Below are 57538 nucleotides of genomic sequence, written 5' to 3'. Positions count from 1 at the left end.
GCACAGACATGGCAATACGCGAATCCAGCAGGAAGAAACCGGCAATAGCCGGAAGAGAAAAAGCCACCCACAGACTGTTTAGCGTGTTTTCCGCCACGCTAAAACGGGCGAGCACCCGATCTGCCTGAGACTCTTGCGGCGAACCGCGTCGCACGGTACCAACCTGCTGCGCCAGCGCATCTGCTCGCTGAATCAGCCAGCGTACCAGGCTCAGCGCAATGACGGCCACCAGCAGTTCAAACACCAGCACCGCACTATCACTAAGGATACTGAGTGCCCACTGCGCACTCAGCATCGCCACGGTAACCAGCGCACTCAACAAACAAGAGACGATCATGGCGGAGAGATGCGTCGCTGCGCGTATCAACATGCGGTGCTCCTTGCAGAAAAAAGAAGAGAGGCCTCAGCCTCTCTTTTCAGGTATCAATTAGCTTTTTCGCGTCATCAGCCACAGGCTAATCAGGAAAAAGCTGGCGCTCGGCAACAGTGCGCCGACCACCGGCGGAATGCCGTATACCAGCGTCAGCGGGCCGAAAATCTGATCCAGCACATAAAAGACAAAGCCGAAGCTGATGCCGGTGATAACACGTACGCCCATCGCCACACTACGCAGCGGCCCGAAGATAAACGACAGCGCCATTAGCATCATCACCGCCACGGACAGCGGCTGGAAGATTTTGCTCCACATATTGAGCTGGTAGCGCCCGGAATCCTGGCCGCTCGATTTGAGGTATTTCACGTAATTGTGCAAACCGCTGATCGAGAGCGCGTCCGGATCCAGCGCCACCACACCGAGTTTGTCCGGCGTCAGGTTCGTTTTCCACGTGCCGCTCACCGTTTGCGCGCCGGTAACCTGTTTCGGGTTCGTCAGATTAGATTCATCAACCTGCGACAGCCGCCAGAGTTTCTCCTGCGGATCGAACTTCGCCGACGCGGCATAGCGCACCGACTGCAAACGACGATCTTTATTGAAGGCATAGATGCTTACGCCGCCAAGTTCATCGTCGCCTTTTACGCGCTCGATATAGATAAAGTTGTTGCCGTCTTTCGCCCACAAACCTGATTGCGTGGAGAGCAGCGAGCCGCCATACATCGACTGCGCACGCTGGTTACGCGCCATCTGCTCCCCCTGCGGCGCGACCCACTCGCCAATCGCCATGGTCAGCAGCACCAGCGGAATAGCCGTTTTCATGACCGACAGCGCCACCTGCATGCGGGTGTAGCCGGACGCCTGCATAACCACCAGCTCACTGCGCTGCGCCAGCATGCCCAGCCCTAACAGCGCACCCAGCAGCGCCGCCATCGGGAAGAAGATCTGAATATCTTTCGGGATGCTGAGAATGGTGTACATCCCCGCGCCCAGTGCGTCATAGCTCCCCTGGCCTGCTTTTTTCAACTGATCGACAAACTTGATAATGCCGGAGAGCGACACCAGCATGAACAGCGTCATCATGATGGTGGTGAAAATGGTTTTACCGATATAGCGGTCAAGTACGCCAAAAGCCTGCATTATACCGCTCCTTTACGCGTAAAACGGGCGCGAACCCGGCGCATTGGCACCGTATCCCACAAGTTCAGCACCACAGCCAGCGCTAAATAGACCAGGTTTACCAGCCACATCCACACCAGTGGATCGAGTTTGCCTTTCGCGCCGTTCGAGCGCAGCGTGGTTTGCAGCAGGAAGAAGACCAGATAGAGCAGCATGGCGGGGAGCATCGACAGTACGCGCCCCTGACGCGGGTTGACCACGCTCAGCGGCACTACCATCAGCGCCATCATAACCACCGTAAACACCAGCGTTAAACGCCAGTGCAGCTCGGCGCGGGCGCGCGGCGTATCGGTTTTGAACAGCGTGCGCATGTCCATCTGCTCGGTATCCGACGGGTCGAGCGCCACCGTCTGGTGACCAATAATCGCCTGATAGTTCTGGAAATCCGTAATGCGGAAATCGCGTAGCATGGCGGTGCCTTCGAAGCGGGTGCCGGTATTGAGCGTCACCACCTGCGAGCCGTCTTTATGCTGCGAGAGATGCCCTGAATCCGCCACGACAACGGATGGACGGGCGGAGCCTTTGGTACGAATCTGCGCCAGGAAGACATTCTTGAAGTTTTTGCCCTCAACGCCTTCGATAAACAGCACCGAGTTGCCATCCGTCGCCTGCTGGAACTGCCCCTGCGCCAGCGCCGCCATGCCAGGGTTCGCTTTCGCGTCTGCGAGCACTTGATCCTGATGGCGGGAAGACCACGGGCCCGCCCACATGACGTTGACCGCCGCGACAATCCCGGTGAACAACGCGAGGATCAGCGCCGCTTTCACCAATACTGCACGGCTCAGGCCGCAGGCGTGCATCACGGTGATTTCACTTTCTGTATAAAGTTTGCCCAGCGTCATCAACAGGCCGAGGAACAGACTCAACGGCAGGATAAGCTGCGCCATTTCCGGCACGCCCAGCCCCAGCAGTGAGAGCACGAGGTTCGTCGGAATTTCGCCATCAGCGGCTGCGCCTAAAATCCTGACCAGTTTCTGACAAAAGAAAATCAGAAGCAGGATGAATAGGATCGCAAGCTGGCTTTTTAGCGTCTCCCGAACCAGATATCTTATGATTATCACTTTAAATACGCCCGTAAAAACCAGTATTTTTGCTGGAAAATAGCTTGTTTCATGGCTTAAACGTCATTTATTCTCTTGAGTCGTCGAAATGATCGCTAAGATTAATATACTCAGCGGATACGTGCGTAAGACCCGATTCTGACGTGCCGAAACCGAAGTAACATTAAGATTAACACGAAGTCACCGCAACAGCGGACACGAGTTACGAAAGCTTGCAATTCTATCCGTAGCCGCCGCCGTTGTCTTTAAGATTCAGGAGCGTAGTGCATGGAGTTCAGTGTAAAAAGCGGTAGCCCGGAGAAACAGCGGAGTGCCTGCATCGTTGTGGGCGTCTTTGAACCGCGCCGGCTCTCTCCGATCGCCGAGCAACTTGATAAAATCAGTGACGGCTACATCAGTGCGCTGCTGCGTCGCGGGGAACTGGAAGGCAAGCCGGGGCAGACTTTACTGCTGCACCACGTACCGAATGTCCTCTCCGAACGCATTTTGCTGATTGGCTGCGGTAAAGAGCGTGAGCTGGACGAGCGCCAGTACAAGCAGGTGATTCAAAAAACCATTAACACGCTGAATGATACCGGCTCAATGGAAGCCGTCTGCTTCCTGACCGAGCTGCACGTAAAAGGGCGCAATACTTACTGGAAAGTACGCCAGGCCGTTGAGACCGCGAAAGAGACCCTTTATAGCTTCGATCAACTGAAAACCAACAAAAGCGAGCCACGCCGCCCGCTGCGTAAAATGGTATTCAACGTGCCGACACGCCGCGAGCTGACCAGCGGCGAGCGCGCTATTCAGCACGGTCTGGCCATTGCCGCTGGTATCAAAGCGGCAAAAGATCTCGGCAATATGCCGCCAAACATCTGTAATGCGGGCTACCTCGCTTCTCAGGCGCGCCAGCTAGCCGACACCTACAGCAAAAACGTGGTAACTCGCGTGATTGGCGAGCAGCAGATGCGCGAGCTGGGCATGCACTCGTACCTCGCGGTCGGCCAGGGTTCGCAGAACGAATCGCTGATGTCGGTGATTGAATACAAAGGCAACCCGGCGGAAGACGCGCGTCCCATCGTGCTGGTCGGTAAAGGCCTGACCTTCGACTCCGGCGGTATCTCCATCAAGCCTGCTGAAGGCATGGATGAGATGAAGTACGACATGTGCGGTGCGGCGGCGGTGTATGGCGTGATGCGCATGGTCGCCGAGCTGCAACTGCCAATTAACGTCATTGGCGTGCTGGCGGGTTGCGAAAACATGCCTGGCGGGCGCGCTTATCGTCCGGGCGACGTACTGACCACGATGTCCGGCCAGACGGTAGAAGTGCTGAATACCGACGCCGAAGGCCGTCTGGTGCTGTGCGACGTGCTGACTTACGTTGAGCGTTTCGAGCCGGAAGCGGTAATTGATGTCGCGACGCTGACTGGCGCGTGTGTGATTGCGCTCGGTCACCACATTACCGGGCTGATGTCGAACCACAACCCGCTGGCGCACGAGCTGATTGGCGCCTCCGAGCAGGCGGGCGATCGCGCGTGGCGTTTGCCGATGGCTGATGAGTACCAGGAACAGCTGGAGTCCAACTTTGCGGATATGGCGAACATTGGTGGCCGTCCAGGTGGTGCGATCACCGCTGGCTGCTTCCTTTCTCGCTTTGCCCGTAAGTACAACTGGGCGCACCTGGATATCGCCGGTACGGCATGGCGTTCCGGTAAAGCCAAAGGCGCGACCGGTCGTCCGGTGGCGCTGCTGTCGCAGTTCCTGCTGAACCGCGCCGGGTTTAACGGCGAAGAGTAAGCCTCGTAAGGCCGGATAGCTGTGATTGCCGGATAGCGGCTACGCCTTATCCGGCCTGGAGCCTCAGCAATGCGAATGCTATACCCAATGGATTTCGCTTTGCATCGTCGCGGCACCTGAGCAAATCCCCGGCAGCATAGATAACTCTATGACTGGGGTGCGCAACAAATCTGCCGGTAGCAGATATGAACGCGGCCGGCAGCGGCCCCTTGAGGGCGAGGCCCAGGGATGGGCCTCGTATGCGCAGCCAACAAAGAGGCAGTACGAAAGAGCGACGGCTATAGCGTTTAAATCCTCAACCAAAAGTCCCATATATGAAAAATGCGACGTTCTACCTTCTGGACAATAATACCCAACAGGATGGCTTAAACGCCGTTGAACAACTGGTGTGTGAAATTGCCGCAGAACGTTGGCGTAACGGTAAACGCGTGCTGATTGCCTGCGCTGATGAGCAGCAAGCGATTCGTCTGGATGAAGCGCTGTGGGCGCGCCCGGCGGAGAGCTTCGTTCCGCACAACCTGGCCGGCGAAGGACCACGCGGCGGTGCGCCGGTGGAGCTGGCCTGGCCACAAAAACGCAACAGCAGCCCGCGCGATATTTTGATCAGCCTGCGCGCGGAATTTGCAGATTTTGCCACCGCTTTCACAGAAGTGATAGACTTCGTCCCTTACGAAGATTCTCTGAAACAACTGGCGCGCGAACGCTATAAAGCGTACCGCATGGCTGGTTTCAACCTGAACACGGCAACCTGGAAATAATGGAAAAGACATACAACCCCAAAGATATCGAACAGCCGCTGTACGAGCAGTGGGAAAAGCAGGGCTATTTCAAACCGAACGGTGATGAAAGCCAGGAAAGCTTCTGCATCATGATCCCGCCGCCGAACGTCACCGGCAGTTTGCATATGGGCCACGCCTTCCAGCAGACCATCATGGACACCATGATCCGCTACCAACGCATGCAGGGGAAAAACACCCTGTGGCAGGCGGGGACTGACCACGCGGGTATCGCCACGCAGATGGTGGTTGAGCGTAAAATTGCCGCCGAAGAGGGTAAAACCCGCCACGACTATGGTCGCGACGCCTTTATTGACAAAATCTGGCAGTGGAAAGCGGAATCCGGCGGCACCATTACCCGCCAGATGCGCCGTCTCGGCAACTCCGTAGACTGGGATCGCGAACGCTTCACCATGGACGAAGGCCTGTCTAACGCCGTTAAAGAGGTGTTCGTCCGCCTGTATAAAGAAGACCTGATTTACCGCGGTAAACGCCTGGTGAACTGGGACCCGAAACTGCGCACGGCGATTTCCGATCTGGAAGTGGAAAACCGCGAGTCGAAAGGCTCAATGTGGCATATCCGCTACCCGCTGGCCGATGGTGCGAAAACCGCCGACGGTAAAGATTATCTGGTAGTTGCCACTACGCGTCCGGAAACCCTGCTCGGTGATACCGGCGTGGCGGTGAATCCGGAAGATCCACGCTACAAAGATCTGATTGGCAAATTCGTGGTGCTGCCGCTGGTCAACCGCCGCATTCCGATTGTGGGCGACGAACACGCCGACATGGAAAAAGGCACCGGCTGCGTGAAAATCACCCCGGCGCATGACTTTAACGACTATGAAGTTGGCCGTCGCCACAAACTGCCGATGATCAACATCCTGACCTTTGACGGCGATATCCGTGAAAGCGCGCAGGTTTACGACACCAACGGCAACGAATCTGATGTCTATCCGGCGGATATCCCGGCAGAGTTCCAGAAGCTGGAGCGTTTTGCCGCGCGTAAAGCCATCGTCGCGGCGGTGGACGCGCTTGGCCTGCTGGAAGAGATCAAACCGCACGACCTGACCGTTCCGTACGGCGATCGCGGCGGCGTGGTTATCGAACCGATGCTCACCGACCAGTGGTACGTTCGCGCTGATGTACTGGCGAAACCGGCGGTGGAAGCCGTTGAAAACGGTGACATCCAGTTCGTGCCGAAACAGTACGAAAACATGTATTTCTCCTGGATGCGCGACATTCAGGACTGGTGTATCTCCCGTCAGTTGTGGTGGGGTCACCGCATTCCGGCGTGGTACGACAACGAAGGCAACGTTTATGTTGGCCGCAGCGAAGACGAAGTGCGCCAGGAAAACAATCTGAGCGCCGATATTGCGCTGCGCCAGGATGAAGACGTGCTGGATACCTGGTTCTCCTCCGCGCTGTGGACTTTCTCAACGCTCGGCTGGCCGGAAAACACTGACGCGCTGCGCCAGTTCCACCCGACCAGCGTGATGGTTTCCGGCTTCGACATCATCTTCTTCTGGATCGCGCGCATGATCATGATGACCATGCACTTCATCAAAGATGAAAATGGCAAGCCGCAGGTGCCGTTTAAAACCGTCTATATGACCGGTCTTATCCGCGATGACGAAGGCCAGAAGATGTCCAAATCCAAGGGCAACGTGATTGACCCGCTGGATATGGTTGACGGTATCTCTTTACCGGAGCTGCTGGAAAAACGCACCGGTAACATGATGCAACCGCAACTGGCGGAGAAAATCCGCAAGCGCACCGAGAAACAGTTCCCGAACGGCATTGAGCCACACGGTACTGACGCCCTGCGTTTCACCCTCGCAGCGCTGGCCTCGACCGGTCGCGATATCAACTGGGATATGAAACGCCTGGAAGGTTACCGTAACTTCTGTAACAAGCTGTGGAACGCCAGCCGCTTTGTACTGATGAACACCGAAGATCAGGATTGCGGCTTCAATGGCGGCGAAATGGTGCTGTCGCTGGCGGATCGCTGGATCCTGGCTGAGTTCAACCAGACCATCAAAGCCTACCGTGACGCGCTGGATAACTTCCGCTTCGATATCGCGGCGGGCATTCTGTATGAGTTCACCTGGAACCAGTTCTGCGACTGGTATCTGGAACTGACCAAACCGGTAATGAACGGTGGTTCAGAAGCGGAACTGCGCGGCACCCGCAACACGCTGGTTACCGTGCTGGAAGGTCTGCTGCGTCTTGCGCACCCGATCATTCCGTTTATCACCGAAACCATCTGGCAGCGCGTGAAAGTGCTGAAAGGCATCACTGCCGATACCATCATGCTGCAACCGTTCCCGCAGTACGATGCGTCTCAGGTGGATGAGAAAGCGCTGGCGGACACCGAGTGGCTGAAGCAGGCGATCACCGCGGTACGTAATATTCGTGCCGAAATGAACATCGCGCCGGGTAAACCGCTGGAGCTGCTGCTGCGTAGCGCAAGCGAGGATGCGAAGCGTCGTGTGAACGACAACCTGAGCTTCCTGCAAACGCTGGCGCGTCTGGAGAGCATCACCATTCTGCCTGCCGACGATAAAGGCCCGGTTTCGGTGACCAAAATTGTCGATGGCGCAGAGCTGCTGATCCCGATGCTGGGGCTTATCGACAAAGAGGCCGAACTGGCGCGTCTGGCGAAAGAAGTGGCGAAAGTTGAGCAGGAAATTGGCCGCATCGAAAGCAAACTGGGCAACGAAGGCTTCGTGGCGCGCGCGCCGGAAGCGGTCATTGCCAAAGAGCGCGAAAAACTGGATGGCTACGCGGAAGCGAAAGCGAAGCTGATTGAGCAGCAGGCGGTTATCGCCGCGCTGTAATCTCTGCGCATAAAGAAAAAGCCGGGCAGCGATGCCCGGTTTTTTTTATTTTGCAGGCCAGATAAAGCGTCACCGCCATCCGGCAAATTTCCCTGAATTACAGCACCGCCGGGTAGAACGACAGGCCTCGAGCCAGCAGGTTCGCCGGATCTTTCGCCGGCTGCACACCGTGGTCTTCCAGCGTCAGCGCTTCCAGCTCGCCATGAACATGAGTGTTTTCCAGCAGATAACGGGTCATGCGTACTTTCGCCCACGGCCATGCCAGGAACAGCGTAATAAAGCACACCAGCATGTTAGAAACAGAAATCCAGAACATACGGCCCATCGCCACCGTCGAAGAGAAACGAAGGTTCCCTTCCAGCACCAGTTGCCCGTAAATATAGGCGCGCAGTTTCACAAACGCGAAAAGGAAGCAGACAATCGCCCCGGCAATATAAATCAGGTAGCTCAGCGCCAGTTTGCCGTAAATCGGTCCCATCATCATCGCTAATTGTTCCGGATCGCCACCTGCTGCGTAGGCATTCTCTTGCAGAGTCATCAGTGACGGCATAACCAGTACCATTACCAGCAAAATAAACGGTACAAACAGCAGCATCGACAACACCACAATGGTGATGCATTTTTTCATTGAAATTTCAGCCGAGAATTTCAGTTTGCCGTACTGCAAATTATTAATCAGCATGCCAAACCATTGCGCTGCATATACACCCTGCATAATGGCAATACCCAGCAGCAATACCAATGTACCGATACCAATCATCACGGAAATAGCGCCATATGAGCCGCTACTTAATGCCGAAGTAACAAAGAGGGAGAACACCACCACCGAGGCGATAATAATCAGCAACGGGCACCCCATCATCACCCACCAGGCGCGTAAGGGGCTGGCGTAGAAATTAAAACGCACGCCGTTTATCTCTGTCATCAGCATTTGATAACGCAGCCCCTGAGTAATCAACCACGGGAAGAAAATCAGGAACAGCCCTATCATACAGAGCTGTAAAAGCACGTTCTGATAGGCCACGTTAATAAAGAAAATCGCATACAGCACTAGCAGGCAGAGCCAGCCGACAAAAATAGAACGCCCGGTCGCGTGATAAGAAAAACGCGCACCGCTAAGTTCAGTGTTCTCATAAAAATAACGACGCGCGCGTACTAACGCCCACGGCAAATATAACCCCAGCGTTATTAAGGTCAGTAAAATATTAACCAGCCAAACCACGAAATAGCCTTTCCCGCTGCCCTGAAAGAGAAAACGGCGCACGGGAACCGCCACGGAACCATGAGTTTCGGAAGTCATAACAATCCTTATCGTAAAAAAGAAGCCAGGAAAAACGCAGTCAACCATAACAATATTGCGAATATGGTTATCTCCACTATTAAGTCTAAATAGCTGCTGGTCAAAAAAATAGCGCCCAATATTCCTGGTCTTGCCAGAACGCGCCTGTAGTGGTATTAAGCAGGATCAGCTTATAACCCTGAAAACAGAGTGCAGAGATGAATGTGACCGCACCGGTAGAGGTAAAAATGCGCCCCATTGCTGCCGCCGACAACGCAGCAATCGCATCGGTGATCCGCCAGGTGTCTGCGGAATATGGCCTCACCGCCGATAAAGGCTACACCGTTGCCGACCCTGAACTGGATGAGCTCTATCAGTTATACAGTCGCCCGGGTTGCGCCTATTGGGTGGTGGAGCAAAACGGCGAGGTCGTGGGCGGCGGTGGCGTCGCGCCGCTGAAATGTAGCGAGCCGGATATCTGCGAACTGCAAAAGATGTATTTCCTGCCCAGCGCGCGTGGGCAAGGGCTGGCGAAGAAACTGGCGCAGATGGCGCTGGAACACGCCCGCGCACAGGGTTTTACCCGCTGTTATCTGGAAACCACCGCCTTTCTGACCGACGCCATCGGGCTTTATGAACGCCTTGGCTTTGAACATATCGACGGCCCGCTCGGCTGTACCGGTCACGTAGACTGCGAAGTGCGGATGCTGAAAACGCTGTAACGTCGGAGCGCCCCGATGTATTACACCGGTACGCCGCTGTGAAAACGGAACTCCGCATCCGGTGTTGAGATAAGCGCCGCTTCCACTTCACCGAAATGGCGCACACGCGGGCTGATATCCGTGGTCGAAATTTGCTGCGCCAGCGCAAGGTAATCCTGGTAATGGCGCGCTTCAGAGCGCAGCAATGACAGGTAAAATTTCTGCAAGTCATCGTCCAGCCACGGCGCCAGCGCAGCAAACCGCTCGCAGGAGCGCGCTTCGATATAGGCACCGCAAATTAACTTATCGACCAGTGTCAGCGGTTCATGCGTGCGAACCTCTTTGAGCATCCCTTTCGCATAACGGCTGGCGGTGATTTTCACGTAGGGAATGTTGCGGGCGAGCATGGCTTCCCGCACCTGCCAGAAGTGATGCAGTTCCTCTTTGATCAACAGCACCATACTATCAATCAGAGCCTGGCCCCAGACATCGTCAGTTTGCGGCATCACACTTTTGCCAATCTGCTTATGCAGCGCGACAAAATCCGGCTCCGGCCCTTCGCGAAAGGTAAATTCTTCATAGGGTTTCAGCCACGCCAGTAGCGCGTCCGACCCACTTTTATCGGCGACATAACGGCGCACCAGCAGCATGGCGGTTTGCGCCGCTTTCAGTTCACACACCATATGATCGGTAAGCAGCAGCGGCAGCATCAGTGGATCGCGCGCTTTGTCCAGCCAGGATTGCGGTGTCGGGCAGTGCAGAAAGTTTAAAACCGGGGAGAGTATTTGCGGGTAATCCATGCTCTTTCCTTGCATTGCGGCAGCGAGCGCTGCCGCAATATTTACTCAGTGACGAACACCGTCATCTTCTTCGTCGACGTAATCCTCGTCGTCATCGTCACCCTCTTCGCCGTTCGGGTCTTCGTAGTAGGTTCCCCATCCGTCGTATTCCACGTCGAATTTCTCAGCCAGGTTAAGCAGTTGCTCAACTTGCGCGTCGATCAAATCGGCGTTCAGTGCGCTTTCACTCAGCACGTCACAGCAGATAACCACTTCGCCTTCGTCCAGTTCCAGCTCTTCCGGCTCTGTTACTTCGTAGCCCAGTTTGAAGGCTTCGACAGCGGCTTTTTCCAGCGTTTCGAAATCATCTGCCGACAGGTGATGCTCAATGGTATACAGCGCATCAGGATCGCTGCCGTCTTCGAGCAACTCTTCAATAATCAAACGCGTCTCTTCGCGCTGTTCTTCCAGGTGTTCCGGGTTTGCCATGGCTCGTTCCTCATCAATGTGGCAGATACACTTATTGTCACACACCGCTGGCATTGCCTCCACTCCTCGCCGAAAAGATTTATAACCCGGGGTTGCAAATGCATATTCACACATATAAATTGAATTTTAATTCAATAAGTGGCCTTCGCCATGTGAGGGAAATATGTCCGCGTTTTATCAAAAGCATTTTTTGAAACTGCTCGATTTTACACCTGCAGAAATCAATACCCTGCTGCAACTCGCCGCTCAGTTGAAAGCGGATAAGAAAAAAGGCCAGGAAGTCCAGAAGCTTACCGGTAAAAATATCGCGCTCATCTTCGAAAAAGACTCAACCCGCACACGATGCTCTTTCGAAGTTGCCGCATATGATCAAGGTGCCCGCGTCACGTATCTCGGCCCAAGCGGCAGCCAAATCGGGCATAAAGAGTCAATTAAAGACACCGCACGCGTGTTGGGGCGTATGTATGATGGCATTCAATATCGTGGTTATGGTCAGGAGATTGTCGAAACGCTGGCACAATACGCCGGTGTACCGGTGTGGAACGGTTTAACCAATGAATTTCACCCGACCCAGCTGCTGGCGGATCTGCTGACCATGCGCGAGCACCTGCCGGGCAAAGCTTTTAACCAGATGAAACTGGTTTATGTCGGTGATGCGCGTAACAATATGGGTAACTCGATGCTGGAAGCCGCCGCGCTGGTAGGTTTGGATCTGCGCCTTGTCGCCCCCAAAGCGTGCTGGCCGGACGCGAGCCTGGTCGCCGAATGCAAAGCGCTGGCGGTAAAAAATGGCGGCAACATTCTGCTGACGGAAGATATCGCGAGCGGAGTGAAAGATGCCGATTTCATTTACACCGATGTGTGGGTATCGATGGGCGAAGCCAAAGAGAAGTGGGCGGAGCGTATCGCGCTGTTGCGGCCTTACCAGGTCAACAGCAAAATGTTGTCGCTTACCGGCAACCCGCAGGTGAAATTCCTGCACTGCCTGCCCGCGTTTCATGATGATAAGACCGCGCTCGGCAAGAAAATGGCAGAAGAGTTTGGCCTGCACGGCGGCATGGAAGTGACTGACGAGGTGTTTGAATCACCGGCGAGTATTGTGTTTGATCAGGCGGAAAACCGGATGCACACCATTAAAGCGGTGATGGTCGCCACCCTCAGTAAATAACGCAACAAGCCCGGTCGCGCTGTACAACCGGGCTTTTCTTTTATGCCACCAGTAGTTTCACCACCACTTTACGCACCTGGGCTGGCGCATTTACCGCACACAGCGGTTTGTGAACTTCCCCCGGGTAGAACACCACAAAATCCCCTTCGCTCAGCACCACGGTTTTTTCCTGTGCGCCTGCCGGCAAAAATGCAATGTCTTTATCTGCCAGCCAGTCGGTGTCTGGCGCGCCCGCAGGCTGAGTGCTAAACGTCATCCCTTCCTGGCCTTTCAGCACAATCTGGATGTCCAGATAACGGGCGTGATACTCGGCGCGGCGTTCAGCGAACGGCTGGGTCATATCTTCGGAAACGAGGAAAAACAGGCGGTTGCCGTCGATATCATGTTTGCCGACAGGCGTCGCATCGGTCACGTGCTGTTTAACGTGTTCAATGGCCTGGCGCAGCTCTTCCGGCAGCCAGGATTGTAAATGGTGAATATTGCCAACGATCATGGTGTAGCCCTCAATATAAAACATTGTTTCATTTTTAGCTTTTATACGAAAATTCACACTGCCATACCACCACTTTCTGCCGGAGATTTGTCACAACGCATGTTTATCGGAAAATATGTTATATGCCTGTTAAGGCTGATTACGCTTTTATGCAGCATAGATGCATAAAGCCCACAGCCGCGCGCTGACATAAAGCTGTTACCCACTGATTAAAAAGCCTTTATTTAAATAAACCTTTCCCGATCACACTTCAGCAGCCTGGTAATTTGCGCATTCATTCACTGGTTATTCCCTTTTTTTGCGCTCTAAAACTCCGCTTTATTCATTTTTATGCATATCTATTCCACTCCCCATTGAAAAAATTTATCAATCAATGGGTTACATATTCATGAAAATAGATGGATAGCTACAAAACAATAACAACCATGAATAAGTTCAGCCGTTAATGCGTAAGCATTCATCTGGATAATTAGGTTAATTCTCTATTCTCTGATGCGAATCATGCATTTGAACGCCGACGATTTAATATCCCATTCGACGTGAGCACAATCACACTATTAATTTATACGGCTTCTACTATGAGCCATGAAATTAATGGTTATCAACGCGCAATGAAATTAATCACATTTCATTGCCGCCCCCTTTTTATTCTAAAAAAAAGTTAAAGGAATAATTATGGAAAAGCACTACGTCGGTTCTGAAATAGGTCAATTGCGTAGCGTTATGCTGCACCGCCCCAATTTAAGCCTGAAACGGTTAACACCGTCGAATTGTCAGGAGCTGTTATTCGATGACGTGTTATCGGTCGAGCGCGCCGGGGAGGAGCATGACGCCTTCGCAAACACACTGCGCGAGCAGGGTGTGGAAGTCCTGCTGTTGACCGACCTTCTGACCCAAACGCTTGATATTGCAGAGGCAAAAGCCTGGCTGCTGGAAATCCAGATCTCCGATTATCGCCTTGGCCCCACCTTCGCCGCAGACGTGCGCAGCTGGCTGGCGGATATGTCGCATCGCGAACTGGCGCGGCGGCTCAGCGGTGGATTAACCTACGGCGAGATCCCGGCATTTATTAAAAATATGGTGGTTGATACCCACACGGCAAATGATTTTATTATGAAGCCGCTGCCCAACCATTTATTTACCCGAGATACCTCGTGCTGGATTTACAACGGCGTGTCGATTAATCCGATGGCTAAACCGGCCCGCCAGCGGGAAACGAATAATCTGCGCGCTATTTATCGCTGGCATCCGGATTTCGCCGATGGAAATTTTATTAAATATTTTGGCGACGAGAATATTAATTACGATCACGCCACCTTAGAGGGCGGCGATGTATTAGTGATTGGCCGCGGCGCGGTATTAATTGGTCTCTCTGAACGCACCACACCGCAGGGCGTGGAATTCCTTGCCAATAGCCTGTTCAAACACCGCCAGGCCGAACGCGTTATCGTCGTTGAACTGCCAAAACATCGCTCCTGTATGCACCTCGACACGGTGATGACCCATATCGATATCGACACCTTCTCCGTTTACCCCGAAGTGGTGCGCAAAGACGCCCAGTGCTGGACGCTCACCCCGGACGGGCGCGGCGGCCTGCAACGCACGCAGGAAAGCGACCTGCTGCACGCCATCGAAAAAGCGCTGGGTATTGACCAGATCCGCCTTATCACTACCGGCGGCGATGCCTTTGAAGCCGAACGCGAACAGTGGAATGACGCCAATAACGTCCTCACGCTGCGTCCCGGCGTGGTCGTGGGCTACGAGCGCAATATCTGGACCAACGAAAAATATGACAAAGCCGGGATCACCGTGCTGCCGATCCCCGGTGATGAGCTGGGACGCGGGCGCGGCGGCGCGCGCTGCATGAGCTGCCCACTGGAACGCGACGGCATTTAAAGGAGCCATCATGGAAAGAAAACCCACACTGGTTGTCGCGCTGGGCGGCAACGCGCTGCTAAAACGCGGCGAACCGCTGGAAGCGAACATCCAGCGCCAGAATATTGATCTTGCCGCCCGCACCATCGCCGGGCTGACCGCGCAGTGGCGCGTGGTGCTGGTACACGGCAACGGGCCGCAGGTTGGCCTGCTGGCGCTGCAAAACAGCGCGTACGACAAAGTCACCCCCTACCCGCTCGACATTCTCGGCGCGGAAAGCCAGGGAATGATCGGCTACATGCTGCAACAGTCGCTGAAAAACAGCCTGCCCCAGCGTGAAGTGAGCGTGCTGCTCACCCAAGTGGAAGTGGACCCCAGAGACCCGGCGTTCAGCAACCCGAGCAAATACATCGGCCCGGTCTACAGCGAGGCGCAAGCCCAGGCGCTGCAGCAGGAGAAAGGCTGGGTATTTAAGGCCGATGGCCGCTACTTCCGCCGCGTTGTCCCCTCCCCGCAACCTAAACGCATTGTCGAAAGCGACGCCATTAGCGCGCTGATAGACCGCGATCACCTGGTGATTTGCAATGGCGGCGGCGGCGTGCCGGTGGTGGAAAACGCCACTGGCTACCACGGCATCGAAGCGGTGATCGACAAGGATCTCTCGGCGGCGTTACTGGCACGGCAAATCGAAGCAGATGCGCTGCTGATCCTGACGGATGCCGACGCGGTGTACCTCGACTGGGGCAAACCGACGCAACGCCCGCTGGCGCAGGTCACCCCGGACATGCTGCAAGGCATGCAGTTCGACGCAGGCTCGATGGGGCCGAAGGTCGCCGCCTGCCGCCAGTTTGTCGAGCAGTGTCACGGCATCGCGGGTATCGGCGCGCTGGCGGATGGCCCGGCCATTCTCGCCGGGGACAAAGGCACATTGATTCGTTACTGATTTAAAAAAGGAAATCTCATGAGCATCAACCTGAAAAACCGCAACTTTCTCAAACTGCTCGACTACACCCCGGCGGAGATCCAGTACCTGATCGATCTGGCTATTCAGCTAAAAGCAGACAAAAAAGCAGGTCGTGAGAAGAAAACGCTGGTTGGCAAAAACATTGCGCTGATTTTTGAAAAAACCTCCACCCGCACCCGCTGCGCGTTTGAAGTGGGCGCGTTCGATCAGGGCGCGCAGGTAACTTATCTCGGGCCAAGCGGATCGCAGATTGGCCACAAAGAGTCGATGAAAGACACCGCCCGCGTGCTGGGGCGCATGTATGACGGCATCGAATATCGCGGTTACGGGCAGCAGATTGTGGAAGAACTGGGTCAATACGCGGGCGTGCCGGTGTGGAACGGCCTGACCAACGAATTTCACCCCACGCAGATCCTCGCCGATCTGATGACCATGCTGGAACACGCACCGGGCAAGCGCTTGTCAGAATTGCGCTTTGCTTATCTGGGCGACGCACGCAACAACATGGGCAATTCATTGATGGTCGGCGCGGCGAAGATGGGCATGGATATCCGCCTGGTGGCCCCGAAATCCTTCTGGCCGGAGGCGGCGCTGGTCGAGCAGTGCCGCGCCATCGCCGGTGAAACCGGCGCGCGCATCATGCTCACCGAGGATGTGGAAGAAGGCGTACACGGCGTCGATTTCCTCTACACCGATGTGTGGGTATCGATGGGCGAGCCGAAAGAAGCCTGGTCCGAGCGCGTCAGCCTGATGAAACCCTACCAGGTAAACGGCGCGGTGGTGAAAGCCACCGGTAATCCGCAGGTGAAATTTATGCACTGCCTGCCCGCGTTTCATAACGAGCACACCAAAGTGGGCGGCGAGATCGAAATGGCGTATGGCCTGAAAGGGCTGGAAGTTACCGAAGAGGTTTTCGAATCGCCTAATTCTATCGTTTTTGATGAAGCAGAAAACCGGATGCACACCATCAAAGCGGTGATGGTGGCAACTCTCGGCGACTAACCACTCCCCCGGCGCGCCGCAGGTGCGCCGGGGTTAAGGAGCACATCATGGGCAAGTTCAAGTTCCCTTCCGCTTACACCATTCTCTTTTTGTTGATTGCCATTGTCGCCGCGCTCAGTTGGGTGATCCCCGCCGGGCAATACCAGATGGCAATGAACCCGGCCCTCGGTAAAGAGGTGCCGATTGCCGGTACTTATGCGCATGTCGCCGCGCATCCTCAAGGGTTAATCGCCGTGATCATGGCACCAATAAGCGGCCTTTACGATCCCGATACCGGCCAGGCCGGTGCCATTGATGTGGCGCTGTTTATTCTGATCATCGGCGGGTTTCTGGGCATCGTCACCAAAACCGGCGCCATCGACGCCGGGATCGAGCGCGTGACTACCCGTTTGCGTGGTCGTGAAGAGTGGATGATCCCGATCCTGATGGCGCTGTTTGCCGCAGGCGGCACCATCTACGGTATGGCCGAAGAGTCGCTGCCGTTTTATACGCTGCTGGTTCCCGTGATGCTCGCCGCCCGTTTTGATCCGGTTGTCGCCGCCTCCACCGTGCTGCTCGGCGCGGGGATCGGCACGCTCGGATCAACCATCAACCCGTTCGCCACGGTGATCGCCGCCAACGCCGCCGGGATCCCGTTCACCCACGGCATCCTGTTGCGTGTTGCGCTGCTGGTGATTGGCTGGATTATCTGTGTTGCCTGGGTGATGCGCTACGCCCGTAAGGTACGCGCCAACCCGGCGGCGTCGATCATCGCCGATAAGCAAGAGGAAAATCGGGCGTTTTTCCTCGGTAATAAATCGCCGGAGATGCTCGAATTCACCCCGGTGCGCAAGCTGATCCTGCTTATCTTCGCACTGGCCTTTGTGGTGATGATTTATGGCGTGGCGGTGCTCGGCTGGTGGATGGCGCAGATCTCAGCGGTATTTCTGGCAAGCGCCATCATCGTGGGTTTGATCGCCCGTATGAGCGAAGAGGAATTGACCTCAACATTTATCAACGGCGCGCGGGATCTGCTGGGCGTAGCGCTGATTATCGGCATTGCCCGCGGTATCGTAGTGATCATGGATAAAGGCATGATTACTCATACTATTTTGCACAGTGCTGAAGGCATGGTCAGCGGGCTATCCACCGTCGCGTTTATCAACGTTATGTACTGGCTGGAAGTGGTGCTGTCGTTCCTCGTGCCCTCCTCCTCTGGCCTCGCCGTGCTGACGATGCCGATCATGGCGCCGTTGGCCGATTTCGCTAACGTCAACCGCGATCTGGTGGTTACCGCATACCAATCGGCTTCCGGCATCGTCAACCTGGTGACGCCTACGTCGGCGGTGGTGATGGGTGGGCTGGCTATCGCCCATGTCCCCTATGTGCGTTACCTGAAGTGGGTCGCCCCCTTGTTGGCGATATTAACGGTGGTGATCATGGCGGCACTCAGCCTTGGCGCTCTGCTGTAGCGCGCCGGGTGGCGCTTTGCGGCCCCGGTCTGTGGATAATATGTCAGCCCGGTAAGCATGGCGTTGCCGGGCGTTTTGTTTCGCTAACTACTACGGGTAAAAGATGATGGAATATGGAGATTATTCACCGAAAGAGCAGCTACAACTGGCGGTCTGCCAGCGCCTGATTAGCGAAAAGAGTTATCTTTCACAGGAGGAGATCCGGCGTGATTTGCAGCGCCACGGTTTCGACAGCATCAGCCAGTCCACCGTTTCCCGTCTGTTGACGTTGCTCGGCGTAATCAAAATCCGCAACGCCAAAGGGCAAAAAATTTATTCGCTCAATCCGCAGTCGCGCCCGGTGCCGGACGCCGCCCGCTCCGTCTCCGAAATGGTGGTTAGCGTTGAGCACAATAGCGAATTTATCCTTATTCACACCGTAGCGGGATATGGCCGCGCAGTGGCACGTATTCTGGATTACCACCAGTTGCCGGAGATCCTCGGCGTGGTGGCAGGAAGCAGTATCGTCTGGGTCGCACCGAGGATCGTGAAGCACACGGCGCTGGTGCATAAGCAAATTAATTATTTACTTAGAACGCATTAATATTCAAAGAGAACCGTTTGCATTGCGTAAAATGTGCATCAATCGCTTGATCCGCGAAAACAGCTGCGTATAATCCGGGACAATTTGCCGGGAGGAAGCATGAATCAGTGTGTACGACAAACTGTCTTACCGCGTCTGAAAAAAGGCGCTGGCCTGCCGTTTTCCTTCCCGTTGATCACCGAATTCCACAGCCCCTCTATTGAGGGGCTTTTTTTTGCGCAGTCGTCAGGAGATAACCATGGCTAACCCGCTATATCAGAAACATATCATTTCCATAAACGATCTCAGCCGCGAAGAACTCGAACTGGTGCTACACACCGCCGCACGACTGAAGGCCAACCCGCAGCCGGAGTTGCTCAAGCATAAAGTGATCGCCAGTTGCTTCTTTGAAGCCTCCACCCGCACGCGTTTATCGTTTGAAACCTCCATGCACCGCCTCGGCGCGAGCGTGGTCGGTTTCTCCGACAGCAGCAACACGTCGCTGGGTAAAAAAGGCGAAACGCTGGCCGACACCATTTCGGTGATCAGCACCTATGTGGATGCCATTGTCATGCGCCACCCCCAGGAGGGCGCGGCGCGTCTGGCTACCGAGTTTTCCGGCGGCATTCCGGTGCTCAACGCTGGTGACGGGGCTAACCAGCACCCGACGCAAACGCTGCTCGACCTGTTCACCATTCAGGAAACACAAGGCCGGCTGGAAAACCTCAACATCGCGATGGTCGGCGACCTGAAATATGGCCGCACCGTCCATTCGCTGGCGCAGGCGCTGGCGAAATTCAGCGGCAACCGCTTCTACTTTATCGCCCCGGACGCGCTGGCAATGCCGCAGTACATTCTCGATATGCTGGACGAAAAAGGCATGGCCTGGAGCGTACACGCCAGCATCGAAGAGGTGATGGCGGAGGTGGATATTCTCTATATGACGCGCGTGCAGAAAGAGCGTCTGGACCCGTCGGAATACGCCAACGTCAAAGCCCAATTTGTTCTGCGCGCCAGCGATTTAACTAACGCGCGCAGCAATATGAAGGTGCTGCACCCGCTGCCACGCGTGGATGAAATTACCACCGACGTGGATAAAACACCGCACGCCTGGTATTTCCAGCAGGCCGGTAACGGTATCTTCGCCCGCCAGGCTCTGCTGGCGCTGGTTCTCAATCGCGATTTGGCGCTGTAAGGAGAGAGACAATGACACACGATAACAAACTGCAGGTCGAAGCCATCAAACGCGGCACCGTGATTGACCACATTCCCGCCCGCGTCGGGTTTAAACTGCTGACGCTGTTTAAGCTGACAGAAACCGACCAGCGCATCACCATCGGCCTGAATCTACCGTCCGGCGAGATGGGGCGCAAAGATTTGATCAAGATCGAGAACACCTTCTTGACCGACGAGCAGGTAAACCAGCTGGCGCTGTATGCGCCGCAGGCCACCGTTAATCGCATTGATGAGTATGAAGTGGTGGGCAAATCGCGCCCGAGCCTGCCGGATCGCATTACGGGCGTGCTCGTCTGCCCGAACAGCAACTGCATCAGCCATGCAGAGCCAGTTGCCTCCAGTTTTGCGGTGAAAAAACGCGAAAACGACATCGCGCTGAAGTGCAAATATTGTGAGAAAGAGTTCTCGCACCATGTGGTGCTGGCTAACTAATTGCGGTTGGTATTGCGTTTTTCCCTCCCTATAATGGGGCGGAACCTCAATACCGCTGTCATTCAGGAGTAATTATGACCAAAGTTATCGCCACGGAAAATGCGCCAGCAGCGATTGGCCCTTATGTGCAAGCTGTTGATCTTGGCAACATGATCCTGACCTCGGGTCAGATCCCGGTGGATCCAAAGACCGGTAGCGTACCGGAAGATGTGGCGGCGCAAGCGCGTCAGTCGCTGGACAACGTGAAAGCGATTGTTGAAGCTGCGGGTCTGAAAGTCGGCGACATCGTGAAAACCACCGTTTTCGTAAAAGATCTCAACGATTTCGCCACCGTTAACGCCACCTATGAAGCGTTTTTCAACGAGCATAACGCCAGCTTCCCGGCGCGTTCCTGCGTGGAAGTCGCTCGTCTGCCGAAAGACGTGAAAATCGAGATTGAAGCCATCGCCGTTCGCCGTTGATTGCGGCCAGGCGAGAGATAAAAGGCAGCTTACGCTGCCTTTTTTATTACTGGTTGCGCGTGGCGCGCAGCAGTTTTTCCAGCGGATAGACCGCCGCTATCACCACTTCGTCCTGAATTTGCGCCGCGTTATCCAGCTCGCGCTGAATAGACGCTATCTCGCCATCATCCAGCGTCCCCTGACGCGCCACCAAATCCGTCAGCCGCAACCCAATAGTGGCGAGCTTATCCACCTGCAAAATCACCGGTCGCATCGCTTTTAGCTGATAGTTGCTGTCGCTAAGCGCCAGCGCATCGCTGGTGTTAGCCTGCCAGCGGCTAAACAGATGGCGCAGCGCCACGGCGCTGGTGCTGTCTTCGGCGTCGCTCACTACATTGTCAACCCACTGGTTCATCTGGCGAACAGTGCTGCTCTCCGGTGCCAGCGCATCGGCAAAGCGGTTCAACGGCTCGAACTGATGATAGTTACCGGCCTGGAATTTCAGGTGCTGGCGCGTGTAGTAGTGCGCCGGTTCGATAGCCTGGGCGAGGATTTGTAGCGGTAATGTATCAGCACTGTTCGCAAGGCGCGTGAATTGCACCAGTTGCTGGCTATGCTGTTGCAGGCCGACCGACACCGTGGACCAGCTATCTATCGCCTGCAAACGGCTGTACATGTTGTCGGTGTCGTTCACATCCTGCGCCGACCATAAACGTTCCGCCACGGCAAACGCGCGCGGCCACAGTTTGATATCCAGCACCGGCGCGACCACATTTTCCGCCCACAGCGCGGCTTCGCCACCGAGCAAATTCGCCTGCTGGCTGGCGTCCGGTATGGCAGGCGCGATGCCTTTCGGCACCTCGTTTAGCCGCGCGCCGGTGACCGGATAGCGCGCGTTACCCAGCAGGAAGTAACCGCCGAGTTTATCGTCGGAGAGGGTGATGACCGGGCGGGTTTCGCCCATCCACGTATCAACGACAAAACTGACCTGGCTGTCGCTTCGCCAGTCGATATGCTGCACGGCGCGGCGGGATTTACCTTTGAAATCAATAAATCCGCGCCAGCCACTTTCGCCTTTCACCAGCGTAAACATCCCTTCCACCGGGCTGCCTTTCAGGCGCGGCATCGAAAACGACCAGCTTTGCGCACTGTCGTTATCGGCTATCACATCCACGTCATTTAAGCCCTGCGGCACAATCTCATTGCGATAGTGATAGGCGGTGTACTGCGGCTGATCGAGGTAAAAACCGGTCGAAAGAATGCCTTTGTAACCCTGCTTTGCCACCTCGCCCAGCGCGTCCTGTCCCTGCCAGGATTGGATCACAATACTTTTGGGCAGATCCGGGTGGAAGATCTCATCCCAGCCCACCATCTGGCGCTGATGTTTTTCGAGGATCGCCTCCAGTTTGCGGTTGAAATAGGCCTGCAATGCGTGGCTATCGGCCAGTTTGTTGTCGCGCATAAATTGCTGGATCGCCGGGTTGTTTTTCCACTGCGTATCGTCCACTTCATCGCCACCAATGTGCAGATACGCATCCGGGAAGATCGCCGCCAGTTCGCTGACCATCGCCTCAGCAAAGGCATATGTCGCCGCTTTTGTCGGATCCAGCACCGGTTTCAACACGCCCCAGTGGCGCTCCATCTGATACGGCCCCGGCGCACTCATCAGTTCCGGGTAGGCGACAGCAATCGCCGAAGCGTGTCCCGGCATGTCGATTTCCGGCACCACGCGAATGCCACGCGCTGTGGCGTAGCGCACCACTTCGCGCATTTGCTCTTCGCTGTAAAAGAGGCCATCGCTGGCAAGTTGCGTCAATTTGGGGTAACGCTTTGAGCTAAAACGCCAGCCCTGATCGTCGGTTAAATGCCAGTGCAGCACGTTCAGTTTCGCCGCCGCCATGCCGTCGATCTGCCGTTTGATGTCCTCGACCGACACAAAATGACGGGCGGAATCGAGCAGTAAACCGCGCCACGGGAAGCGCGGCGCATCGTCAATGGTCACCCACGGCAAGGTGGTATTTTCCGTGCCGTTTTGTATTAGCTGGAGCAGCGTTTCCATGGCGCACAGTGCGCCAAAACGGGTATTGGCGGCAATTTTCACGCCATTCGCATCGATGGTCAGCGTGTAGCGCTCATCGCTATCCAGCCTCGGCAGCGGCGCCACTTTTTTGGCGATGGTTATCGAAATGGTGGGATGTTGCGGTTTTTCGGCCTGCGGCTGCAGCGTCCAGCCGGTTTGCCGGGCGATACGCTGGCGCAATCGCGTAACGGCGTCGCCCAGATCGTCGCCGCTGACGCTGACAGAGAGCGCGTCCGCCAATACCAGCGAGCCCTGCGTTGCCGGACGTTCAACCTTTGCCGGCCACGGCATCAGCGGCAAGTCGCCTGCGGGCGCAGCAAAAGCGGTAGAGCCGAGCAGCAACCCGGCAGTTAACAGGCTGTAACGCAACATAAATGTTCCTTCAGAAGAGGTCAGGCGAGGGAAAACATTTTGTTAACATGCGCCCTCAGGAGCGTCAAGCACGCCGGGCGACAGGGATCACAGCTTGCGGGAATTGAGAGAAATACCCGGCCTGTGCGCTAAGCACAGGCCGGAGTCAGGTGAAGGTTTACTGCCAGCCGTAACGGCGGCTGTAGAACCCTTTCATCCACTGCGTGAGCGTCATATAACCTGCAAGGATCGCCACCAGCCACGGGAAGTACGCCAGCGGCAGCGCCTGCAATTGCAGGTATTGCGCCAGCGGCGAGAACGGCAACGCAATGCCGACACAAATCACCATCAGCGTCATCGCCACCAGCGGCCAGGCGGCGCGGCTCTGGATAAACGGCACGCGGCGGGTGCGGATCATATGCACAATCAGCGTTTGCGACAGCAAACCGACGACAAACCAGCCGGACTGGAACAGGGTTTGCGCTTCCGGCACGTTGGCTTTAAACACCCACCACATCACGCAAAACGTCACGATGTCGAAGATGGAGCTTATCGGGCCGAAGAAGATCATAAAACGGCCCAGATCCGCCGGATTCCAGCGCTGCGGTTTAGCGATCTGCTCGTCATCGACGTTATCAAACGGGATCGCCACCTGCGATACGTCATAGACCAGATTCTGAATCAGCAAGTGCAGCGGCAACATGGGCAAAAACGGCAGAAACGCGCTCGCCACCAGCACACTGAAGACGTTACCGAAGTTGGAGCTGGCAGTGATTTTGATGTATTTCAGCATGTTGGCGAAAGTGCGGCGCCCTTCAATCACCCCCTCTTCCAGCACCATCAGGCTCTTTTCCAGCAAAATAATATCTGCCGCCTCGCGGGCGATATCCACCGCGCCATCGACGGAAATCCCGATATCCGCCGCGCGCAACGCCGGGGCGTCGTTAATGCCATCGCCCATAAAACCGACTACGTGCCCTTCGCGTTTCAGCAGACGGACAATGCGCTCTTTATGCATCGGCGTCAGACGGGCAAACAGCGTAATGTGCTTCGCCATTTGCGCCAGCTCATCATCGCTCATGCGCTCAATTTCGCTGCCGGTTAGCGCATCGCCCACTTCCAGCCCCACTTCGTGACACACTTTCGCCGCTACCAGTTCGCTGTCGCCGGTAAGGATTTTGACGGTGATACCGCTGGCTTTCAGCGCTTTGAGCGCCGGTGCGGTGGTCTCTTTCGGCGGATCGAGGAAGGCGATATAACCTTCGAGGATCAGATCCGACTCATCAATACGCTGGTAGTCACCGCTACGCGCTGGCAGATATTTGGTCGCCACCGCCACCACGCGCAGCCCCTGGCGGTTTAGCGTGCTGGTCACCCGTTCAATGCGGCGCAGCATGGTGTCATCCAGCGGGAAGATTTCGCCGTTGAAACGCACCTGCGAGCAGACGCTGAGGATCTCCGTTAACGCGCCTTTGCAAATCAGTTGATGTACATCCGCCTGCTGCGCCACCACCACCGACATGCGGCGGCGCTCGAAATCAAAGGGGATCTCATCCACTTTGCGCCAGCTCGCCGCCAGCGTTTGCGCCGCTTCCGCGTCCACACCTTCCAGCACGGCGGTATCCAGCAGGTTTTTCAGCCCGGTCTGGTAGTGGCTGTTCAGCCAGGCGCTGTGCAACACCAATTCGCTGACTTTACCGCTGATATCCGTGTGATTTTCCAGCACGATTTTGTCCTGCGTCAGGGTGCCGGTTTTATCGGTACAGAGGATATCCATCGCGCCAAAGTTCTGAATGGCGTCCAGATGTTTCACGATCACTTTCTGTTTCGACAGTTTCACCGCACCGCGCGCCAGCGTGGAGGTGACAATCATCGGCAACATTTCCGGTGTCAACCCCACGGCAACCGACAGCGCAAACAGCGCCGCTTCCCACCAGTCGCCTTTGGTAAAGCCATTGATCAGCAACACAATCGGCGTCATCACCAGCATAAAACGGATCAACAACATGCTGACGCGGCTGATGCCTTTCTGAAAGGCGTTTTGCTCGGTTTCCTGCTCACTGACCCGCCCGGCCAGTTGACCAAACCAAGTGTTGCCGCCCGTGGCGATGACCATCGCCTGCGCCGTACCGCTCACCACATTGGTGCCCATAAAGCACAGGGTATCGGCTTCCAGCGGGTTGCGCTGCGCGGCCTGGCGCGTCGTCGCCACTTTCTCCACCGGCAAAGATTCGCCAGTCAGCGAGGCCTGAGCGACAAACAGATCCCGCGCCTGCAACACGCGCAGATCCGCCGGGATCATATCGCCTGCGGCCAGCTTGACGATATCGCCCGGCACAAGCTGGTCGATAGGCAATTCGCACCAGCCATTCTCACCCTTCTCATTCACCACACGCAGCACTGTCGCGGTGTTGCTAACCATCGCTTTCAGCGCATCGGCCGCTTTGGTGGAACGCGCCTCTTGCAGAAAGTTGAGCAGCGTCGAAATCGCTACCATCAGCGCAATCACGCAGGCGGCGAACAGATCTTCGGAGGCATAGGAAATAATGCCTAAGCAGGTCAGTAGCAGGTTAAACGGGTTGCGATAGCACACCCACAAATGCACCCACCAGGGGGCGGGTTTCTGCGCCGGGATCAGGTTTTCGCCGTGGGTTTCCCGCGCCAGTTCCACTTCTTGCGGGTTCAGCCCTTCCGGATGGCTGGCGAAAGTGTGCCAGAGCTGCTCATGTTCCATCGCAGCAATCTGCAGGCAGCGTTCACCCATCGAAGCGGGAATTGCGCCCTGCGCGATATGTTGCACGCCGGGGAGCGGATCGCGCTGTACCAGACGATGCGGTAAATGGCGGTTGAGGCGAGCGAAAAGCTGCCGGGTAATGTTTTTCAGCATGATAGTGTCCTTGCCCCCGCGTCACGCGGGTGCGATTTATAACTGGCATAGCAAAGCCGCGCCAGCTGGCGTTTTTAATCGGGCAGGGACGAAAACGACGTCGCTGCCTTACGCATCCGGTAAGGCAGCAACAGCAGGCTTACCGGAAAAAGTATCTCCGTCGCGGGAGAGGGGTGGGATCGGGATCCATCTGGCCTCCGGTAAGGTGTGAAGGGCGAATCATAACGTAGCGGTATCATAGACCCGCTGAATTAAACCAAACATATACACACCGCCAATTGGTAGCACAAAGTGTATAAACCAGACTTTGCTCATTGCTGGCGCTTGGAAGGGATGCAAAACTCCTTTATCCTGCAACCCGCCCCCATCAGGAAAGGATTGAAGTATGCAAAACCGGCTGACAATCAAAGACATCGCACGTTTAAGCGGCGTGGGCAAATCCACTGTTTCCCGTGTGCTGAATAACGAAAGCGGCGTAAGCCAGCGCACACGCGAACGGGTGGAAGCGGTGGTTAATCAGCACGGTTTCTCCCCTTCCCGCTCCGCGCGCGCCATGCGCGGACAGAGCGATAAAGTGGTGGCGATTATCGTTTCGCGTCTGGATTCTCTCTCTGAAAACCTTGCCGTACAGACCATGCTCCCGGCGTTTTACGAACAGGGTTATGACCCGATTATGATGGAAAGCCAGTTCTCACCGCGGTTGGTCGAAGAACATTTGCAGATGCTGAGCCACCGGAATATTGATGGCGTGGTGCTGTTTGGCTTTACCGGCGTCACCGAAAGCCTGCTCACCTCCTGGCAGTCGTCGCTGGTGCTGCTGGCGCGCGACGCCAGCGGTTTCGCCTCGGTCTGTTACGACGATGACGGCGCAATCCAACTGTTGATGGAAAATCTTTACGCTCGCGGGCACCGCCATATCAGCTTTATTGGCGTACCGCACAGCGATGCCACCACCGGCAAACGCCGCCACGACGCCTATATGGCATTTTGTCAAAAACACCAGCTCGAACCCAGGTTCGCCCTACCGGGCCTTGCCATGAAGCAGGGTTATGAACATGTCGCCCACGTTTTAACCCCTGACACCACCGCGCTGCTCTGCGCGACCGATACGCTGGCACTCGGTGCCAGTAAATATTTGCAGGAACAGCGCATTGATAATCTGCAACTGGCCAGCGTCGGCAACACGCCGCTGATGAAGTTTCTGCACCCGGAAATTGTCACCGTTGATCCCGGTTACGCCGAAGCGGGTCGCCAGGCCGCCGCGCAATTAATAGAACAGGTCAATGGCCGCGCCACGCCTCGCCAAATCGTGATCCCTGCCCGCCTCGTTTAAGCCGCTTTATCGTTTATTGTGATCCTCGCCAAGTTTCGGGAACGTTCCCATTTTTAATTTTTTTGCCTGCGGTTACGCTTTGCCTCGGTCAAGTTACGCATCATTTCTCCCCCCGAGAGGCACCAGGATGAGCAAAGTCAATCCATCAGATATCGAACAACTTATTACGCTGGTTGGCGGGCGCGAAAACATCGCGACGGTCAGTCACTGTATTACCCGTTTACGTTTTGTATTAAACAACCCGGCCGCCGCCGACCCAAAAGCGATTGACCAGCTACCGATGGTCAAAGGCAGTTTCACCAACGCCGGGCAGTTCCAGGTGGTGATCGGCACCAACGTCGGCGACTACTATCAGGCGCTGCGCGCCGCTACCGGTCTGGCTCATGCGGATAAAGAGCAGGCCAAACAGGCAGCGCGACAAAATATGAAATGGCATGAGCGCTTAATCTCCCACTTCGCGGAAATCTTCTTCCCGCTGCTGCCCGCACTGATTAGTGGCGGTTTGATCCTCGGTTTTCGCAACATTGTCGGCGATGTTCCAATGAGCAACGGCCAGACGCTGGTGCAGATCTTTCCGCCATTGAAAACCGTGTATGACTTTCTCTGGCTGATTGGCGAAGCGGTCTTCTTCTATCTGCCGGTCGGCGTTTGCTGGTCTGCGGTGCGCAAAATGGGCGGAACGCCGATCCTCGGTATCATCCTCGGTGTGACGCTGGTTTCTCCGCAATTAATGAACGCTTATTTACTGGGCTCGCAAGTGCCGGAAGTATGGAACTTTGGTCTGTTCAGCATCGCAAAAGTGGGCTATCAGGCGCAGGTGATCCCAGCGCTGCTGGCGGGCCTGGCGCTCGGCATCATTGAAACGCGGCTCAAAAAGCTGGTGCCGGATTCCCTCTATCTGGTGATTGTTCCGGTGTGTTCACTGATCCTGGCGGTGTTCCTGGCGCATGCGTTAATCGGCCCGTTCGGCCGCATGATTGGTGATGGCGTGGCATGGGCGGTTCGCCATCTGATGACCGGCAGCTTCGCCCCGATTGGCGCGACACTGTTTGGTTTCCTTTATGCGCCGCTGGTGATTACCGGTGTGCATCAGACCACGCTGGCTATCGATATGCAGATGATTCAGAACATGGGCGGGACACCGGTGTGGCCGCTGATTGCGCTGTCAAACGTTGCACAAGCCTCGGCGGTGGTGGGCATCATTATCTCCAGCCGTAAAGAGAATGAGCGTGAAATCTCGGTTCCGGCGGCTATCTCCGCGTTTCTCGGCGTAACCGAACCGGCCATGTACGGCATCAACCTGAAATACCGCTTCCCGATGCTGTGCGCGATGATCGGTTCCGGCCTTGCCGGGTTGTTGTGCGGCCTTAACGGCGTGCTGGCGAACGGGATTGGCGTGGCCGGTCTGCCAGGTTTTCTCTCGATTCAACCCGCTTTCTGGCAGGTCTTCGCACTGGCTACAGCGGTGGCGGTTGTCATCCCGCTGGTGCTGACCTCCTTTGTTTATCAGCGTAAGTTCCGTCACGGCACATTACAGATTGTGTAATTTTTGGGGCGCGTTTGCGCCCCTTCGTTTTCGCAGGAAATCATGATGAATACCCTTCCCCACTGGTGGCAAAACGGCGTTATCTACCAGATTTACCCAAAGAGTTTTCAGGACACGACCGGCACAGGCACCGGTGATTTACGCGGCGTGATAACGCGCCTCGACTACTTACAAACCCTCGGCGTCGACGCCATCTGGCTGACGCCATTTTATATTTCCCCGCAGGTGGATAACGGCTACGACGTCGCGAATTACACCGCCATCGATCCGCTTTACGGCACACTGGCAGATTTTGATGAACTGGTCGCCCAGGCGCACCAGCGTGGTATCCGGCTGGTACTGGATATGGTGTTTAACCATACCTCGACGCAACACGCCTGGTTTCAGGCGGCGCAAGATCCGGCGAGCCCCTACCGTTCTTTCTATATCTGGCGCGACGGCGAACCAGAAACGCCGCCGAATAACTGGCGATCGAAATTCGGCGGCAGCGCATGGCGCTGGCACAGCCAGAGCGGCCAGTACTATTTGCATCTGTTCGCGCCAGAGCAGGCAGATCTCAACTGGGAAAACCCGGCGGTGCGCGACGAGTTGAAAAAAGTCTGCACATTCTGGGCCGATCGCGGTGTCGACGGTTTGCGTCTCGATGTGGTGAATTTAATCTCCAAACAGCAGGATTTCCCCGACGATCACCGCGGCGACGGGCGACGTTTTTATACCGACGGCCCGCGCGCCCATGAATTTTTGCAAGAGATGAGCCGCGAGGTTTTTCGCCCACGCGAATTAATGACGGTGGGTGAGATGTCCTCCACCACGCTGGAACATTGCCAGCGCTACGGTGCGCTCGACGGCAGTGAGCTGTCGATGACGTTTAATTTCCACCATCTGAAAGTCGACTATCCCGACGGCGAAAAATGGTCGCTGGCGAAACCGGATTTCGTGGCGTTGAAATCGCTGTTCCGCCACTGGCAGCAAGGGATGCACAACGTGGCGTGGAATGCGCTGTTCTGGTGTAACCATGATCAACCGCGCATTGTGTCGCGCTTTGGCGATGAAGGCGCGTTGCGCGTGCCCGCCGCCAAAATGCTGGCGCTGGTGCTGCATGGCATGCAGGGCACGCCGTACATCTATCAGGGCGAAGAGATTGGCATGACCAATCCGCATTTTGCGCGCATTACCGACTACCGCGATGTGGAAAGCCAGAATATGTTTGCTGAACTGCGGGCGGCCGGGCGCGAACCGGAAGAGCTGCTGGCGATCCTCGCCAGCAAATCGCGCGATAACAGCCGCACGCCCATGCAGTGGACCGCGCGTAAAAATGCCGGTTTCACCACCGCCGATCCGTGGATTGGTCTGTGCGATAACTATCGGGAAATCAACGTCGAAAACGCGGTTAACGATCGCGATTCGGTGTTCTATACCTACCAGTCGTTGATTCGCCTGCGTAAAAACTTGCCGATACTCAACTGGGGCGATTATCAGGATCTGCTCCCCACTCATCCGCACTTATGGTGTTACCGCCGTCAGTGGCAGGGAGAAACGTTGTTGGTTATCGCCAACCTCAGCAATCAATTCCAGCCGTGGCGACCAGAAACGTTGCCAGGTGACTGGCAGGTTGCCATCAGCAACTATGCGGAAGTTTCCCCTGTTCCTGCTGAAATGACCCTGCGACCATTCGAAGCCGTTTGGTGGCATCAAAAATAAGCGTTTTTCACTTCCCTGGCGCAAAAAAACAGCAGGCATAAACCTGCTGTTTTTGCTGCATTTTTAGTCAACGAAATAATCACTGAATTTATATTTCTTCTGAATGCCCGTCCCCTGCGCTATCCGGTTTTTACTTTGTTCTGAGTCAATAAAAGCGTAAACATGTTTGATGCAAATCACTATATATAGAAATTAGAATGCACCCCGGCCCTATATGTTGTATTAATCGACTATTATTCGAACAAGCTGACCACCGCGAAAGCGATACACGCTGTGGATAACACGGGCCAGGACGGGACAAACTTATTGGTTTTAGTAATGAATAACCAGCCAGTCGGCGCGTCCTCATACTGTGGATAACCTGTTTTCTAAAATGGAGTGATCATGACACCGCATGTGATGAAACGAGACGGCTGTAAAGTGCCTTTCAAGTCAGAGCGCATTCAAGAAGCGATTTTGCGTGCAGCTAAAGCAGCGGGAGTCGATGACGCAGACTATTGCGCCACCGTCGCAGAGGTTATTAGTCGTCAGATGCAGGGCCGATCGCAGGTCGATATTAGCGAAATCCAGACTGCCGTCGAAAACCAGTTAATGTCCGGGCCGTATAAACAACTGGCGCGCGCCTACATTGAGTATCGCCACGATCGCGATATCGCCCGTGAAAAACGCGGCCGTCTGAACCAGGATATTCGCGGTCTGGTTGAGCAAACCAACTCGGCGCTACTCAATGAGAACGCCAATAAAGACAGCAAAGTGATCCCGACTCAGCGCGATCTGCTGGCCGGGATTGTCGCCAAGCACTACGCTCGCCAGCACTTGCTGCCGCGCGATGTGGTACTGGCGCACGAACGCGGTGAGATCCACTACCACGATCTCGACTACTCGCCGTTTTTCCCGATGTTCAACTGTATGCTGATCGATCTGAAAGGCATGCTGACCCACGGCTTCAAAATGGGCAACGCGGAGATTGAACCACCAAAATCGATCTCTACCGCCACGGCGGTTACCGCGCAGATTATCGCCCAGGTCGCCAGCCATATTTATGGCGGCACCACCATCAACCGTATCGACGAAGTGCTGGCACCGTTCGTCAGCGCCAGCTTCGAAAAACACCGCAAAGTCGCCAGCGAGTGGAATATTCCTGACGCCGATGGCTATGCGCGCAGCCGCACCGAGAAAGAGTGTTACGACGCGTTCCAGTCGCTGGAATATGAAGTTAACACCCTGCATACCGCGAACGGTCAGACTCCTTTTGTCACCTTCGGTTTCGGGCTGGGCACCAGTTGGGAATCCCGTTTGATCCAGCAGTCAATCCTGCGTAACCGCATTGCGGGGCTGGGTAAAAACCGTAAAACCGCCGTGTTCCCGAAACTGGTGTTTGCTATTCGCGATGGTCTGAATCACAAGTTCGACGATCCGAACTACGACATCAAACAACTGGCGCTGGAGTGCGCGAGCAAGCGCATGTACCCGGACATCCTCAATTACGATCAGGTTGTGAAAGTGACCGGTTCGTTTAAAACGCCGATGGGCTGCCGCAGCTTCCTTGGCGTGTATGAAGAGAACGGCGAACAGATCCACGACGGGCGCAACAACCTCGGTGTCATCAGTCTTAACCTGCCGCGTATCGCGCTGGAAGCGAAAGGCGATGAAGCGGCGTTCTGGAAACTGCTGGACAGCCGCCTGCAACTGGCGAAAAAAGCGCTGATGACCCGTATCGCGCGCCTCGAAGGGGTGAAAGCCCGCGTTGCGCCCATCCTGTATATGGAAGGGGCTTGCGGCGTGCGCCTGAAAGCGGATGATGATATCGCGCCGATCTTTAAAAACGGCCGTGCGTCGATTTCGCTGGGTTATATCGGTATTCACGAAACGATTAACGCCCTGTCTGGCAATAAGCACATCTACGACAGTGAAGCACTGCGTGCCAAAGGCGTGGCGATCGTTGAGCGTCTGCGCCAGGCGGTTGATCAGTGGAAAGAAGAGACCGGCTACGGTTTCAGCCTTTACAGTACGCCGAGCGAAAACCTGTGCGACCGCTTCTGCCGTATCGATACCGCTGACTTCGGCGTAGTGGAAGGGGTAACCGATAAAGGTTACTACACCAACAGCTTCCACCTTGATGTCGAGAAAAAGGTGAACCCGTACGACAAAATCGATTTCGAAGCGCCGTACCCGCCGTTAGCCAGCGGTGGTTTTATCTGCTACGGCGAGTACCCGAACATTCAGCACAACCTGCGCGCACTGGAAGATGTCTGGGATTACAGCTACCAGCATGTGCCGTATTACGGCACCAACACGCCAATCGATGAGTGTTACGAGTGCGGTTTTACCGGTGAGTTCGAATGCACCAGCAAAGGTTTTACCTGCCCGAAATGCGGTAACCACGACGCGTCCCGCGTTTCCGTTACCCGCCGCGTTTGCGGCTACCTCGGCAGCCCGGACGCACGTCCGTTCAACGCTGGCAAGCAGGAAGAAGTGAAACGCCGCGTGAAACACCTCGGCAACGGGCAAATCGGTTAACACCTCCGTCGCCCGGTGAGTGGCGTTTACCCGCGCCGGGCACACGGTCAGTGACTTCACCGTACCTGATTGCCCGATGGCGCTACGCTTATCGGGCCTACGTTTTCTGCCGCTACGATTTTTCTCTGATACGTTTCCTCTAAGCAGTTGACGTTGTAGCAAGGCGGCAAACGAGTAAATCCCGGGGAGCTTACATAAGTAAGTGACCCGGGTGCGCGAGAGTAGCCAACGCAGCTACAGCGCCAAATGCGACGAGGAAACATGAATTACCACCAATACTACCCAGTCGACATCGTCAACGGCCCCGGCACCCGCTGCACACTGTTCGTCTCCGGCTGCGTCCATGAATGCCCGGGCTGCTACAACAAAAGCACCTGGCGGCTGAATTCCGGCGTGCCGTTTACCGAAGAAATGGAAGATCGGATCATTGCCGATCTCAACGATACGCGTATCAAACGCCAGGGGATTTCGCTCTCCGGCGGCGATCCGCTGCACCCGCAAAACGTGCCGGACATTTTAAAGCTGGTGACCCGCATCCGCGCCGAGTGCCCAGGTAAAGATATCTGGGTGTGGACCGGTTACAAAATGGACGAACTGAGCGCCGCGCAGCGGGAGGTGGTCGGATTGATCAACGTGCTGATCGACGGCAAATTTGTTCAGGATCTGAAAGACCCGATGCTGATCTGGCGCGGCAGCAGCAACCAGGTTGTGCATCACTTGCGTTGACCCCATTAGAGCCGCTTGCTGGCATCCTGATAAGCGGCGGCTTTTTCGCGTTTACCGATAGACACAACGAATACCGTCACCACATTGTCTCTGACCTGATAGACCAACCGGTAGCCTGATGTTCGCAATTTGATTTTGTAGCAATCCGGAAATTGATGCAGTCGGGCCTTTTCAATTCGTGGTTGAACCAGCACCTCCGCCAGTTTCTTTTTGAACTGTGTTTTTACCGTGGCGCCGAGTTTTTTCCATTCTTTGTATGCGCGGGGATCAAACACCAGCTCATAATTCATCCAGATTAACCTTGATGCCTTTTTGCGGGTTCGCCAGCCGCTCCCGGACAATCTCCAGCAACGCCGATTCGTCCTCGCTCACCGTCACTGTTTTGATCGGCATACGCCCGTTTTCAGCGACATATTGAAACAGTAAGCGAACGGCTTCGGTTGGGGTGATATTGAGTTTTTCCAGCACGCGCCAGGCCTCTTCTTTGAGTTTGTCATCCAGTCGAACATTTAACGTCGCCATTATGCCTCCGGTAAAAAGAGAATGTGTAATGCAATATAGCATTACATTCGCATTACACGCATTTATGGAAAGCCGCTCTCATTCTCTCTCTTTCAGTGCGACGATATGTATTCCGACGCTGAATGCGCCGGAGGAACGGCAAAACTGTTTTGCATACGTCTGACCTCCTCCGCTGGCGGTAAACCGAAGAGCCGTTTGAACTCACGGTTAAACTGTGACGGGCTTTCGTAACCAACAGCGTAACAGGCCGCTGCGGCAGTGAGTCGCTGACGAACCATTAACATCCGCGCCTGGTGCAATCGCACCGATTTCACATACTGCATCGGCGGCATCTGGGTTATCGCTTTGAAATGGCTGTGGAATGTCGGCACACTCATCCCGGCTTGCTGAGACAGTTGCGACAGCGTTAAGGATTGAGCATAAGTCGCGTGAATGTAACGCAGCGTTTTGCCAATTTTACCGAACTGCCCCTGCAAGGCTAACGCGGCACGCATCGCATTGCCTTGTGCGCCGGTCAACACACGAAAATAGAGTTCCCGTACCCGCGCCGGGCCAAGGATCGCCGCTTCAAGCGGGTTGCCGAGCGTCTCCAGTAAACGCAGCACCGCGCTTTTCAGCGTCTCATCCATCGGGCTGGACATCATGCTTTGCGGCGAAGCGGAGACTAGCGGAAAGCCGTGCTGTTCAATTTGCAGCATCACATCTGCGGCGACCTGGAAATCCAGATGCATGTAAATCGCCAGCAGCGGGTGGTCAGCCGATGCATCGGTTTCCATCACAAAAGGCACCGGAACCGATACCGCCAGATAGTGCTGCTCGTCGTAAAGATAGATCTGTTGGCCGAAATAACCCCGCTTACTGCCCTGGCAGACAATCACGATCCCCGGATCGTACAGTACCGGCGTGCGGGCCAGCGGGCGATCGGAACGCAAAATGCGCACATCCGCCAGCGCGGTCAGGTTGTACCCCTCCTGCGGGGCAAGTTCCATTAACCTCGCAATCATATCTGACATCGCATACCTCATAAGATCAGGCAATAAAAAGAGAAGATATGGCCTAAAAAGCCAGCAGGCCAGAGAATACTATGCAGCTTCCATTTTTCATGGGAGTAAGCGTTATGTCACCTGCAAAAACACTGTTCATCACCGGCGTCAGCAGCGGCTTTGGTCGCGCGCTGGCTCAGGAAGCACTGGCTGCGGGCCACAAGGTCATTGGCACGGTGCGCAACCGCGAAGCGCAGCAGGCATTTGAAGCCCTGCATCCAGACCGGGCGTTTGCCCGCCTGCTTGATATCACCGATGTTGCACAAATCAATCATGTCGTCGCAGAGGTTGAATCAGGCATCGGGGCAATCGACGTGCTGGTAAACAACGCCGGTTACGGCCATGAAGGGATCATGGAAGAGTCTTCGCTTGAAGAGATGCGCCACCAATTCGACGTCAATGTGTTTGGCGCTGCGGCCATGATGAAAGCCGTGCTACCCGGCATGCGCCAGCGCCGCAGCGGGCACATTATCAATATCACCTCGATGGGCGGTTATATCACCATGCCTGGAATAGCCTGGTATTGCGGCAGCAAATTCGCGCTCGAAGGGATCAGCGAAACGTTGGGCAAAGAGGTGAAGCCTTTTGGCATCCACGTGACGGCGGTGGCGCCGGGATCGTTTCGTACCGAGTGGGCCGGCCGCTCAATGATCCGCACGCCCCGCGCCATTGCCGATTACGATGCGCTTTTTGATCCGATTCGCCAGGCGCGCGAGGAAAAAAGTGGAAAACAGCCTGGCGATGCCGTCAAAGCGGCACGTGCCATGCTGACGATAATAGACAGCGACACGCCGCCCGCGCACCTGCTGCTGGGCAGCGATGCGCTCAGTCTGGTGCGTGACAAACTGGCTGCGCTCAGCGCGGAGATTGACGCATGGGAGGCGCTTACCCGCTCTACCGATGGTTAACAGACACGGGGCGCGAAAGCGCCCCGGAATGGGCTCAAAAGCGGCTCAGCGACTCCATCGCCACACTTTTAAACGACGCGAAATCGGCACAGGCACAGAGTCGCGCCGTTACGCGTTCGCGCAGGAAGGTAACGAAAATATCGTAGATCGCCATCGCCTCTTCATACTCACTCTTGCTGATCGCCAGCAAGAAGATGACATGCGCGGTTTCATCGCCCCACGCAATCCCCTGCGGCGCCAGCACGGTATAAACCACCGTTTTTTTCGCCAGCAGCCCCAGGGCGTGCGGCAACGCGATGCCCTCGCCGAGCAGGGTGCTGACAATCGCTTCGCGCTCGACCACCGAATCGAGAAACTCCGCGTCGACAAAGCCTTCATCCTGCAATTGGTGACACAAGGTGTTGAACAGCGTTTGTTGATCCATCGCGCCGTCGATGATGCGGAAATGCGCGGCATCAAAATACTTTTCCAGCATCCACGGACGCGTTCGGTCTACCAGCACCAGCTTGCCGATCTGCTCCAGTTGATACTCGCTCGGAAACGGCGCGATGGTGACGACCGGCTTATCTTTTTCATTTACCCGCGCGGTAGAGATAACAAAATCCTCCGCGATGCCGTCGCACTGCTCGTACTCACGCAGCGTCACGGTACGCGTCACCACAATCTGCGGATATTTACGCGACAGCACCGCCTCAATCATCCGCACCATCGCATTACCGACATCGCACACCAGCAACACGCGCGGCTGACGCTGATAACCCACATTGTAATGGCGCTCAAGACCCACGCCGATATGCAGCACCAGAAAACCGATCTCGTTTTCGCTGATCACATACGGCGTATATTTCCCCCAACTGGAGACCGCCGCCAGCGTCATATCCCACGCCATGGGATAGTGCTGTTTAATGTTATCCAGCAATGGGTTAGGGATCATAATCTGGTAGCGCACGCGCGTGATCATGGTTTTGATATGCGTGAGCAGATCCGCATGTAACTGGTCATCGTTTTGCAGGTTGTAGTTATAGTGCGTATTGATATAGCCAAGGATGTAGTTGACCAGCGCTTCGTCGTCATCGGCGCTGATGGCGCTGGGCGCAATCTCCTGCACGCGTCGCCCGGCGATATGCACCCGCAGCCAGTGCTCTTCCGCCGCCGCCAGCGGTTTTCCCGCCAGTTGTTGCAACGCAGCAGAGATATCCCGCGCCGCCTCTTTGACATTGTCGTCCCCATCTTCGGCGCTGAATTCAGAGAGCGGATAGCCCTCGCTGATGCGGCGGACCGCCACCGCGCAGTACAGGCGGATAAACAGATCGCCCTCATCCGTGAGGCGAATATGGTGACGGTTAAAACAGTCATGCAGAATGGCGGCCAGCGTCTCCAGCACGCCCGGATTAAGCGCTTCTTCGGTGATCAGCGGGTTATCGGCATTTTGCTGCGCCAGTTCCCACAACAGATCCGTCAGACAGGCGCGCAGCGCCATTTCGCTGCCAAACAGTTTCATGCCGTGACGCGGACGGGTTTCCAGCGTCAGACGGTAGCGGGAAAACCACTCGCGCACCTCGGTCATATCATTTTGCAGCGTGGCGCGGCTGACAAACCACTCATCCGCCAGATCTTCCAGCTTGAGCGAGAAGGCGGACGTGAGAAAACGCACCACCAGGTAATGTACGCGCTCCGGCCCGCTGCGCGGAATGCGCAGCGCGCGCGGGCGCGCCGCCTGCAAACTCTGGTAACGCGTGGCGTCGTCAATTTTCAGTTGATAGCCGCTGCCGCGCGTCAAAATAAACTGCGCGCCGTGGTGCAGCAGCAGAGCGTTCAGTGCGGTGATATCGGCCCGAACGGTACGCGTCGAGACCGACAAGCGCTGTGCCAGCTCATCCTGCGGTAGAGTCTCGTTTTGCAACATCATAAACAGTTGCGCCAAACGTTGGTTCGGGAATCGCACGTCGCTCTCCAGCTTAAGGGTGAGAAGAAATAACCATCTGGGATGGGCTGCCTACCGGCGTATAGTCCGGCTCAAAATGCAGTTTTCCGTCGCGTTCCACGCGAAAACGGGTGATGTTATCGCTGCGCTGGTTCATTACGTATAGCCAGCGACCATTGTCCGCCAGCGTCAACGTGCGCGGGTAATCGCCGCGCGTCCAGACATCGTCCTGATGGGTTAGCGACCCATCGGCTTTCACCGTAAAGTGCGCGATGCTGTTATGCAACCGGTTGGCGACATACAGCTGTTTGCCGTCACCGCTTAATACCAGCCCGGCGGCAAAACTGGTGCCTTTATACGCTTTCGGTAGCGCCGAAACGGTTTTCCCCGGCTGCAACGTGCCGGTGGTTTTGTTCAGCGCATAGTGCGTGAGCGTCGAGGCTTCTTCATTGATCAGCCACAGGCCGTCGCCCTGCGGTGTGAACACAAAATGGCGCGGCCCGGCACCGGGTGAAGAGGCGCTAATAAAGGGTGGATCATTCGGCGTTAACGCGCCTGTTTTGCCATCAAACTTATACTGATAAATGCGATCCAGCCCCAGATCGGTAGAAAAGACAAACTTCCCGCTCGGATCGGCGGCGATCATATGCGCATGCGGGCCATTGTGATCGCTCATCGCAAAACTGCCTTCCACCGCCGCAGCCGGTTTCGCCGCGCCCGGCTCGCCCTGATCCTGACGCGTATCCACCGCCTCACCGAGGCTACCATCCGCTTTCACCGGCAGCACGGCAATCGATCCGCTAACGTAATTTGCCACCAGCAAGAAACGTCCCTCCGGCGTCAGCGACAAATAAACCGGCCCGGCACCACCGGACGCCACCTGGTTCAGCACGCTCAACTCGCCGTTATCGCCAATATGCTGCGCCTGCACCGCGCCCTTTTCCACCTCGCTGGCGAGATAGAGCGTTTTACCATCCCGCGCAACTGTCAGCTGTGCCGCATTCGGCAACGGGCTGACCAGCGTTTTATTGCCCAGCGCCCCGGATTGCGGGTCAACGGTAAAACGGTACAGCCCTTCGCCATTCGGGTTGTAGGTGCCCACCCAGGCGTATTGCGTTTGTGCCATGGCGCTGGTCGCCAGCAGAGAAAGTGAAACGGTAAGCAGATGACGAGCGGTAAGCATGAGAGCTCCTTACGTGACGAGGGGAGTTTCCCCTCCCTTATCGGGAGGGAAGATCGTTTACTTCACCAGTGCTTTGGTCATATCCAGCAACTGGCGAACATCCGCCGGGCGCGTGTCGCCACTCGCCTTATCAATGATTGAACTGTAAATATGCGGGATCACTTTACGAACGCCCGCATCCAGCGCGATTTGCAGGATTTCACTGAAGTTGTCCAGATCGATTCCACCGGTCGGCTCCAGCCAGAAATCATGCCGCGCACAGGCTTGCGCCACGGCGATGAATTCGTCGCGGCATTTCAGCCCGCCCATCGGGAAATATTTAATGGAGCTGCCGCCCATGTCTTTTAGCAGCGCAATGGCGGTTTCCACCGGCACAATGCCGTCTGGCGCCTGGCTGCTCAACGGCCCGGTGGAGATTTTTACCATCCCCGGCGTGCCGGTTGGCGAGACCAGACCGTTAACCACCGTGTCGTTCTGTCCGAGCAGGGCGCGACTGGTTGCTACGCCGGTGAACACCTGATTAACGTGCTGCGGTTGTACTTCACGGGAGATGGCGCTGACCATTGCCGACTGGTTCGGATCGCCCGCGCCGAGGCCAACGGAAAGCGCATTATCAATACGCGCCGCATAGTCGCGCATATCCGCGACGGCAGTAGCGACATCCGGGTAGTTTTTCGACAGCACGCCGACCAGCACATGGCCTTCTGCGGCCTCGTAAATCGCGCTGGCGTTCTCTTTGCTGCCCGCCAGCACGTTCAGACATACGCGGTCGCGGTAAAAATTTGGCGTCAGTTTCATGCATTTGTTCCCTTATTCAGTTCTTCGGCGATGCGGCGATAAATGATCGTCAGTTGATCGGCGGTGACGCTGCGCACATCGGCTTCGATAATCCCTTCATTGGCTTTATAACCACGGAAGTAAATGGCGTATTCACCCTGTTTCAGGGCGCTGACCAGCTCGCCAGTGGCGATCCCGGTGACGGCTTCATCAAATTTGATTTCGGTGCGGGCAATATCGCGCCCGGCGCTGTCCCACACCACGCGTGCGCTCACGCCTTTCAGCGTGTTTAGCTGGTCGATAAACGGCGTCATTTTGGCGACCATCTCCGCCCCGCTCTCTTTACTGGCTGAAAGATAGTGTTCAATGGCGCAGGTCAGACCGAGAATGCCCTCTTTGCCCACTTTCATCGCCCGGCCAATGCCCGCCGTCTGGCGTTTTACCCACTCTACATACTGCGTTTTGCCGATCACCAGCCCGCTGGTTGGCCCTTCGATCGCTTTTGCGCCGCTGTAGATGACCAAATCGGCGCCGGCGCGGTAGTAGCACTGCAAATCCTCTTCTGCCGCCGCATCAACAATCAGCGGCAGGTTGTGCTTGCGCGCCACCACAGCCGCTTGTTCCACGCTGAGCATGCTTTTCTGTACGCAGTGATGAGATTTGATAAAGAGGATCGCCGCCGTGCGCGGCGAGATTGCCGCCGCCAGTTGATCGGCAGAGCATTCGTTGGCGTAACCGGCTTCCACCACTTTGCCGCCGCCCAGCGCCACCATGGTGCCAACCGGCGCGCCAAAGTTAACGTTATGCCCACGCGGCAGCACGATTTCGTTGTTCTCAATCGGCGTGCTGTGCAGGTTTTCCAGCAGCCAGTCGCTGTCACGTACCAGCACAGCGGCGACGGACTGGGCAATCCCGGCCGACGCGCACGACACCACGGTCGCGCCTTCAACTTCCAGCAGTTTCGCAATGTATTCACCGGTTTTATTCACCAGGTCTTTCATTTCGAAGTAGTGATTCATGCCGCTGACTACGGCGTCGACCACTTCCGGGCGTGGCGTGGAAACGCCGAGCGCCGTCATGCGCCCGGAGGCGTTAATCACCTGTTTCAACTGGTACTTATCATAAATCGAAGGCATGTTCGGCACTCCCTTGTTCGGTCATATAGCCCTTGCCTGCACGAATGGCGGCAAGCGGCGTGAGGATGTGTTCGGCCTGTAATGTCTCGTTTTCCGCATCGGTGAACAGTACCGGCTGGCGTTTCAGGTCGAAAATGGTCAGGTCAGCGTCAAAACCTACGGCAAGACGCCCTTTATGCTTCAGGCGCAGGCCATCGGCAGCGTGGTCGGTCACACAGGCGATAACCTGTGGCAGCGACATGCCAATAGCGAGGAATTTGGACATCACATTCGCCAGCGAGCGCACCGGGCCATCGATACGGTTGCGGCAGTAAATGTCGGAACTGATGGTCTGCGGCAAAATGCCAAGCGCGATAGCTTGCTGTGCCACCGCAAAGCTGAAACTGGCGCTGCCGTGTCCAACATCAAGGCGCACACCGCGTGCAATCGCGCGAGTCACGGAAGCTCGCAGCTCGCCAGTTGGCGTCAGAATGCGGTTTGGCTTGCCGTTATAGCAGTGGGTAATGATGTCGCCGGAAGTGAGCAGATCGGCGATTTCATCGAGATTGGGCGGGTTGTTGCCAATATGCACCATCAACGGCAAATCGCCGTTTTCTTGCTGGATGACTTTGGCGCGTTGCAGCGGCGTGATGCCGTTATCGCCGACGACGCTACTGCTCATGCGCGCTTTCAGGCCGACAATAAAATCCGGGTGGCGTGTTATGGCATCGCGCGCGGCGTCGGCGTCAATATGAGTCAGGTTCGCCAGCTCGTTTTGCGCAATCAGCCCGACGCGGGAAATATTCAGCAGCGCGTAAACGTCCGTCGTCGCCGTGCGGGTAATAGCATAGAAATCATCAATGTCATCCGCGCCGGTGCTTCCGGCGTCAATCACTGTGGTGACGCCGGTCTGAATGCCGACGCTATCGGGCTCATCGTGATAGATGGGCGAGTTGGGATAGCAGTGGACATGGGAGTCGATCCACCCGGCGCTGACATAGTGTTCGCCGTGTAAATCCACGATTTTTGCCGCCGGGCCGTCGATATCGCCAAGCGCCGCGATTTTGCCCGCCGCGATGGCGATATCCGTCACCGTGTCGTCAACCAGACGCGCCCGGCGCAGGAGTAAATCAAACATGCGAATCTCCAGGAGTAACGGGCGCCGCAGCGCCCGCGGGTGTCAGAGGGCTACCGGGAAAATGGAGCCCAGCAGCATCGCACCGAGGATCGCGCCCCCGGTGATCGGCTTCTGCCAGAGGTAAAACAGCAGCGCGCCAATCAACGAACCAATGCCAATCGGAATAGAAGCGGTCATCGCGCTGAGGATAATCAACGGGCCGAGGAAGCGACCGGAGGCGTTACCCGCGCCCATCATCACGTCTGCGCCGTAGGTGGAGTCGCTCTGGTTGATGGTGAACTTACGCGCCAGGATAATCAGGTAGCCAATCGCCAGGCCAATGATCAAACCGGTTGCCAGCGAAGCCACAAAGTTCGCCACCGGGAAGACAAAGCCTGCGCCGAGCAGCAGCGCCGGCACACCAAGGCCAACCCCGGTCTGGATAGCACCACCGATATCCAGGATCCCGACCAGCGAACCTTCGATAATGCGGGCGAACAGGAAGCTAGCGCCAAACGCCGCTACCGCGCCATAAACCCCGGTATCCATGCCGGAGCGCAGCATCGAGACAAACGCCACTTCGTTAAACGCGCCAATACCGTACAGGTAGTACATGTGTGTCCCGGCGAACACGCCGGAAGAGAGCAGGCCGACAAAAATCGGGAATGACCAGTCGGCGTACCAAAACCCTTTATTCTGTTCCATCTCGGTTCCTTATTTGCCGCTGAGCGAGTTGTGGATAAGCGACAGCCAGTCCGGCGCGCTCAGGTGGAAGGACTCGATCATTTTCAGATCGAAGCCACGGAAGAAGGCGCTCAGGACAAACAGCGCGACAATCGCCGTCATCATCACTTTGGTGACGCGGTTCCAGCCGCTCTCTTCCACACCTTTACCTATCAGAATGCCCAGCACCAGACCCGGTACGGCGTTACCCATAATCAGCTGCGCTGCGCCGCCAAAGACGGTCGCCCAGAAGCCGGATTTCTTGCCCGCATCAATCGCCGCCAGCCAGAAAATCACCGGCATCACGGTGTTGACCAGCAGGTTCGCGGCCGGAACCAGCACTTTCACCGCCGTCACCTGCAACGCCGCCGGAACGGAGGAAGCGGTCAGGTTGAGGAAGGTGACGACCACCATGCCGATAAGCCCACAGGCGATAGCCATCTTTTTCGGATCATGCAGGGTTTCGCCCACGTTGCGGTTTTTCACCATCAACGCAGCAGCACCCCAGTTCGGAATAATGCGGTGGTCAACGTCCTGCGTGAACGACCCCGCCGCAACGGACGACGCCCAGGCGTTAAAGAAGAAACCCAGACCAAACGAGAAGTGCGAAGCCGGGTCCCCTTCGCAGGAGTTCAGTTCGCCCAGTGTACGAAATGCGCCCATCCCTTGCGTGGTCGGCGCATGGAACATGCGTGCAGCCCCTGCGCCCACACCGACGCCCACCAGGCCGCCGATAATGAGCGATTTTATTAGTATGATTAAGAACATCAGTCTGCCCTCTTCTACCCTGTGATACTGGCTCACGGGGTATGCGGTGAGTTATTTCGTGACGAAATCCACTTTATCGAGATTGATGGCGGTCACGTTGACGGTGACGTCCAGCTCCACGCTGTACGTGCGTCTTATCCGGCGCAGAAAGAGGAACAAAAACGCCTCTTTGCGCGTCGTTTCCTGCGCCTGAACAACCTGCACGTCCTGTGGCTCAATGCGCAGTAAAATGTGCGGCGACGCTTTCATCACCGCGGCCTGAACATGGTTCAGCGCATCGGCGAAGGCGCGCGCTTTCGCATCGCCCTTGCCGTTTACCCTGACCGTGGTGGTGAACTGTTCTTTCATGGTTATGCGCCGTATTTTTTCTGCCACGCCTGCACCAGACGCTCGCCTAACTCTTCTTTGTCCATAAAGCCAAAGCCCAGCACGTTGCAGCCTTCGTTAATCGCCGTCACGCCCTCTTCCACAGAACGCATACCGTATTTTGCTTTGTAGCCATGCTTGTTCTGCGCGGTGATAGCGCCCGCGCCGCCGCTGCCGCAAAAGGAGATGCCAAAGGTGGCGTTTTCCGCTTTCATGACGTCGCCAAGCTTCATATCCGCCGCCACGCCCGGCACGACCACCGCGCGGCCGCCCGCTTTTTCCACACCTGCCGCCACTTTCTGGCCTTTACCCAGGCGGTCGCCAATCACTACGGTAATCTGTTCCATTTTTCGCTCCTTAAAGGTTGTCTTTCGCCACTTCGAAGTGCACCGACAGCAGCCAGGCCTCTTCATCCGGAAGGTTGCCAAAGGCCGCCACAACGTCGCGGGCAAGGCTCATGGATTCCGCCGAGATCTCGTCGAACAAGCTGGCGTCCACTTCCGGCAGCGGTTCGCCGGTCACCGACCGGTGCGCCATCGCGCGGACATGAGAAGTCAGCATCTGTTGCTGCACCGCGTTCGGCGTAATGTTCTGAGAACTGAGTAAGGCATACACCTGCTTCAGCATGCGTTCAGCGAGGGTTGCCGTTTGCGCAGCCTGCTCCGCGTCGTTTATTACCGCTCCGTTATTCACTCGTCGTACCCCGTTAATGGCTTCGGAATAAAACTAACGTTGCAGGTTAAGAGTTTGTAGCGAGGAGTTTTCCACTTCGAAGTGGAAACGCGGAAGGCTTTAGTGATCTGCGCCTCAAAATGAGGCCGTTCAGGGATTTTTCACTGTATAGCGGTCACAATTTTGACCTAAAGAGGCGGAAAAACGGCAGCCCCAAAGCACAAAAAAACGGCGGGCGGGAGGGGAAAAGTGTGAGGTGAATAAGGTTTACTTATTCCTGCCCGCTGTTCAGCGCCCGCAACAGATAATCCGTGAATGACGACACCAGCGGCAACAACGGCCTGCCGGGTAAATGTAATAAGTGCATCGGGCGCGGCGGCGGCAAATAGCCCGGCAGCACGGAACACAGACGGCCTGCATCGATATCCCGCTGCAACATGATGTCGGCGTGCTGCACAATCCCCAGCCCGGCCAGCGCCGCCTGGCGAATTGCTTCGCCGGAATCCACCATCAGCCGCGGCGTAATCGGCACCTCGTGCTTACCGTCCTGCCCGTCCAGTTGCCAGCTGTGATCGGATCGCCACTGGCTAAAACTGATGCAGTGGTGCTGTTTCAGCGCCTCCGGGGTTTCGGGCGTGCCGTGGCGAGCCAGATAGTCTGGCGATGCGGCGAGGATCATCTGGTACGGTGCCAGCGGAATGGCAATCATCCCCTCGTCGTTGATAGCGCCGACGCGAACAGCGAGCTGGAAACGCTCCTCAATCAGCGAGACTTTGCGATCGCTAAGCACCATTTCCGCATCCACGCCGGGATATTGTTGTAAAAAACGCGACAAGATGGGGGTTAAAACATGGTTGCCCCAGGCCACCGGCGCGCTGATGCGCAGCAGGCCCGAGACATTTTCATAAAGATGATTGGCTAACCCGTCCGCTTCGCGAACGGTGGCGAGGATTTGCAGGCCATACTGGTAAAAACGCTGACCGGCTTCGGTTAGCCCCTGGCGGCGCGTGGTGCGGTGTAGCAGCTTGCAACCGGTGCGACGCTCCAGTTCACGCACATGTTTACCGACCATCGCCGGGGTGATGCCTAACGAGTCGGCGGCGGCGGTAAAACTGCCGAACTTGATGGTGCTGACAAACGACTCAACGCATTTGAGATAATCCATTTTCCACCCGCATTCTAAACTTTCATTATTAAATGAAGATAACAACGCCCCATTTATCCGCAACAGCACGCGGGAAATAATAGCGCCATTATCGTTTGTTGGATGTTGAATTATGCAATCGCTGGTGTTCAATGAGTTTGGCGCATCGGATGTGCTCTTCATGCGCAATCACCCCACGCCGCAGCCCGGCACGGGTGAGTTGCTGGTTGAGGTGTCTGCCGCCGGGCTGAATTTTGCAGATATTTATCGCCGCCAGGGGCGTTACCCACTGGCAGGAAGCGCCCCCTGGGTTGCCGGGTATGAAGGTGCCGGCCAGGTGATTGCTGTGGGGAGCGGGGTAAGCGGCTGGCAGCCGGGCGATCGCATGGGCTTTGCCGATGTGCCGCTGGCGCACGCCAGCCATATTGTGGTGCCGCAGGAACATGCTATTCGCCTGCCTGACTGGCTTTCTGAAGCGCAGGCGGCGTCGATTCTGTTGCAAGGCTTAACCGCAGATTATCTGTTGCATGACGTGTTGCCGGTGGTACCCGGCATGCGTGTCGCCGTGCTGGCCGCCGCTGGCGGCGTGGGCAGCCTGCTGACGCAAATGCTGGTACACCGGGGGGTGCAGGTGTTCGCCGTGGCCTCAAACCAGGCCAAGCAGCACCTCTGTCTGCGTAACGGCGCGGATGCCGCCGCCGATTACGACTCATGGCCTGAGCAGGTTCGCGCCTGGCATACAGCGGGTTGTGACATCGTGTTTGATTCGGTTGGCAGCACGCTATTACAAAGCCTGGAGAGCCTGAAAGAGGGCGGGCGCGTGGTGCTGTTCGGCATGTCCGGCGGTGCGATCCCCACGCCGGATCCGGCGCAGTTTTTGCTGCGTTCCACCGGCGTTATCGGTGCCGATTTGTGGACTTACCTGACATCGCAGCAAGAGCGGCAGCGCCGCGCCGATCGCCTGTTCGCGCTGTTAAAAGAGGGACATATTAAATTGCCGGAGGTGACATCTTTTCCACTCTACCGGGGGAAAGAGGCGCATGACTTGCTGGAAAACAGAAGGTTTAGCGGGAAGGTGATTTTGATCCCCTGACCTTGCGCGTTTTTTAAAATGAAACAGCACCAGGGAAGCCCATAATAAAAAAGCATTCACCAACTAACAGGTGAAATGCCAGGTAAGTAAGCGTTGTTATTTAAGATATGTGGAATTGTTCCGTTCATTAATAGAACGGTTTTCTGAATAGACGTCCGTATCGTGAACGGGATAAGGGGGACACCGCGTCCCCCTTATCAATCCCCGCGGCCCCGCGAGAAATTGGTGCTACGCACTACGCTCACCTCCCGAGTGTCTGTCTTCGGTCGGCTCGACTCGAGATTACTCGTCCCATCCCTGGGACTCGCCCCTTCGGGGCCAGCGCAAGCGCTGTTCAAAATGGCTCCTGGCAATTTTGTCGTGTCTCGTTTCGCCTCTGGTCGCCATCCCTGGCGCCCAGACCTTGCCATTCACTCTTCGGTTCGCCAATTTCAGCGGGGACTCAACCCCTTCGCTTCAACATTAAAACCTGAAACAGCAGATGCATCGCTATAAAAAAAATGGCCGCAACGTTGCGGTTGCGGCCATTTCAAATCTATTGCTGATTAACGGTATTTCTTGTGATAGGTGTTGCGGGTATCAATGAACCCTTTGGCGGCGTCCTGCGCCTCTTTCACTTTGCCTTCATTAGCCAGTTTCAGCGCGCCGTCAATCTGCCCGACCAGCACATCAAAGCCGTGGCGGAAATCTTTCATCTCCACGCTGTCTGCCGCTTTACCTTCCAGTTTCGGCGGCGTCGCTTTTTGTGCATCCAGCGCAGCGGTACGCATTTTGGTTAATGCATCTTTCATCTCGCCAGCGTCGCTGGTTTTCTGCACCACTTTCAGATTGTCATTCAGGGTGCCCATATCATCTTCAAGATCGGCGGCGAACACCGACGATCCAACAAATAACGATGACACAGCAAGGATCGCTAACAGGTTTTTACGCATTGCTCACTTCCTTTTTATTATTCACGCTAAAGGCGCAACGCCGTGCGCCACGGAGTTATTGTCCGGCGATTTTCATCTCCGGGAGTAACACTGAACCACACTGAATATTGCTGCGGTGTTCGATATCGTCACCAACGGTAACGATATTACGCCACATCTCTTTCAAATTTCCTGCAATGGTAATTTCGCTCACCGGGTACTGGATTTCACCATTTTCTACCCAAAAACCGGACGCACCGCGCGAATAATCACCGGTAATACCGCTCACGCCCTGCCCCATCAGCTCAGTGACCACAAGGCCGGTGCCCATCTCTTTGAGCATTTGCTCAAAGCTCAAACCGCGCCCGGCAATGCGCCAGTTATGGATACCGCCCGCATGTCCGGTGCTTTTCAGCCCCAATTTGCGCGCGGAATAATTGGTCAGCAGCCACTGCATCAGCACGCCATCTTTCACGATATCGCGGCGTTCGGTGCGCACGCCTTCGCTGTCGAACGGTGAAGAGGCCAGCCCTTTAAGCAGGTGCGGATGTTCTTCGATAGTCAGCCATTCCGGCAGGATCTGCTTGCCGAGATAGTCCAGCAGGAAGGTCGATTTGCGGTAGACAGAGCCGCCGGCAATCGCCCCCACCAGGTGGCCAAACAGGCCGGTCGCCACTTCGTGACCGAAAATGACCGGCGCTTTCATGGTCGGCAGCTTGCGCGGCGACAGGCGGGACAAGGTGCGACGCGCGCACTCTTCGCCCACCCACTCCGGCGTTTGCAGTTCGTTGATATCACGGCTGATGGTGTACGCGTAATCGCGCTCCATGTCGCCATTCTCTTCGGCGATCACGCAGCTTGAGAGCGAGTGGCGCGTGGAGCAGTAGCTTTGCAGCATGCCGTGGCTGTTACCGAAGACTTTAATGCCGTAGTGGCTGTTAAAGCTGCCGCCTTCGGTATTATTAATGCGTTTATCCGCTTTCAGCGCCGCCTGCTCGGCGCGCGCGGCCCATTCAATGGCTTCATCCGGCGTCACTTCCGCCGGGTGGAACAGGTCGAGATCCGGTGCCTCAAACGCCAGTAGCTCTTTATCTGCCACGCCCGCGTAAGGGTCCGGTGAGGTGTAACGTGCGATATCAAGCGCGGCCTGTACGGTGCGGGCAATCGCATCCGGGCTGAGATCGGTTGACGAGGCGCTACCTTTACGGTTCTGGTGATAAACGGTGATCCCAAGCGCACCATCGCTGTTAAATTCGACATTCTCCACTTCGCCGTAGCGCGTGCTGACGCCGATCCCGGTGGTTTTGCTAACAGCCACTTCCGCACCGTCCGCTTTTCCGGCAGCTAATTCCAGCGCTGTGGAAACCGCCTCTTCCAGCGTTTTGCGTTGTTGTGCAACTTGTGTGATTACTTTCATTGCCAATGCCATAATTAAGGGAGAGATTCTTTGAAGTCTAACAGAGAACCGTTTTTCAGTGCGCGCCTTAACTGGTAACATTAGCCTCTTTTTTTAAGGAGCCTGAGATGACAAAGCAGCCCGACGACTGGCTCGACGACGTGCCCGGTGATGATATTGAAGACGAAGATGATGAGATCATCTGGGTCAGTAAGAGTGAAATTAAGCGCGATGCTGAAGAGTTAAAGCAGCTCGGCGCCGAAATGGTGGATCTTGGCAAAAACGCGCTGGATAAGCTCCCGCTCGACCAGGATCTGCGCGACGCCATTGAGCTGGCGCAGCGCATTAAGAAAGAGGGTCGCCGCCGTCAGTTGCAGTTGATCGGTAAAATGCTGCGTCAGCGCGATGTCGATCCGATTCGCCAGGCGCTGGATAAGCTGAAAAACCGCCACAACCAGCAAGTGGCCTTTTTCCACAAGCTGGAGCAGATCCGCGATCGCCTAATTGAAGAGGGTGATGATGCAGTGCCGGAGGTGCTGAACCTGTGGCCAGACGCTGACCGCCAGCAGTTACGCTCGCTTATCCGCAACGCGAAGAAAGAGAAAGAAGGCAACAAACCGCCGAAATCCGCGCGTTTAATCTTCCAGTATTTGCGTGAACTGGCTGAAACCAGCGAGCAATAACCTTTCTGCATAATCCCTCTCCTGCGGGAGAGGGCTTTTCCCGCTTCCCTTTTCCTGTTTCATTTATTTCCTTCTGAACACAATCAAATTTAGCTGAATCGTTAAAGCTAAAAACATCCAACTTCACATATTTACGGTGCATATCGCTTTCATTTCATAGATAAATGCGATCAATACCCGCTATTGACGTTCTCATTACCGCTCATTTTCACCAAATGAAACGGATCACATTTTCTCCACCGCGCAAAACGTAGATTTCAGCCGTGGTGCAAATAATCGATTCAGCCAAAAAGGACGAAATGATGAAAAAAACAGTAATGCTTTCCGTGCTTGCCCTGCTTGTTTCTGGTCAGGTAGCGGCAAAAACCTGGGTGCTGACAAGTGCTGAAGGCGGCGTTGAGCAGGGAAACTGGCGGATCAGCAGCGATCAGCTGAACATCAAAGATCAGCAGTTCAGCATTGAGCAGGTGGTGCTGCACGGTGGGAAACAAGAGGGCAGCAAAGTCATCAAAATCAGCAGCAAAAATGGCCTGACTATCGCGCTGAGCCCAACTCGCGGAATGAACCTGCTCTATGCCGATGGTTTTGGCGTGCATATGGGCTGGAGTTCACCGGTAAAAGAGGTCGTTAACCCGGCATTCATCAATCTGGAAAGCCGCAATGGCTTAGGCTGGCTGGAAGGTTTCAACGAGATGGTAGTGCGCTGCGGCTATGAATGGACCGGCCATCCGGTCACGGCGGACGGGCAGATTTACACCCTGCACGGCAAAGTGGGTAACACGCCGGCGTCGCAGGTTTCCGTCGATGTTAGCGAAACCGCACCCTATGAAATTCGCATTCGCGGATTAGTTAAAGAGAGCACCTTCAAAAAAGCGGATCTGCAAACGGAAATGGAGCTGCGCTACATTCCGGGCAGCAACAGTTTCAGCCTGCATGACGTGCTGACCAACCACGCGGATTACCCGCACGATTACCAAATCATCTACCACAGCAACTTCAGCAAACCGATCCTTGAACAGGGCGCGCGCTTTATTACGCCGTATGAAAATGTCAGCCCGTTCAATGATTACGCCAAAAAAGGGCTGAAAGAGTGGCAAACCTACGTCGGGCCAACCAAAGGCTTCGACGAAATGGTGTTCAATATCAAGCCGCTGGCTGACGCCAGTAAACAGACCGTCGCGGCATTGCTGAACAAGGCAGGAGATAAAGGCGTGTCGATTAGCTACAACACCGAACAGTTGCCGGTACTGACACTGTGGAAAAATACCGACACGGAAAAACAGGGCTACGTCACCGGTATCGAACCGGGCACCAGCTACGCCTATCCGGTGACGATTGAACGCGAACAAAAACGCGTGAAGCAGTTGCAACCGGGCCAGAGCACCCGCTTCGATTTAACCTATACGCTGCTGCACAACAGCAGCCAGGTGGCTGAAGTAGAGAAACGCGTGCAGGCGATTCAGGGCAGTAAAACTCCGCAGTCGATTGCAACGCCGATGGCGAAAGAGTAACGCGCAGGCACAAAAAAACCGCGCCGGTTTGCAGGCGCGGTTTTTTATTCGGCTTAATGCAATCAGGCGCTTTCAGCAGCGAGTTGCGCTTTTTTCGCCAGCCCGTCGAGCAGTTTCTGGTGGATACCGCCAAACCCGCCATTGCTCATCACCAGAATGTGATCGCCCGGCTGCGCGCTTTTGACAATCATATCCGCCAGCGTATCCACATCCGCACTCCAGTATGCAGGCTGTACGCAGGCATCAGCCACTTCCGCCACCTGCCACGAAATATGCGGCGGCTGCAGCAAGTACACTTCGTCAGCACGTCCCAGCGACGGAGCCAGATCGTCTTTGCAGATGCCCATTTTCATGGTGTTCGAGCGAGGCTCAAGCACAGCGATAATTTTCGCGGTGCCGCCCACTTTCCCGCGCAGCGCCGCGAGGGTTGCCAGAATTGCCGTCGGGTGATGGGCAAAATCGTCATACACCGTCACGCCATTGGCTTCACCACGCAGTTCCAGACGACGGCGCGCGTTGATAAACGAGTCCAGCGCCTTCGCCGCATCTGCCGGGGCGACGCCAACATGACGCGCGGCGGCAATCGCCATCAGGCCATTGTGCATGTTGTGTTCGCCCACTAAGCCCCAGTTAACCTGGCCGACGCATTCGTTATCCAGCCACACTTCCCAACTGGAGGCGTCAGTGTTCAGTTTTTTCGCCTGCCAGTGACCCTGCTCGCCCACCAGCTCCTGCTCGCTCCAGCAGCCCATCGCCATCGTCTGTTTCAGGTTGATGTCGTTTTCCGGCCAGATAATTTTCCCCTGCCCCGGCACGATGCGCACCAGGTGGTGGAACTGTTTCTGAATCGCTTTCAGGTCGTCGAAAATATCTGCATGGTCAAACTCAAGGTTATTGAGTACCAGCGTGCGTGGGCAGTAATGAACGAATTTGGAACGTTTGTCGAAGAAGGCGCAGTCATATTCATCGGCTTCAATCACGAAGAACGGGCTCTCGCCCAGGCGCGCCGAAACATCAAAATTGCCCGGTACGCCGCCAATCACAAACCCCGGTTTGTAACCGCAGGCTTCCAGAATCCAGGTCGCCATGCCAGCGGTAGTCGTTTTACCGTGCGTACCGGCAATGGCGACAACCCAGCGGTCGCGCAGCACAAAGTCATGCAGCCATTGCGGGCCAGACATAAACGGAATGTTCTTTTCCAGCACGGCTTCCACACAGGGATTACCGCGCTTCATCACATTGCCGATGATGACCAAATCCGGTGCCGGATCGAGCTGGCTTGCGTCGTAGCCTTCAATCAGTTCAATCCCTTGATTCTCAAGCAGCGTGCTCATCGGCGGATAGACACTGTCGTCCGAGCCCGTTACCTGGTGTCCCAGCGAGCGCGCCAGCATTGCCAGCCCGCCCATGAAAGTGCCACAAATCCCCAAAATATGAATGCGCATACGTCATTATCCTTTCTTAAACTGGCGCACATTTTACTCATATGTTTCACCGCAGAGAAATGCATTTCAGGATAATCCGTATGTTGCTGGCGCGATTCACCTGTGCGCGGACTTTTGAATGTTTGTTAGTATTGTTGCATGACCTTCGCGTTTTCGTTTGCGAAAGCTCTGGCTGTTACGGTGCCAGCTGTTTACTATCCGGGACTTGCTGTGAGCAGCAACCTGAAAACCACAGGCTACAATCGCTTTACTCCATCATGAAAAATGCAGGGAAAGTGTTATGAAAACGTTAGGTGAATTTATTGTCGAAAAGCAGCATGAGTTCTCGCATGCAACGGGTGAACTGACTGCTTTGCTGTCGGCGATAAAACTGGGCGCCAAGATCATTCATCGTGATATCAACAAGGCCGGTCTGGTCGATATCCTGGGTGCAAGCGGTGCTGAAAACGTGCAGGGCGAGGTGCAGCAAAAACTCGATCTGTTCGCGAACGAAAAACTGAAAGCCGCACTCCGCGCCCGCGATATCGTGGCTGGGATCGCCTCTGAAGAAGAAGATGAGATCGTCGTTTTCGAAGGCTGCGAACACGCGAAATATGTGGTGCTGATGGATCCTCTGGATGGTTCATCCAACATCGACGTTAACGTCTCCGTCGGGACAATTTTCTCCATCTATCGCCGCGTCACGCCAGTCGGCACGCCGGTCACCATGGAAGACTTCCTGCAACCGGGCAACAAGCAAGTCGCCGCGGGTTATGTGGTTTACGGTTCGTCCACCATGCTGGTTTACACCACCGGCTGCGGCGTACACGCCTTCACGTACGATCCGTCACTTGGCGTATTCTGCCTGTGCCAGGAGCGTATGCGCTTCCCGGAGCGTGGCAACACGTACTCCATCAACGAAGGCAACTACATCAAATTCCCGCAGGGCGTGAAGAAATACCTCAAATTCTGCCAGGAAGAAGATAAATCGACCAACCGCCCATACACCACGCGCTATATCGGCTCGCTGGTGGCGGATTTCCACCGTAACCTGCTGAAAGGCGGGATCTACCTCTACCCAAGCACCGCCAGCCATCCGGAAGGGAAGCTGCGCCTGCTGTACGAATGCAACCCGATGGCGTTCCTCGCAGAACAGGCGGGCGGCAAAGCCAGCGACGGCAAAAACCGTATTCTGGATATCCAGCCGGAAAGCCTGCATCAGCGCCGTCCATTCTTTGTCGGCAACGAACACATGGTGGATGACGTAGAACGCTATATGCGTGAGTTCCCGGACGCCTAATCGGCCGGGTAGAACGAGAAAGCGCCACGATTGTGGCGCTTTTTTTAGCGCACGAACGTGCGTTTGACGCGCACGGACACCAGGAAATAGGGGATCCAAATCGCCGCGCTTACCGCGTTACGCAGCAACGGCTTAACGTTATCGTAGACGTAAGGCAGATTCATAAGCTGATGCGCCAGCACTAAATCCACCCCGTAAAACGCGAGCCAGAGCAGCAGAAAACCAATGAAAAAGCGCGGAAGCTGACGCTTTTTGCGAAAGAACAGGCTCGAAACGAACAGCGTGTAGGCAAACATCGCCACAAAGAAAACCAGTTCGAAAATAAGCAGCCCTTTCTGCCCGCCGACGAACGCGCCGTCGTTCTCCATCAGGGCTTTGACGGTGGTGTTGATCGACACCACAATCGTCAGCAGCGACAGCACCAGCGAAATAGCGGGTACAAACAGCCAGCCGCGAATTTTTTTAAACTCGCGCGCTTCACACTCCGCGCAGAAATCACTCTCTTTCAGCGCTTCCTTATCGCATTGAATACAGGTTCCCATGGTGTTGCCTTTCGTTATCCCTGCGTCTGTAAACGGAATGAAGCCATAGCCTGCAACAATTCGCGTGACTGCTCTTCCAGCGAACGGGTTGCGGCAGAAGATTGCTGCACCAGCGCCGCGTTTTGCTGCGCCGTTTCATCCATCTGGCTGACGGCGATATTCACCTGCTCAATGCCGCGGCTCTGCTCCTGCGACGCATTGGCGATTTCGCGCATCAATTTGGTCATTCGCAACACTTCTTCGGCGATTTCGTCCATCGTTTCCCCGGCCTGCATCGCCAGCTCGCTGCCTTCTGAGACCTGCGCCTGAGAGCTGCTGATAAGCGCCCGAATCTCTTTCGCCGACTCGGCGCTGCGGCTGGCGAGGTTACGGACTTCACCGGCAACCACAGCAAAACCGCGCCCCTGTTCACCCGCACGCGCGGCTTCAACGGCGGCGTTGAGCGCCAGGATATTGGTCTGGAAAGCAATAGCGTCAATCACGCTAAGAATGTCGGCGATACGATCGGAGCTGGCGGAGATATCACGCATTTTTTCAATAACATAGCAGACCATTTCACTGCCGCGATCGGCAGTATCGGAAACCGTCTTCGCCAGTTTGTGCGCCTGCTCGGCGTTGTCGGCGTTCAGTTTCACCGTGGCAGTGATCTGCTCCATGCTGGCTGCGGTTTGCTCCAGCGATGTGGCGGTCGATTCAGTACGCTGCGACAAATCGATGTTGCCCGCCGCTAACTCACGGCTGCCGGTATCAATTTGCGAACTGGCATCACGTACGCGGGTGACTGAACCCACCAGCGACTGGCGCATCTCTTCGATAGCCGCATTCAACCGGTTAAACTCTTTACTGCTGACGTCGGTTTTCAGGTAGGTCAAATCCCCTGCCGCCACCTGTTCCAGCTGCTGAATAGACGTATCCAGCGGCTTCAGCAGTAAATGGCGCAACGCCAGCCAGGCCAGCACAATGATCCCGGCCACCAGCAACGCCACCACCAGAATCAGCAGCATAACGCCGTTTTTACTGCTCTGAACGGCGCTCACTTCCGCTTTGCCGCGCACTTCGCCCCACTTCTGGAAGGCCTGCATATCGTTATCAAACTGGCGGGAGATAGGGATCAGTTTGTTTTCCAGCAGGTCGTAATAGGCATCGGCGCTCTGTTGGTTGAGCGCATCCTGCATCGGTTTAATGCCCTGATTGACATAGTCGCCGTAGCTTTTCGCTAACGCCGCCAATAGCGCGGAGCCCTGCTCATCATCCACGCCCGCCTTAATCACGCCGGTCAGCGCACTTTCGCCGCGATCAATTTCGCCATTGATCATTTTCACCGATTTGGCGGCATCATCCAGCAAACCGACTTCCATCATGCGAACGGCCTGGCCCGCTTCATTACGCGCACGCAGGATCAGCGTGTAGCCATCGCTCAGGCGCGCCATTTTTTCGCCTTGTAGCTGGCTAATGCGTTCCAGCGAAGAGGAGCTTTTATTCAGTGCATAAATGCCAATACCGCTGACCAGCAGCAGCAGAAGCGTCATAACAGCCAACAAAGAAAGTAAACCAGTACGGATCGAAAGCGTTTTAAGCATGATGTGAATCCCGGTAGCAGCGATACTTTTTGGCGTAAATTAAGCCGATTCGTCAGTTATCGACCGCTACCGGAATTACTTTAGGGAAAAATAGTCATTTCAATATGTTATTACTTTGTTGCCGTTGTGCTAACGCGCGTAACAGGTGAGCTTTGGCGGTTCTCCCACAGCACCGTTAAGCCACGTTGCAACGCGATAAAAATAAACAACAGAATGCCGATGGCAATTTTGGTCCACCATGAACTGAGCGTGCCATCGAAGTTAATGTAGGTCTGGATAAGCCCCTGAATACCCACGCCAAACAGCGTGCCGAGCACGGTGCCGACGCCACCGCTAAGCAGCGTACCGCCAATCACCACCGAGGCGATAGCATCCAGTTCAACCCCCACACCCGCCAGCGCATAACCGGCCTGGGTGTAAATGGAGAAGACAATTCCCGCCAGTGTCGCAAGGCCAGTGGAGAGCATATAGATACGAATGGTGGTACTGCGCGTTGAGATGCCCATCAGGTTCGCGGAAGTGGCATTACCACCAATCGCGTAGACTTCGTTGCCAAAACGGGTGCGGTGCGCAAGGAAAATCCCGATCACCACCACGAACAGCATCAGCAGCCCCATCGCGCTCAAACGCCCGCCGCCGGGGATCATCCATGCCATGCTGGAGAGTGAATCATAAATCGGGTGATTAATCGGAATCGACTCTTCCGACAGCAGGTAACTGACGCCGCGCAGGAAAAACATCCCCGCCAGGGTGATGATAAACGCCGGGATTTTTAACGCGTCGATCAAAAGCCCCATAAACGCGCCAAACGCGGTGCCC

Annotated in this window: 56 protein-coding genes (2 of these 56 only partly in view); 25 read left to right on the top strand and 31 right to left on the bottom strand. The window is 55.8% G+C overall.

Going from position 1 to position 57538, the window contains the following annotated elements; translation table 11 throughout:
• The 4 genes from IP581_RS02655 to IP581_RS23855 all read right to left on the bottom strand — a co-directional run.
• Nucleotides 1-370, bottom strand: partial view of a hypothetical protein gene (locus IP581_RS02655; RefSeq protein WP_097401722.1) — the 5' portion only. 113 nt of this gene lie to the left of the window's left edge; 370 of the gene's 483 nt are visible here — the first part of the coding sequence; it begins with the start codon at nt 368-370; its stop codon lies off the left edge, out of view.
• Nucleotides 371-427: 57 nt separating this feature from the next.
• The gene (lptG, locus tag IP581_RS02650) at nt 428-1510 is read right to left on the bottom strand and encodes an LPS export ABC transporter permease LptG (protein ID WP_097401723.1); all 1083 of its coding nucleotides are present in this window, start codon (nt 1508-1510) and stop codon (nt 428-430) included.
• Nucleotides 1510-2610, bottom strand: coding sequence for an LPS export ABC transporter permease LptF (gene lptF, locus IP581_RS02645; protein ID WP_086872917.1), 1101 nt, complete (start codon nt 2608-2610; stop codon nt 1510-1512). The genes lptG and lptF overlap by 1 nt, the downstream gene beginning before the upstream one ends.
• A gap of 63 nt (nt 2611-2673) precedes the next feature.
• Nucleotides 2674-2724 carry a hypothetical protein gene (locus tag IP581_RS23855; protein WP_216848985.1) on the bottom strand — a complete coding sequence of 17 codons (51 nt, stop codon included), beginning with the start codon at nt 2722-2724 and terminating at the stop codon, nt 2674-2676.
• A gap of 153 nt (nt 2725-2877) precedes the next feature.
• Here IP581_RS23855 and pepA point away from each other — a divergent pair, with 153 nt between their 5' ends.
• The 3 genes from pepA to IP581_RS02630 all read left to right on the top strand — a co-directional run bounded on the left by pepA (nt 2878) and on the right by IP581_RS02630 (nt 8002).
• Complete coding sequence (gene pepA, locus IP581_RS02640; protein ID WP_086872918.1) at nt 2878-4389, top strand: leucyl aminopeptidase; 1512 nt, start codon at nt 2878-2880, stop codon at nt 4387-4389.
• A 314-nt stretch (nt 4390-4703) separates the two neighbouring features.
• The gene (gene holC / locus IP581_RS02635; RefSeq protein WP_193821688.1) at nt 4704-5147 is read left to right on the top strand and encodes a DNA polymerase III subunit chi; all 444 of its coding nucleotides are present in this window, start codon (nt 4704-4706) and stop codon (nt 5145-5147) included.
• The gene (locus IP581_RS02630) at nt 5147-8002 is read left to right on the top strand and encodes a valine--tRNA ligase (protein WP_193821687.1); all 2856 of its coding nucleotides are present in this window, start codon (nt 5147-5149) and stop codon (nt 8000-8002) included. The genes holC and IP581_RS02630 overlap by 1 nt, the downstream gene beginning before the upstream one ends.
• Before the next feature lie 97 nt (nt 8003-8099).
• On the opposite strand, the gene IP581_RS02625 is transcribed toward IP581_RS02630, so the two are convergent.
• Nucleotides 8100-9302 (bottom strand): YjgN family protein, encoded by a 1203-nt coding sequence (locus IP581_RS02625; RefSeq protein WP_193821686.1) that lies wholly within the window; start codon nt 9300-9302, stop codon nt 8100-8102.
• 197 nt (nt 9303-9499) lie between these two features.
• Here IP581_RS02625 and IP581_RS02620 point away from each other — a divergent pair, with 197 nt between their 5' ends.
• On the top strand, nt 9500-10003 hold the full coding sequence (locus IP581_RS02620; protein ID WP_086872922.1) for a GNAT family N-acetyltransferase: 504 nt from the start codon (nt 9500-9502) through the stop codon (nt 10001-10003).
• A 20-nt stretch (nt 10004-10023) separates the two neighbouring features.
• On the opposite strand, the gene miaE is transcribed toward IP581_RS02620, so the two are convergent.
• Nucleotides 10024-10782 carry a tRNA isopentenyl-2-thiomethyl-A-37 hydroxylase MiaE gene (gene miaE, locus IP581_RS02615; protein ID WP_193821685.1) on the bottom strand — a complete coding sequence of 253 codons (759 nt, stop codon included), beginning with the start codon at nt 10780-10782 and terminating at the stop codon, nt 10024-10026.
• Nucleotides 10783-10827: 45 nt separating this feature from the next.
• Nucleotides 10828-11250 (bottom strand): ribonuclease E inhibitor RraB, encoded by a 423-nt coding sequence (rraB, locus tag IP581_RS02610; RefSeq protein WP_017459078.1) that lies wholly within the window; start codon nt 11248-11250, stop codon nt 10828-10830.
• A gap of 98 nt (nt 11251-11348) precedes the next feature.
• Between rraB and argL the strand changes: the two genes are divergently transcribed.
• Both argL and argF (IP581_RS02605) read left to right on the top strand, forming a co-directional pair.
• Nucleotides 11349-11444, top strand: coding sequence for a putative translational regulatory protein ArgL (gene argL / locus IP581_RS24085; protein WP_228007808.1), 96 nt, complete (start codon nt 11349-11351; stop codon nt 11442-11444).
• On the top strand, nt 11414-12418 hold the full coding sequence (gene argF, locus IP581_RS02605) for an ornithine carbamoyltransferase (RefSeq protein ID WP_193821684.1): 1005 nt from the start codon (nt 11414-11416) through the stop codon (nt 12416-12418). Before argL ends, argF (IP581_RS02605) begins: the two co-directional genes overlap by 31 nt.
• 40 nt (nt 12419-12458) lie before the next feature.
• Here the strand turns inward: argF (IP581_RS02605) and IP581_RS02600 are convergent, their stop codons facing one another.
• Nucleotides 12459-12911 carry a YhcH/YjgK/YiaL family protein gene (locus IP581_RS02600; RefSeq protein WP_193822633.1) on the bottom strand — a complete coding sequence of 151 codons (453 nt, stop codon included), beginning with the start codon at nt 12909-12911 and terminating at the stop codon, nt 12459-12461.
• 675 nt (nt 12912-13586) lie between these two features.
• Here IP581_RS02600 and arcA point away from each other — a divergent pair.
• The 9 genes from arcA (at nt 13587) to ridA (ending at nt 20894) form a co-directional block, all read left to right on the top strand.
• Nucleotides 13587-14807, top strand: coding sequence for an arginine deiminase (arcA, locus tag IP581_RS02595; RefSeq protein ID WP_193821683.1), 1221 nt, complete (start codon nt 13587-13589; stop codon nt 14805-14807).
• Nucleotides 14808-14817: 10 nt separating this feature from the next.
• Nucleotides 14818-15729 carry a carbamate kinase gene (gene arcC / locus IP581_RS02590; RefSeq protein WP_086872926.1) on the top strand — a complete coding sequence of 304 codons (912 nt, stop codon included), beginning with the start codon at nt 14818-14820 and terminating at the stop codon, nt 15727-15729.
• 18 nt (nt 15730-15747) lie between these two features.
• Nucleotides 15748-16752: an ornithine carbamoyltransferase gene (argF, locus tag IP581_RS02585; RefSeq protein WP_086872927.1), complete on the top strand. Its 1005-nt coding sequence runs from the start codon at nt 15748-15750 to the stop codon at nt 16750-16752.
• A 47-nt stretch (nt 16753-16799) separates the two neighbouring features.
• On the top strand, nt 16800-18203 hold the full coding sequence (locus tag IP581_RS02580; RefSeq protein ID WP_193821682.1) for a YfcC family protein: 1404 nt from the start codon (nt 16800-16802) through the stop codon (nt 18201-18203).
• Between the two features lie 103 nt (nt 18204-18306).
• The gene (locus IP581_RS02575; protein WP_086872929.1) at nt 18307-18786 is read left to right on the top strand and encodes an arginine repressor; all 480 of its coding nucleotides are present in this window, start codon (nt 18307-18309) and stop codon (nt 18784-18786) included.
• A gap of 99 nt (nt 18787-18885) precedes the next feature.
• Nucleotides 18886-19032 carry a pyrBI operon leader peptide gene (locus IP581_RS02565; RefSeq protein WP_020456307.1) on the top strand — a complete coding sequence of 49 codons (147 nt, stop codon included), beginning with the start codon at nt 18886-18888 and terminating at the stop codon, nt 19030-19032.
• Complete coding sequence (gene pyrB / locus IP581_RS02560) at nt 19025-19960, top strand: aspartate carbamoyltransferase (protein ID WP_065369960.1); 936 nt, start codon at nt 19025-19027, stop codon at nt 19958-19960. The genes IP581_RS02565 and pyrB overlap by 8 nt, the downstream gene beginning before the upstream one ends.
• An 11-nt stretch (nt 19961-19971) precedes the next feature.
• Entirely contained in the window at nt 19972-20433 is a 462-nt protein-coding gene (gene pyrI, locus IP581_RS02555; RefSeq protein WP_193821681.1) for an aspartate carbamoyltransferase regulatory subunit, read from the top strand.
• Between the two features lie 74 nt (nt 20434-20507).
• Nucleotides 20508-20894 (top strand): 2-iminobutanoate/2-iminopropanoate deaminase, encoded by a 387-nt coding sequence (gene ridA, locus IP581_RS02550; RefSeq protein WP_017459089.1) that lies wholly within the window; start codon nt 20508-20510, stop codon nt 20892-20894.
• Nucleotides 20895-20940: 46 nt separating this feature from the next.
• On the opposite strand, the gene IP581_RS02545 is transcribed toward ridA, so the two are convergent.
• The 3 genes from IP581_RS02545 to mgtL form a co-directional block, all read right to left on the bottom strand.
• Nucleotides 20941-23325: a beta-N-acetylhexosaminidase gene (locus tag IP581_RS02545; RefSeq protein ID WP_193821680.1), complete on the bottom strand. Its 2385-nt coding sequence runs from the start codon at nt 23323-23325 to the stop codon at nt 20941-20943.
• 157 nt (nt 23326-23482) lie between these two features.
• Nucleotides 23483-26191, bottom strand: a complete 2709-nt coding sequence (gene mgtA / locus IP581_RS02540; RefSeq protein ID WP_193821679.1) for a magnesium-translocating P-type ATPase — start codon at nt 26189-26191, stop codon at nt 23483-23485.
• A gap of 139 nt (nt 26192-26330) precedes the next feature.
• The gene (mgtL, locus tag IP581_RS24080; RefSeq protein WP_228007843.1) at nt 26331-26381 is read right to left on the bottom strand and encodes a mgtA regulatory leader peptide MgtL; all 51 of its coding nucleotides are present in this window, start codon (nt 26379-26381) and stop codon (nt 26331-26333) included.
• Between the two features lie 195 nt (nt 26382-26576).
• On the opposite strand from mgtL, the gene treR reads away from it, so the two are divergent.
• The 5 genes from treR (at nt 26577) to nrdG (ending at nt 34017) form a co-directional block, all read left to right on the top strand.
• A complete protein-coding gene (gene treR / locus IP581_RS02530; protein ID WP_193821678.1) occupies nt 26577-27524 on the top strand; it encodes a trehalose operon repressor TreR in 948 nt (315 codons plus the stop codon).
• Nucleotides 27525-27651: 127 nt separating this feature from the next.
• Nucleotides 27652-29070, top strand: a complete 1419-nt coding sequence (gene treB / locus IP581_RS02525) for a PTS trehalose transporter subunit IIBC (protein ID WP_086872935.1) — start codon at nt 27652-27654, stop codon at nt 29068-29070.
• A gap of 45 nt (nt 29071-29115) precedes the next feature.
• Nucleotides 29116-30771, top strand: coding sequence for an alpha,alpha-phosphotrehalase (treC, locus tag IP581_RS02520; RefSeq protein WP_193821677.1), 1656 nt, complete (start codon nt 29116-29118; stop codon nt 30769-30771).
• Between the two features lie 384 nt (nt 30772-31155).
• Nucleotides 31156-33291 carry an anaerobic ribonucleoside-triphosphate reductase gene (nrdD, locus tag IP581_RS02515; protein WP_086872937.1) on the top strand — a complete coding sequence of 712 codons (2136 nt, stop codon included), beginning with the start codon at nt 31156-31158 and terminating at the stop codon, nt 33289-33291.
• 261 nt (nt 33292-33552) lie between these two features.
• The gene (gene nrdG / locus IP581_RS02510; RefSeq protein ID WP_086872938.1) at nt 33553-34017 is read left to right on the top strand and encodes an anaerobic ribonucleoside-triphosphate reductase-activating protein; all 465 of its coding nucleotides are present in this window, start codon (nt 33553-33555) and stop codon (nt 34015-34017) included.
• A 5-nt stretch (nt 34018-34022) separates the two neighbouring features.
• Here nrdG and IP581_RS02505 read toward each other — a convergent pair whose 3' ends face one another.
• From IP581_RS02505 to IP581_RS02495, 3 genes are all read right to left on the bottom strand, one after another.
• A complete protein-coding gene (locus tag IP581_RS02505) occupies nt 34023-34307 on the bottom strand; it encodes a type II toxin-antitoxin system RelE family toxin (protein WP_086872939.1) in 285 nt (94 codons plus the stop codon).
• Nucleotides 34297-34539 carry a type II toxin-antitoxin system RelB/DinJ family antitoxin gene (locus IP581_RS02500; protein WP_017459099.1) on the bottom strand — a complete coding sequence of 81 codons (243 nt, stop codon included), beginning with the start codon at nt 34537-34539 and terminating at the stop codon, nt 34297-34299. The genes IP581_RS02505 and IP581_RS02500 overlap by 11 nt, the downstream gene beginning before the upstream one ends.
• A 92-nt stretch (nt 34540-34631) precedes the next feature.
• Nucleotides 34632-35552, bottom strand: a complete 921-nt coding sequence (locus IP581_RS02495) for an AraC family transcriptional regulator (RefSeq protein ID WP_193821676.1) — start codon at nt 35550-35552, stop codon at nt 34632-34634.
• Between the two features lie 104 nt (nt 35553-35656).
• On the opposite strand from IP581_RS02495, the gene IP581_RS02490 reads away from it, so the two are divergent.
• Nucleotides 35657-36490, top strand: a complete 834-nt coding sequence (locus tag IP581_RS02490) for an oxidoreductase (RefSeq protein WP_193821675.1) — start codon at nt 35657-35659, stop codon at nt 36488-36490.
• A 34-nt stretch (nt 36491-36524) separates the two neighbouring features.
• Here IP581_RS02490 and IP581_RS02485 read toward each other — a convergent pair whose 3' ends face one another.
• From IP581_RS02485 to IP581_RS02435, 11 genes are all read right to left on the bottom strand, one after another.
• Nucleotides 36525-38435 carry a BglG family transcription antiterminator gene (locus IP581_RS02485; protein WP_193821674.1) on the bottom strand — a complete coding sequence of 637 codons (1911 nt, stop codon included), beginning with the start codon at nt 38433-38435 and terminating at the stop codon, nt 36525-36527.
• A gap of 13 nt (nt 38436-38448) precedes the next feature.
• The gene (locus tag IP581_RS02480) at nt 38449-39597 is read right to left on the bottom strand and encodes a lactonase family protein (protein WP_193821673.1); all 1149 of its coding nucleotides are present in this window, start codon (nt 39595-39597) and stop codon (nt 38449-38451) included.
• 57 nt (nt 39598-39654) lie between these two features.
• Entirely contained in the window at nt 39655-40395 is a 741-nt protein-coding gene (gene dagF / locus IP581_RS02475; protein ID WP_193821672.1) for a 2-dehydro-3-deoxy-phosphogluconate aldolase, read from the bottom strand.
• Nucleotides 40392-41510 (bottom strand): DgaE family pyridoxal phosphate-dependent ammonia lyase, encoded by a 1119-nt coding sequence (locus tag IP581_RS02470; RefSeq protein ID WP_193821671.1) that lies wholly within the window; start codon nt 41508-41510, stop codon nt 40392-40394. The genes dagF and IP581_RS02470 overlap by 4 nt, the downstream gene beginning before the upstream one ends.
• Nucleotides 41494-42627, bottom strand: a complete 1134-nt coding sequence (locus IP581_RS02465; RefSeq protein WP_193821670.1) for an amidohydrolase/deacetylase family metallohydrolase — start codon at nt 42625-42627, stop codon at nt 41494-41496. Before IP581_RS02465 ends, IP581_RS02470 begins: the two co-directional genes overlap by 17 nt.
• 42 nt (nt 42628-42669) lie before the next feature.
• A complete protein-coding gene (locus tag IP581_RS02460) occupies nt 42670-43311 on the bottom strand; it encodes a DUF4310 family protein (protein WP_020456290.1) in 642 nt (213 codons plus the stop codon).
• Nucleotides 43312-43320: 9 nt separating this feature from the next.
• Entirely contained in the window at nt 43321-44097 is a 777-nt protein-coding gene (locus tag IP581_RS02455; protein WP_017459108.1) for a DUF4311 domain-containing protein, read from the bottom strand.
• Between the two features lie 51 nt (nt 44098-44148).
• Entirely contained in the window at nt 44149-44445 is a 297-nt protein-coding gene (locus IP581_RS02450) for a DUF4312 family protein (protein ID WP_086872947.1), read from the bottom strand.
• 2 nt (nt 44446-44447) lie between these two features.
• Nucleotides 44448-44810 (bottom strand): SFCGS family glycine-rich protein, encoded by a 363-nt coding sequence (locus IP581_RS02445; protein WP_020456288.1) that lies wholly within the window; start codon nt 44808-44810, stop codon nt 44448-44450.
• A gap of 10 nt (nt 44811-44820) precedes the next feature.
• The gene (locus tag IP581_RS02440) at nt 44821-45156 is read right to left on the bottom strand and encodes a glycine dehydrogenase (RefSeq protein ID WP_086872948.1); all 336 of its coding nucleotides are present in this window, start codon (nt 45154-45156) and stop codon (nt 44821-44823) included.
• A 250-nt stretch (nt 45157-45406) separates the two neighbouring features.
• Entirely contained in the window at nt 45407-46300 is an 894-nt protein-coding gene (locus tag IP581_RS02435) for a LysR substrate-binding domain-containing protein (RefSeq protein WP_193821669.1), read from the bottom strand.
• 109 nt (nt 46301-46409) lie between these two features.
• On the opposite strand from IP581_RS02435, the gene IP581_RS02430 reads away from it, so the two are divergent.
• On the top strand, nt 46410-47372 hold the full coding sequence (locus tag IP581_RS02430; RefSeq protein WP_193822632.1) for a quinone oxidoreductase family protein: 963 nt from the start codon (nt 46410-46412) through the stop codon (nt 47370-47372).
• A 545-nt stretch (nt 47373-47917) separates the two neighbouring features.
• Here IP581_RS02430 and cybC read toward each other — a convergent pair.
• Nucleotides 47918-48304 (bottom strand): cytochrome b562, encoded by a 387-nt coding sequence (gene cybC, locus IP581_RS02425; protein ID WP_193821668.1) that lies wholly within the window; start codon nt 48302-48304, stop codon nt 47918-47920.
• A 55-nt stretch (nt 48305-48359) separates the two neighbouring features.
• A complete protein-coding gene (gene pmbA / locus IP581_RS02420; RefSeq protein ID WP_086872951.1) occupies nt 48360-49712 on the bottom strand; it encodes a metalloprotease PmbA in 1353 nt (450 codons plus the stop codon).
• Nucleotides 49713-49807: 95 nt separating this feature from the next.
• Between pmbA and yjgA the strand changes: the two genes are divergently transcribed.
• Complete coding sequence (yjgA, locus tag IP581_RS02415) at nt 49808-50362, top strand: ribosome biogenesis factor YjgA (RefSeq protein WP_017459116.1); 555 nt, start codon at nt 49808-49810, stop codon at nt 50360-50362.
• Nucleotides 50363-50664: 302 nt separating this feature from the next.
• Nucleotides 50665-51873, top strand: a complete 1209-nt coding sequence (locus IP581_RS02410) for an aldose 1-epimerase family protein (protein ID WP_193821667.1) — start codon at nt 50665-50667, stop codon at nt 51871-51873.
• A 62-nt stretch (nt 51874-51935) separates the two neighbouring features.
• Here the strand turns inward: IP581_RS02410 and mpl are convergent, their stop codons facing one another.
• Nucleotides 51936-53318, bottom strand: a complete 1383-nt coding sequence (gene mpl, locus IP581_RS02405) for a UDP-N-acetylmuramate:L-alanyl-gamma-D-glutamyl-meso-diaminopimelate ligase (protein WP_193821666.1) — start codon at nt 53316-53318, stop codon at nt 51936-51938.
• A gap of 280 nt (nt 53319-53598) precedes the next feature.
• On the opposite strand from mpl, the gene fbp reads away from it, so the two are divergent.
• Nucleotides 53599-54597 (top strand): class 1 fructose-bisphosphatase, encoded by a 999-nt coding sequence (gene fbp, locus IP581_RS02400; RefSeq protein WP_086872954.1) that lies wholly within the window; start codon nt 53599-53601, stop codon nt 54595-54597.
• Between the two features lie 44 nt (nt 54598-54641).
• On the opposite strand, the gene IP581_RS02395 is transcribed toward fbp, so the two are convergent.
• The 3 genes from IP581_RS02395 to yjfF form a co-directional block, all read right to left on the bottom strand.
• Nucleotides 54642-55139 (bottom strand): DUF2569 domain-containing protein, encoded by a 498-nt coding sequence (locus IP581_RS02395; protein ID WP_086872955.1) that lies wholly within the window; start codon nt 55137-55139, stop codon nt 54642-54644.
• A gap of 14 nt (nt 55140-55153) precedes the next feature.
• Complete coding sequence (locus tag IP581_RS02390) at nt 55154-56719, bottom strand: methyl-accepting chemotaxis protein (RefSeq protein ID WP_086872956.1); 1566 nt, start codon at nt 56717-56719, stop codon at nt 55154-55156.
• A gap of 110 nt (nt 56720-56829) precedes the next feature.
• A protein-coding gene (gene yjfF / locus IP581_RS02385) for a galactofuranose ABC transporter, permease protein YjfF (RefSeq protein WP_017459122.1) crosses the window boundary here: on the bottom strand, nt 56830-57538 show its 3' portion. It continues 290 nt past the right edge of the window; the window shows 709 of its 999 coding nt (coding positions 291-999); its start codon lies off the right edge, out of view; the stop codon is at nt 56830-56832.

Origin of the sequence: Kosakonia pseudosacchari (assembly GCF_015167415.1) — a bacterium.
GTDB lineage: Bacteria > Pseudomonadota > Gammaproteobacteria > Enterobacterales > Enterobacteriaceae > Kosakonia > Kosakonia pseudosacchari.
This window is presented reverse-complemented; position numbering and strand designations above follow the sequence as displayed.

Coding starts and splice junctions, on each gene's coding strand:
- pmbA (WP_086872951.1), bottom strand. CDS start 49,712: ATGGCATTGGCAATGAAAGTAATCACACAAGTTGCACAACAACGCAAA.
- IP581_RS02620 (WP_086872922.1), top strand. CDS start 9,500: ATGAATGTGACCGCACCGGTAGAGGTAAAAATGCGCCCCATTGCTGCC.
- fbp (WP_086872954.1), top strand. CDS start 53,599: ATGAAAACGTTAGGTGAATTTATTGTCGAAAAGCAGCATGAGTTCTCG.
- dagF (WP_193821672.1), bottom strand. CDS start 40,395: ATGAAACTGACGCCAAATTTTTACCGCGACCGCGTATGTCTGAACGTG.
- IP581_RS02435 (WP_193821669.1), bottom strand. CDS start 46,300: ATGGATTATCTCAAATGCGTTGAGTCGTTTGTCAGCACCATCAAGTTC.
- argF (WP_086872927.1), top strand. CDS start 15,748: ATGAGCATCAACCTGAAAAACCGCAACTTTCTCAAACTGCTCGACTAC.
- IP581_RS02470 (WP_193821671.1), bottom strand. CDS start 41,510: ATGCCTTCGATTTATGATAAGTACCAGTTGAAACAGGTGATTAACGCC.
- IP581_RS02455 (WP_017459108.1), bottom strand. CDS start 44,097: ATGTTCTTAATCATACTAATAAAATCGCTCATTATCGGCGGCCTGGTG.
- IP581_RS02445 (WP_020456288.1), bottom strand. CDS start 44,810: ATGGAACAGATTACCGTAGTGATTGGCGACCGCCTGGGTAAAGGCCAG.
- rraB (WP_017459078.1), bottom strand. CDS start 11,250: ATGGCAAACCCGGAACACCTGGAAGAACAGCGCGAAGAGACGCGTTTG.
- IP581_RS02565 (WP_020456307.1), top strand. CDS start 18,886: ATGAATCAGTGTGTACGACAAACTGTCTTACCGCGTCTGAAAAAAGGC.
- nrdG (WP_086872938.1), top strand. CDS start 33,553: ATGAATTACCACCAATACTACCCAGTCGACATCGTCAACGGCCCCGGC.
- yjgA (WP_017459116.1), top strand. CDS start 49,808: ATGACAAAGCAGCCCGACGACTGGCTCGACGACGTGCCCGGTGATGAT.
- holC (WP_193821688.1), top strand. CDS start 4,704: ATGAAAAATGCGACGTTCTACCTTCTGGACAATAATACCCAACAGGAT.
- IP581_RS02395 (WP_086872955.1), bottom strand. CDS start 55,139: ATGGGAACCTGTATTCAATGCGATAAGGAAGCGCTGAAAGAGAGTGAT.
- treC (WP_193821677.1), top strand. CDS start 29,116: ATGAATACCCTTCCCCACTGGTGGCAAAACGGCGTTATCTACCAGATT.
- IP581_RS02480 (WP_193821673.1), bottom strand. CDS start 39,597: ATGCTTACCGCTCGTCATCTGCTTACCGTTTCACTTTCTCTGCTGGCG.
- miaE (WP_193821685.1), bottom strand. CDS start 10,782: ATGGATTACCCGCAAATACTCTCCCCGGTTTTAAACTTTCTGCACTGC.
- IP581_RS02600 (WP_193822633.1), bottom strand. CDS start 12,911: ATGATCGTTGGCAATATTCACCATTTACAATCCTGGCTGCCGGAAGAG.
- pyrI (WP_193821681.1), top strand. CDS start 19,972: ATGACACACGATAACAAACTGCAGGTCGAAGCCATCAAACGCGGCACC.
- IP581_RS02545 (WP_193821680.1), bottom strand. CDS start 23,325: ATGTTGCGTTACAGCCTGTTAACTGCCGGGTTGCTGCTCGGCTCTACC.
- ridA (WP_017459089.1), top strand. CDS start 20,508: ATGACCAAAGTTATCGCCACGGAAAATGCGCCAGCAGCGATTGGCCCT.
- IP581_RS02450 (WP_086872947.1), bottom strand. CDS start 44,445: ATGAAAGAACAGTTCACCACCACGGTCAGGGTAAACGGCAAGGGCGAT.
- argL (WP_228007808.1), top strand. CDS start 11,349: ATGCATATTCACACATATAAATTGAATTTTAATTCAATAAGTGGCCTT.
- pyrB (WP_065369960.1), top strand. CDS start 19,025: ATGGCTAACCCGCTATATCAGAAACATATCATTTCCATAAACGATCTC.
- IP581_RS02505 (WP_086872939.1), bottom strand. CDS start 34,307: ATGAATTATGAGCTGGTGTTTGATCCCCGCGCATACAAAGAATGGAAA.
- IP581_RS02625 (WP_193821686.1), bottom strand. CDS start 9,302: ATGACTTCCGAAACTCATGGTTCCGTGGCGGTTCCCGTGCGCCGTTTT.
- IP581_RS02495 (WP_193821676.1), bottom strand. CDS start 35,552: ATGTCAGATATGATTGCGAGGTTAATGGAACTTGCCCCGCAGGAGGGG.
- arcA (WP_193821683.1), top strand. CDS start 13,587: ATGGAAAAGCACTACGTCGGTTCTGAAATAGGTCAATTGCGTAGCGTT.
- IP581_RS02575 (WP_086872929.1), top strand. CDS start 18,307: ATGATGGAATATGGAGATTATTCACCGAAAGAGCAGCTACAACTGGCG.
- IP581_RS02460 (WP_020456290.1), bottom strand. CDS start 43,311: ATGGAACAGAATAAAGGGTTTTGGTACGCCGACTGGTCATTCCCGATT.
- nrdD (WP_086872937.1), top strand. CDS start 31,156: ATGACACCGCATGTGATGAAACGAGACGGCTGTAAAGTGCCTTTCAAG.
- IP581_RS02580 (WP_193821682.1), top strand. CDS start 16,800: ATGGGCAAGTTCAAGTTCCCTTCCGCTTACACCATTCTCTTTTTGTTG.
- pepA (WP_086872918.1), top strand. CDS start 2,878: ATGGAGTTCAGTGTAAAAAGCGGTAGCCCGGAGAAACAGCGGAGTGCC.
- cybC (WP_193821668.1), bottom strand. CDS start 48,304: ATGCGTAAAAACCTGTTAGCGATCCTTGCTGTGTCATCGTTATTTGTT.
- argF (WP_193821684.1), top strand. CDS start 11,414: ATGTCCGCGTTTTATCAAAAGCATTTTTTGAAACTGCTCGATTTTACA.
- IP581_RS02490 (WP_193821675.1), top strand. CDS start 35,657: ATGTCACCTGCAAAAACACTGTTCATCACCGGCGTCAGCAGCGGCTTT.
- treR (WP_193821678.1), top strand. CDS start 26,577: ATGCAAAACCGGCTGACAATCAAAGACATCGCACGTTTAAGCGGCGTG.
- IP581_RS02390 (WP_086872956.1), bottom strand. CDS start 56,719: ATGCTTAAAACGCTTTCGATCCGTACTGGTTTACTTTCTTTGTTGGCT.
- IP581_RS02500 (WP_017459099.1), bottom strand. CDS start 34,539: ATGGCGACGTTAAATGTTCGACTGGATGACAAACTCAAAGAAGAGGCC.
- IP581_RS02630 (WP_193821687.1), top strand. CDS start 5,147: ATGGAAAAGACATACAACCCCAAAGATATCGAACAGCCGCTGTACGAG.
- arcC (WP_086872926.1), top strand. CDS start 14,818: ATGGAAAGAAAACCCACACTGGTTGTCGCGCTGGGCGGCAACGCGCTG.
- IP581_RS02465 (WP_193821670.1), bottom strand. CDS start 42,627: ATGTTTGATTTACTCCTGCGCCGGGCGCGTCTGGTTGACGACACGGTG.
- treB (WP_086872935.1), top strand. CDS start 27,652: ATGAGCAAAGTCAATCCATCAGATATCGAACAACTTATTACGCTGGTT.
- mpl (WP_193821666.1), bottom strand. CDS start 53,318: ATGCGCATTCATATTTTGGGGATTTGTGGCACTTTCATGGGCGGGCTG.
- IP581_RS02410 (WP_193821667.1), top strand. CDS start 50,665: ATGAAAAAAACAGTAATGCTTTCCGTGCTTGCCCTGCTTGTTTCTGGT.
- mgtA (WP_193821679.1), bottom strand. CDS start 26,191: ATGCTGAAAAACATTACCCGGCAGCTTTTCGCTCGCCTCAACCGCCAT.
- lptG (WP_097401723.1), bottom strand. CDS start 1,510: ATGCAGGCTTTTGGCGTACTTGACCGCTATATCGGTAAAACCATTTTC.